The 55,814-nt window shown below is 45.2% G+C and carries 56 protein-coding genes and 2 pseudogenes (1 of these 58 running past the window's edge); 27 read left to right on the top strand and 31 right to left on the bottom strand.

What is annotated here, in order from left to right; genetic code table 11:
* The 5 genes from AB6D93_RS18395 to rlmJ form a co-directional block, all read left to right on the top strand.
* Window positions 1-2,719 carry the 3' portion of a pitrilysin family protein gene (locus tag AB6D93_RS18395; protein ID WP_102332311.1) on the top strand. 50 nt of this gene lie to the left of the window's left edge, so 2,719 of the gene's 2,769 nt are visible here — the last part of the coding sequence; its start codon lies beyond the left edge, outside the window; the stop codon is at window positions 2,717-2,719.
* Window positions 2,720-3,018: 299 nt separating this feature from the next.
* On the top strand, window positions 3,019-3,483 hold the full coding sequence (locus AB6D93_RS18390; protein WP_017072340.1) for a hypothetical protein: 465 nt from the start codon (window positions 3,019-3,021) through the stop codon (window positions 3,481-3,483).
* Window positions 3,484-3,755: 272 nt separating this feature from the next.
* Window positions 3,756-5,555, top strand: coding sequence for a protein translocase subunit SecD (gene secD, locus AB6D93_RS18385; RefSeq protein WP_102332310.1), 1,800 nt, complete (start codon window positions 3,756-3,758; stop codon window positions 5,553-5,555).
* A gap of 2 nt (window positions 5,556-5,557) precedes the next feature.
* On the top strand, window positions 5,558-6,511 hold the full coding sequence (gene secF / locus AB6D93_RS18380; RefSeq protein WP_017061264.1) for a protein translocase subunit SecF: 954 nt from the start codon (window positions 5,558-5,560) through the stop codon (window positions 6,509-6,511).
* A gap of 201 nt (window positions 6,512-6,712) precedes the next feature.
* Window positions 6,713-7,579, top strand: a complete 867-nt coding sequence (rlmJ, locus tag AB6D93_RS18375) for a 23S rRNA (adenine(2030)-N(6))-methyltransferase RlmJ (RefSeq protein WP_102332309.1) — start codon at window positions 6,713-6,715, stop codon at window positions 7,577-7,579.
* A 298-nt stretch (window positions 7,580-7,877) separates the two neighbouring features.
* On the opposite strand, the gene AB6D93_RS18370 is transcribed toward rlmJ, so the two are convergent.
* From AB6D93_RS18370 to AB6D93_RS18360, 3 genes are all read right to left on the bottom strand, one after another.
* Window positions 7,878-8,966 (bottom strand): alkene reductase, encoded by a 1,089-nt coding sequence (locus AB6D93_RS18370; protein WP_102332308.1) that lies wholly within the window; start codon window positions 8,964-8,966, stop codon window positions 7,878-7,880.
* A gap of 59 nt (window positions 8,967-9,025) precedes the next feature.
* The gene (locus AB6D93_RS18365; protein WP_065583950.1) at window positions 9,026-10,234 is read right to left on the bottom strand and encodes an MFS transporter; all 1,209 of its coding nucleotides are present in this window, start codon (window positions 10,232-10,234) and stop codon (window positions 9,026-9,028) included.
* Window positions 10,235-10,332: 98 nt separating this feature from the next.
* Window positions 10,333-11,016, bottom strand: coding sequence for an SDR family oxidoreductase (locus tag AB6D93_RS18360; RefSeq protein ID WP_102332307.1), 684 nt, complete (start codon window positions 11,014-11,016; stop codon window positions 10,333-10,335).
* A 173-nt stretch (window positions 11,017-11,189) separates the two neighbouring features.
* Between AB6D93_RS18360 and AB6D93_RS18355 the strand changes: the two genes are divergently transcribed.
* The 4 genes from AB6D93_RS18355 to AB6D93_RS18340 all read left to right on the top strand — a co-directional run bounded on the left by AB6D93_RS18355 (window position 11,190) and on the right by AB6D93_RS18340 (window position 13,635).
* Window positions 11,190-12,119: a LysR family transcriptional regulator gene (locus AB6D93_RS18355; RefSeq protein ID WP_102332306.1), complete on the top strand. Its 930-nt coding sequence runs from the start codon at window positions 11,190-11,192 to the stop codon at window positions 12,117-12,119.
* A gap of 113 nt (window positions 12,120-12,232) precedes the next feature.
* A complete protein-coding gene (locus AB6D93_RS18350; protein ID WP_017061270.1) occupies window positions 12,233-12,625 on the top strand; it encodes a GFA family protein in 393 nt (130 codons plus the stop codon).
* A gap of 28 nt (window positions 12,626-12,653) precedes the next feature.
* Window positions 12,654-13,121 carry an OsmC family protein gene (locus tag AB6D93_RS18345; RefSeq protein WP_017065091.1) on the top strand — a complete coding sequence of 156 codons (468 nt, stop codon included), beginning with the start codon at window positions 12,654-12,656 and terminating at the stop codon, window positions 13,119-13,121.
* A 169-nt stretch (window positions 13,122-13,290) separates the two neighbouring features.
* Window positions 13,291-13,635, top strand: coding sequence for a ribosome recycling factor family protein (locus AB6D93_RS18340; protein ID WP_017061272.1), 345 nt, complete (start codon window positions 13,291-13,293; stop codon window positions 13,633-13,635).
* 144 nt (window positions 13,636-13,779) lie between these two features.
* Here the strand turns inward: AB6D93_RS18340 and AB6D93_RS18335 are convergent, their stop codons facing one another.
* The 16 genes from AB6D93_RS18335 to AB6D93_RS18260 form a co-directional block, all read right to left on the bottom strand.
* On the bottom strand, window positions 13,780-14,019 hold the full coding sequence (locus AB6D93_RS18335; RefSeq protein ID WP_102332305.1) for an RNA-binding protein: 240 nt from the start codon (window positions 14,017-14,019) through the stop codon (window positions 13,780-13,782).
* Between the two features lie 131 nt (window positions 14,020-14,150).
* The gene (locus AB6D93_RS18330) at window positions 14,151-14,819 is read right to left on the bottom strand and encodes an SDR family NAD(P)-dependent oxidoreductase (RefSeq protein WP_017065090.1); all 669 of its coding nucleotides are present in this window, start codon (window positions 14,817-14,819) and stop codon (window positions 14,151-14,153) included.
* A 252-nt stretch (window positions 14,820-15,071) separates the two neighbouring features.
* Entirely contained in the window at window positions 15,072-15,335 is a 264-nt protein-coding gene (locus AB6D93_RS18325; RefSeq protein ID WP_017061275.1) for a hypothetical protein, read from the bottom strand.
* Window positions 15,336-15,581: 246 nt separating this feature from the next.
* Window positions 15,582-16,124 (bottom strand): DUF3833 domain-containing protein, encoded by a 543-nt coding sequence (locus tag AB6D93_RS18320; RefSeq protein WP_017061276.1) that lies wholly within the window; start codon window positions 16,122-16,124, stop codon window positions 15,582-15,584.
* Window positions 16,121-16,696: a chalcone isomerase family protein gene (locus tag AB6D93_RS18315; protein WP_017061277.1), complete on the bottom strand. Its 576-nt coding sequence runs from the start codon at window positions 16,694-16,696 to the stop codon at window positions 16,121-16,123. The genes AB6D93_RS18320 and AB6D93_RS18315 overlap by 4 nt, the downstream gene beginning before the upstream one ends.
* 3 nt (window positions 16,697-16,699) lie before the next feature.
* Complete coding sequence (locus AB6D93_RS18310; RefSeq protein ID WP_017061278.1) at window positions 16,700-17,221, bottom strand: DUF2878 domain-containing protein; 522 nt, start codon at window positions 17,219-17,221, stop codon at window positions 16,700-16,702.
* A complete protein-coding gene (locus AB6D93_RS18305) occupies window positions 17,199-18,479 on the bottom strand; it encodes a cyclopropane-fatty-acyl-phospholipid synthase family protein (RefSeq protein ID WP_017061279.1) in 1,281 nt (426 codons plus the stop codon). Before AB6D93_RS18305 ends, AB6D93_RS18310 begins: the two co-directional genes overlap by 23 nt.
* 105 nt (window positions 18,480-18,584) lie before the next feature.
* Entirely contained in the window at window positions 18,585-19,391 is an 807-nt protein-coding gene (locus AB6D93_RS18300) for a DUF1365 domain-containing protein (protein ID WP_017061280.1), read from the bottom strand.
* Entirely contained in the window at window positions 19,388-20,659 is a 1,272-nt protein-coding gene (locus AB6D93_RS18295; RefSeq protein WP_102332304.1) for an NAD(P)/FAD-dependent oxidoreductase, read from the bottom strand. The genes AB6D93_RS18300 and AB6D93_RS18295 overlap by 4 nt, the downstream gene beginning before the upstream one ends.
* Before the next feature lie 2 nt (window positions 20,660-20,661).
* Window positions 20,662-21,393 (bottom strand): SDR family NAD(P)-dependent oxidoreductase, encoded by a 732-nt coding sequence (locus tag AB6D93_RS18290; protein ID WP_102332303.1) that lies wholly within the window; start codon window positions 21,391-21,393, stop codon window positions 20,662-20,664.
* Complete coding sequence (locus tag AB6D93_RS18285) at window positions 21,393-21,824, bottom strand: nuclear transport factor 2 family protein (protein ID WP_102332302.1); 432 nt, start codon at window positions 21,822-21,824, stop codon at window positions 21,393-21,395. Before AB6D93_RS18285 ends, AB6D93_RS18290 begins: the two co-directional genes overlap by 1 nt.
* Window positions 21,825-21,838: 14 nt before the next feature.
* On the bottom strand, window positions 21,839-23,254 hold the full coding sequence (gene phrB / locus AB6D93_RS18280; protein WP_065583940.1) for a deoxyribodipyrimidine photo-lyase: 1,416 nt from the start codon (window positions 23,252-23,254) through the stop codon (window positions 21,839-21,841).
* Window positions 23,251-24,198 carry a DUF523 and DUF1722 domain-containing protein gene (locus AB6D93_RS18275; protein ID WP_017060965.1) on the bottom strand — a complete coding sequence of 316 codons (948 nt, stop codon included), beginning with the start codon at window positions 24,196-24,198 and terminating at the stop codon, window positions 23,251-23,253. Before AB6D93_RS18275 ends, phrB begins: the two co-directional genes overlap by 4 nt.
* A 174-nt stretch (window positions 24,199-24,372) precedes the next feature.
* Window positions 24,373-25,053: a ChrR family anti-sigma-E factor gene (locus AB6D93_RS18270; RefSeq protein ID WP_102332301.1), complete on the bottom strand. Its 681-nt coding sequence runs from the start codon at window positions 25,051-25,053 to the stop codon at window positions 24,373-24,375.
* Window positions 25,046-25,693 (bottom strand): sigma-70 family RNA polymerase sigma factor, encoded by a 648-nt coding sequence (locus AB6D93_RS18265; protein WP_102332300.1) that lies wholly within the window; start codon window positions 25,691-25,693, stop codon window positions 25,046-25,048. The genes AB6D93_RS18270 and AB6D93_RS18265 overlap by 8 nt, the downstream gene beginning before the upstream one ends.
* 110 nt (window positions 25,694-25,803) lie before the next feature.
* Complete coding sequence (locus AB6D93_RS18260) at window positions 25,804-26,424, bottom strand: LON peptidase substrate-binding domain-containing protein (protein WP_102332299.1); 621 nt, start codon at window positions 26,422-26,424, stop codon at window positions 25,804-25,806.
* A 252-nt stretch (window positions 26,425-26,676) separates the two neighbouring features.
* On the opposite strand from AB6D93_RS18260, the gene AB6D93_RS18255 reads away from it, so the two are divergent.
* Window positions 26,677-27,063, top strand: a complete 387-nt coding sequence (locus AB6D93_RS18255) for a tautomerase family protein (protein ID WP_102320407.1) — start codon at window positions 26,677-26,679, stop codon at window positions 27,061-27,063.
* A gap of 141 nt (window positions 27,064-27,204) precedes the next feature.
* On the opposite strand, the gene AB6D93_RS18250 is transcribed toward AB6D93_RS18255, so the two are convergent.
* Complete coding sequence (locus AB6D93_RS18250; RefSeq protein WP_017060970.1) at window positions 27,205-28,002, bottom strand: DUF4344 domain-containing metallopeptidase; 798 nt, start codon at window positions 28,000-28,002, stop codon at window positions 27,205-27,207.
* Window positions 28,003-28,328: 326 nt separating this feature from the next.
* On the opposite strand from AB6D93_RS18250, the gene AB6D93_RS18245 reads away from it, so the two are divergent.
* The gene (locus AB6D93_RS18245) at window positions 28,329-28,685 is read left to right on the top strand and encodes a YibL family ribosome-associated protein (RefSeq protein ID WP_017060971.1); all 357 of its coding nucleotides are present in this window, start codon (window positions 28,329-28,331) and stop codon (window positions 28,683-28,685) included.
* Window positions 28,686-29,001: 316 nt separating this feature from the next.
* On the top strand, window positions 29,002-30,228 hold the full coding sequence (gltS, locus tag AB6D93_RS18240) for a sodium/glutamate symporter (protein ID WP_017060972.1): 1,227 nt from the start codon (window positions 29,002-29,004) through the stop codon (window positions 30,226-30,228).
* Between the two features lie 437 nt (window positions 30,229-30,665).
* Here the strand turns inward: gltS and AB6D93_RS18235 are convergent, their stop codons facing one another.
* Both AB6D93_RS18235 and AB6D93_RS18230 read right to left on the bottom strand, forming a co-directional pair.
* Window positions 30,666-31,322 (bottom strand): NAD(P)H-dependent oxidoreductase, encoded by a 657-nt coding sequence (locus AB6D93_RS18235; RefSeq protein WP_102332298.1) that lies wholly within the window; start codon window positions 31,320-31,322, stop codon window positions 30,666-30,668.
* 291 nt (window positions 31,323-31,613) lie between these two features.
* A complete protein-coding gene (locus AB6D93_RS18230; protein ID WP_017070219.1) occupies window positions 31,614-32,480 on the bottom strand; it encodes a hypothetical protein in 867 nt (288 codons plus the stop codon).
* Window positions 32,481-33,051: 571 nt separating this feature from the next.
* Between AB6D93_RS18230 and AB6D93_RS18225 the strand changes: the two genes are divergently transcribed.
* From AB6D93_RS18225 to AB6D93_RS18215, 3 genes are all read left to right on the top strand, one after another.
* Window positions 33,052-34,944 (top strand): PTS mannitol transporter subunit IICBA, encoded by a 1,893-nt coding sequence (locus AB6D93_RS18225; protein ID WP_017066361.1) that lies wholly within the window; start codon window positions 33,052-33,054, stop codon window positions 34,942-34,944.
* Between the two features lie 183 nt (window positions 34,945-35,127).
* Window positions 35,128-36,276, top strand: coding sequence for a mannitol-1-phosphate 5-dehydrogenase (locus tag AB6D93_RS18220; protein WP_102332297.1), 1,149 nt, complete (start codon window positions 35,128-35,130; stop codon window positions 36,274-36,276).
* Window positions 36,277-36,326: 50 nt separating this feature from the next.
* A complete protein-coding gene (locus AB6D93_RS18215; protein ID WP_022571110.1) occupies window positions 36,327-36,863 on the top strand; it encodes an MltR family transcriptional regulator in 537 nt (178 codons plus the stop codon).
* A 287-nt stretch (window positions 36,864-37,150) separates the two neighbouring features.
* Here the strand turns inward: AB6D93_RS18215 and nagB are convergent, their stop codons facing one another.
* Window positions 37,151-37,951, bottom strand: coding sequence for a glucosamine-6-phosphate deaminase (gene nagB / locus AB6D93_RS18210; RefSeq protein WP_017057618.1), 801 nt, complete (start codon window positions 37,949-37,951; stop codon window positions 37,151-37,153).
* Between the two features lie 606 nt (window positions 37,952-38,557).
* Window positions 38,558-38,911 carry a DUF413 domain-containing protein gene (locus tag AB6D93_RS18205; protein WP_017061517.1) on the bottom strand — a complete coding sequence of 118 codons (354 nt, stop codon included), beginning with the start codon at window positions 38,909-38,911 and terminating at the stop codon, window positions 38,558-38,560.
* A gap of 154 nt (window positions 38,912-39,065) precedes the next feature.
* On the opposite strand from AB6D93_RS18205, the gene AB6D93_RS18200 reads away from it, so the two are divergent.
* Window positions 39,066-39,956: a LysR family transcriptional regulator gene (locus tag AB6D93_RS18200; protein ID WP_017061518.1), complete on the top strand. Its 891-nt coding sequence runs from the start codon at window positions 39,066-39,068 to the stop codon at window positions 39,954-39,956.
* 183 nt (window positions 39,957-40,139) lie between these two features.
* Here AB6D93_RS18200 and AB6D93_RS18195 read toward each other — a convergent pair whose 3' ends face one another.
* Window positions 40,140-40,343 (bottom strand): hypothetical protein, encoded by a 204-nt coding sequence (locus tag AB6D93_RS18195; RefSeq protein ID WP_017061519.1) that lies wholly within the window; start codon window positions 40,341-40,343, stop codon window positions 40,140-40,142.
* Between the two features lie 236 nt (window positions 40,344-40,579).
* On the opposite strand from AB6D93_RS18195, the gene AB6D93_RS18190 reads away from it, so the two are divergent.
* The 3 genes from AB6D93_RS18190 (at window position 40,580) to AB6D93_RS18180 (ending at window position 43,022) form a co-directional block, all read left to right on the top strand.
* On the top strand, window positions 40,580-41,956 hold the full coding sequence (locus tag AB6D93_RS18190; protein WP_102332296.1) for an AlkA N-terminal domain-containing protein: 1,377 nt from the start codon (window positions 40,580-40,582) through the stop codon (window positions 41,954-41,956).
* Window positions 41,957-41,981: 25 nt separating this feature from the next.
* Window positions 41,982-42,464, top strand: coding sequence for a methylated-DNA--[protein]-cysteine S-methyltransferase (locus tag AB6D93_RS18185; RefSeq protein ID WP_017061521.1), 483 nt, complete (start codon window positions 41,982-41,984; stop codon window positions 42,462-42,464).
* Window positions 42,465-42,635: 171 nt separating this feature from the next.
* On the top strand, window positions 42,636-43,022 hold the full coding sequence (locus AB6D93_RS18180; RefSeq protein WP_102332295.1) for a hypothetical protein: 387 nt from the start codon (window positions 42,636-42,638) through the stop codon (window positions 43,020-43,022).
* On the opposite strand, the gene nhaD is transcribed toward AB6D93_RS18180, so the two are convergent.
* On the bottom strand, window positions 43,019-44,458 hold the full coding sequence (nhaD, locus tag AB6D93_RS18175; protein ID WP_102332294.1) for a sodium:proton antiporter NhaD: 1,440 nt from the start codon (window positions 44,456-44,458) through the stop codon (window positions 43,019-43,021). The two genes, AB6D93_RS18180 and nhaD, sit on opposite strands and share 4 nt — an antisense overlap.
* Before the next feature lie 109 nt (window positions 44,459-44,567).
* On the opposite strand from nhaD, the pseudogene AB6D93_RS18170 reads away from it, so the two are divergent.
* The 3 genes and pseudogenes from AB6D93_RS18170 to AB6D93_RS18160 all read left to right on the top strand — a co-directional run.
* Window positions 44,568-44,794 (top strand): annotated as a pseudogene (locus AB6D93_RS18170) (YjiH family protein); the annotation flags it as partial.
* Window positions 44,795-45,574: 780 nt separating this feature from the next.
* Window positions 45,575-45,961 (top strand): MAPEG family protein, encoded by a 387-nt coding sequence (locus AB6D93_RS18165; protein ID WP_004732742.1) that lies wholly within the window; start codon window positions 45,575-45,577, stop codon window positions 45,959-45,961.
* Between the two features lie 8 nt (window positions 45,962-45,969).
* Window positions 45,970-46,500, top strand: coding sequence for a hypothetical protein (locus AB6D93_RS18160; protein ID WP_017094217.1), 531 nt, complete (start codon window positions 45,970-45,972; stop codon window positions 46,498-46,500).
* A 33-nt stretch (window positions 46,501-46,533) separates the two neighbouring features.
* Here AB6D93_RS18160 and AB6D93_RS18155 read toward each other — a convergent pair whose 3' ends face one another.
* Entirely contained in the window at window positions 46,534-47,169 is a 636-nt protein-coding gene (locus AB6D93_RS18155) for an START domain-containing protein (RefSeq protein ID WP_017065073.1), read from the bottom strand.
* 49 nt (window positions 47,170-47,218) lie between these two features.
* Here AB6D93_RS18155 and AB6D93_RS18150 point away from each other — a divergent pair, with 49 nt between their 5' ends.
* Window positions 47,219-47,341, top strand: a complete 123-nt coding sequence (locus tag AB6D93_RS18150) for a hypothetical protein (RefSeq protein ID WP_017061529.1) — start codon at window positions 47,219-47,221, stop codon at window positions 47,339-47,341.
* Here AB6D93_RS18150 and AB6D93_RS18145 read toward each other — a convergent pair.
* On the bottom strand, window positions 47,338-47,814 hold the full coding sequence (locus tag AB6D93_RS18145) for a YHS domain-containing (seleno)protein (protein ID WP_017067245.1): 477 nt from the start codon (window positions 47,812-47,814) through the stop codon (window positions 47,338-47,340). The two genes, AB6D93_RS18150 and AB6D93_RS18145, sit on opposite strands and share 4 nt — an antisense overlap.
* A 110-nt stretch (window positions 47,815-47,924) precedes the next feature.
* Between AB6D93_RS18145 and AB6D93_RS18140 the strand changes: the two are divergent.
* Together AB6D93_RS18140 and AB6D93_RS18135 are read left to right on the top strand one after the other, a co-directional pair.
* Window positions 47,925-48,379: pseudogene (locus AB6D93_RS18140) on the top strand (helix-turn-helix domain-containing protein).
* A gap of 230 nt (window positions 48,380-48,609) precedes the next feature.
* Window positions 48,610-49,488: a 6-carboxytetrahydropterin synthase gene (locus tag AB6D93_RS18135; RefSeq protein WP_102332293.1), complete on the top strand. Its 879-nt coding sequence runs from the start codon at window positions 48,610-48,612 to the stop codon at window positions 49,486-49,488.
* Between the two features lie 116 nt (window positions 49,489-49,604).
* Here the strand turns inward: AB6D93_RS18135 and AB6D93_RS18130 are convergent, their stop codons facing one another.
* Window positions 49,605-50,645 carry an acyltransferase gene (locus AB6D93_RS18130; protein ID WP_102332292.1) on the bottom strand — a complete coding sequence of 347 codons (1,041 nt, stop codon included), beginning with the start codon at window positions 50,643-50,645 and terminating at the stop codon, window positions 49,605-49,607.
* A gap of 123 nt (window positions 50,646-50,768) precedes the next feature.
* Window positions 50,769-51,725: an AEC family transporter gene (locus AB6D93_RS18125; RefSeq protein ID WP_017065068.1), complete on the bottom strand. Its 957-nt coding sequence runs from the start codon at window positions 51,723-51,725 to the stop codon at window positions 50,769-50,771.
* 160 nt (window positions 51,726-51,885) lie between these two features.
* On the opposite strand from AB6D93_RS18125, the gene AB6D93_RS18120 reads away from it, so the two are divergent.
* Window positions 51,886-52,479, top strand: coding sequence for a TetR/AcrR family transcriptional regulator (locus AB6D93_RS18120; protein WP_102332291.1), 594 nt, complete (start codon window positions 51,886-51,888; stop codon window positions 52,477-52,479).
* Between the two features lie 193 nt (window positions 52,480-52,672).
* Entirely contained in the window at window positions 52,673-53,521 is an 849-nt protein-coding gene (locus tag AB6D93_RS18115; RefSeq protein WP_029221922.1) for an alpha/beta hydrolase, read from the top strand.
* 144 nt (window positions 53,522-53,665) lie between these two features.
* Here the strand turns inward: AB6D93_RS18115 and AB6D93_RS18110 are convergent.
* Window positions 53,666-55,814 (bottom strand): glycosyl hydrolase family 18 protein (locus AB6D93_RS18110; RefSeq protein ID WP_372159183.1); only part of this gene is annotated, 2,149 nt, incomplete at its 5' end.

Genomic DNA, 55,814 nt, shown 5'->3' with positions numbered 1-55,814 from the left:
TAGCTCAACATCAAAAACTACCGAAACGCCAATCCAGCCGGATCCGGCATGGACTTCAGGCCAACTAGAAAATGGCCTTACTTATCATGTTTATCCAGATCATGAAGAATCCGTATCTGTTCGTTTAGTCGTGCACGCCGGTTCGATTCAAGAGACTTCTCAACAAGAAGGCTACGCGCACTTTTTGGAACACATGGCATTCAATGGCAGTAAGAATTTCTCTCAAAATGATGTGATTCGTCTATTCGAAGACGCAGGCGCTAGCTTTGGTGCTGATATTAATGCCTACACTTCTTATGAAGAGACGGTCTACCAGTTAGATTTGCCAGATAACATCCAATTGCAGTCTGCTTTGACGTGGATGCGTGACATTGGTGATGGCCTGGATCTATCAAGTTCAGAAGTCGAAAAAGAAAAAGGCGTGGTTCTTGGTGAGTTCCGTATGGCTCGCCTCGATGATAAGTCATTCGGAGATATATATTATGATTACTTCGTTGAAGGCGGCCCGTACGAATCGCAAGATGCATTAGGGACTAAATCGTCGATCGTGAATGCTACTCCTCAAGGCATCACCAACTTTTATCAGACTTGGTATCAACCTCAAATAGTTGAGCTGGTCGTTTCTGGTGATGTGGACATCAAAACTGTGATTCCACTTATTGAAGAAAAGTTTTCTAGCTGGGAGCGTGGCGATACGCCGAGACCAGAGAAACAGAAAACGACCTCATTCAATGAAGATGATTATGTTGAGTACGCAGGAAGAGAAGCGCCAAGCATCACTCTGACGTTTAACCGCGGTTCAAATATAGTTGAAAATCATGCTCAGCAGAATCAACGCAGGTTAGATGAAACCGCTCAGCAATTGATTCAACGACGATTAGAAGCGGTGTTCAATGATGCCGCGTTCCCGACTCAATGGATTGCATCTGATAGTTATCGAATGGGCGCTTTTTACTATTCGTCAATAAGTGTTGGGTTTCCGGCTGGAGACCGTGAAGTTATCCAACAAGATCTGCTTTCTACATTGGCATCATTGCGTGATTTTGGTGTTTCGGAAACGGATATTGCTGGCGAACTGTACTACTACCAAGACTTGCTGGATAACATCGAGCATAACTGGGATAAAATGGACAGTGTTGAACACGCGAATTACAAAGTGAGTGCGTTAGTCACAGATCGAATCGTCCAATCACAGAAAGATTATCAAGCAAGCTTGGAAGCTTTCATCGCTAACTTGAGCCTTGAAGTGATTAACGACAACATCAAGAATCTACTTTCTGATGATTACTTTATTGTTATTGGGATGGATGACTCCGAAGACAGAACCGCGATCATCAACTCTCTCGATAGTTTAAAAGCCACGTATAGCGAGGCGGGAGTTGCGCCGCTTGCGATTGGAACAGCCAGCGCTTTTGCTGTACCTAGCTCGCAAGGCGAGGTTGTACTTGCTGAACAAATGTCTATTGACCCATACATCCAAAAGTGGACGTTAAGCAATGGCATCGACATGTGGTACCTGCGTGATTATGAGGCAGGTGATGATGTTGGGGTGATGTACATGAGCCTCGGCGGAAAAGCCGCTTTGGATCCGAGCTTGTACCCAGCTGTTGAGGTTGCGTTACCTACCTTCGCTCGAAGTGGTGTCGGTGAGTTTACGGGCTCTGAGCTTTTAGCGTACTTTGATCGTGAAAATATTAGCGCCGATTCTTTCATTGGTAATACTCGTCATGGTATTGAATTTAATATCAATAAAGACGGACTTAAAGATACGTTTGCTGCGCTTTATACCTTCATAACTGCGCCTAAAATTGTTCCCGAGCAGTTAGAGGCAGTGAAACAGGAGTTTGTACAAGGTCAAGAATCTTTCTTGAGCAGCCCTGTCGGTCAGTTTGAGCGCGCAAGAAACCAGAATATCTATCGTCAAGACAGTGGCCACCTCTTTGTTGATAAAGAACGTGTTGAAGCGGTTTCTGTGGAAGACGTCGCTAATCTTCATCAGCAATTGTTTGGTCAAATGAGGCATAACCAATTGGTGATCGTGGGTGACATCGACCCAAGTGAATTAAAGCCTTTGGTTGAGCAATACTTGGCTTCGATTCCATTAGAAAAAGCTGAGGTTCCTGAATTTAAGGTGGCTTACAAGCAGCCATCTGAATCACGCATTGATTTAGCGATCAACAATGTGAATAGTGCAGAGTACATCCTACGAGTTATCTCTGAGCCTAGCGTTGAAGTTAAAATGTCGGCAAAAGATGTTTTCATGGAAGACTTGCTGCAGCGCTTGCTGGCGACTCGTTTAGATACCTATATTCGTGAAGAGTTGAGCTTAGATTACTCGCCATATGCGTATTCAGCATCCGCAGATAGTGAGCTGAGTGGTGAGTGGGTTATCGGGGCGATGGTAGCGCCGGAGAACGTTGACCAAGTTGAAGTGGCGATCGATAAAGTGATTGCAGACCTTTTACAAGGCGTCTCTGAAAAGGAAATGCACGCAGTCGTGAAACAGTTTGAAGCGGACTTCACGCCTCTCGAGACGAGCTCTATTGACCAAGCATGGTATCTGTCTCGTTATTTACTTCATGGTTACGATATCGAAGCTTTGTCTCAAGTTGAGCGAGTGGCGAGGTCGATTACTGCGGAAGACATGAATCAACTTGTCCAACGCATCTTTGGTGAAGATAGCCGTAAGGTTAAGAACATCATGCGTCCTAAAGCCTAAAGCCTAAAGCCTAAAGCCTAAAGCTTGAAACCAACAGAAAGAGACAACTCAAAGCCAAGCGAGCACCGCTTGGCTTTCTTGTTTTCCCACCATTCATAACGTCTATGCCTCACCTGTTGTTAAGCCGTTTTAGATCTATGTAAATCTAAATTTTGAGATCGCTTAATCGGTTGCATCGTATCATTTTCTAAAAAAATGTTTTAAATCAAGACAGCGTTTCATTTGTATTGTAGATTGACGATCTACGAGAATGTTGTTTGGATATTAGATTGCTTAAACTGGGTACCCGATTAGTCTTAATGTTGTTTTTACTGAGCTTTGGCTTAGTGAATTCTAACGGCTATTCGTTTCCTTCTAAGCCATTTCAAATATACTCGGCTCAAGAGCAATCTTCACAGAATGATCTTTGTAAACAAGCTGATACGGATAATCCGTCGAGCTACTTAGAGTGCGATAAGGCTCAGTTTGGCACCGTGCCTTCTGGTGACAGTTCTAACTATCACGACACCGAATCAAGCCTTCAAGCAGCAAACTTCAGACGTATGCTCAGTAACGAGCAAGAAAGCGTGGCCGATCTTGAGCCTGCTTATCATCTACTGATTGACTTCTCTCCCCCCTCAATACTGGCTTCCCTGCTCTTCAACACGCCGTTGTTGGATTCCAAGCTGCACTGGACCAGTATTGTGAGTTCTCCGTCCTCCCGGCTTTCTGGGTGGAAAGAGGGCAACATCCAATACTCGCATTTCCGAGAACTTCTTAGCTAATCGTTTGACCCTAAATTGGTCGTATCGATGGTCGCCTCGTGCCCATTGAGCTCGCCAGTTAACCAAGACAAACATAGCGACATCAGCTTTAGCATCACTATCTTTCAATCAGCTTGTTCTGGTTTCAGCTATCGATCGTGTTCGCAAAACATTAGTTATACCAATCGTAGTAAATAACTGGTCACCCTCGCTGGTTAAAATGCTCGATCACTGCGTTTTTCCTACGCTATTTTCGAGCACTTATTTACTGTGATTGGTAAAAAGAAGAGATCTTGACTGTGAAAAAACGCATTCCAAGAAAACAAATCAACCACTACTCAAAGTGGAAATACGTGGTGCTTATCGCCACTATCATCGTTATGGTTCTGAGTGCTTTACCTTCTTGGTATGGCGAGAACGCCTCGGTTCAAATTAGCAACCGTTCTGAACAGACCATCGATGCTAGCCAAATTACCCAATACCTTGCGAGCGAAGGCATTCAAGCCAAATCGGCATTTCAAAAAGACCAACGTTTAGTCGTAATCTTGGAAGACGCAGAACAACAAGCGAAGGCTAAAGAGGTGCTGAATGAGCGCCTATTGGACAACGCGACGGTTGCGCTAGCGATGGAGCCAGCAGCTCCGAAATGGCTGACTGACATGGGCTTCGCACCGATTCAGCTAGGCCTTGATTTACGTGGTGGTGTGCAGTTCCTGTTAGAAGTAGACATGGAACCGGTTTACCACGCACAAGCGCAATCTGTAGTCGATGAAATCACCAGCCAAGTGCGTTATGCACGCGGTAAAGTGGTGAACAACCAAGTTGAGTTTAACTTCCGTACTGATGCCGATTTCGAGAAAGCACAGAAACTGATTCGCGAAGAGTTCCCACAATGGCAACGTGACCGTTCAGATAAATCGCTAACGTTAACTCAGTCTGAAGAAGAGCAAAGAACGCTACGTAATCTAACGGTTCAACAAAACCTGCAGATCATGCGCAGCCGTATTGAAGAGCTAGGCATCACTGAGGCATCGATTCAACGCCAAGGTGAAAGCCGTATCCGTATCGAATTACCGGGTGTACAAGACCCTGCAGCTGCGAAAGACGTGATTGGTGCTACGGCTTCATTAGCGTTCTACTCTGTGTACGACAACGCAACGCGCAATACTCAAACTCTGAAAGATTCAGATGGTAATCGCGTAGTGGTTGCTCGCAAAGCAGTGCTGAGCGGTGAATACATTATCGATGCACGCAGTGGCATTGGTGAAATGGGCAGTGCAGAAGTAAACATCACGCTTGATTCTTCTGGTGGTAAGAAAATGTCTGAGTTTTCTCGCCATAACATCGGCAAGCCAATGGCGACCGTTTACAGCGAATACAGCCGTGACAGAGCCGGTAACAGCGAAAAAACCAGCGAAGTAATCAGTGTGGCGAACATCCAATCTCAACTGGGTAGCCGCTTCAGAATCACTGGTGCAGGCAGCATGGCAGAAGCACAAGAGCTTGCTCTATTGCTACGTGCCGGTTCATTAACAGCGCCTGTTACCATCATTGAAGAGCGTACTATTGGCCCATCTCTGGGTGCTGAAAACGTAACGAATGGCTTTGCTGCTTTGGCTCTTGGCCTTGGTCTGACTCTCACGTTTATGGCGCTATGGTACCGCCGCCTTGGTTGGGTCGCGAACTGTGCATTGGTGGTTAACATGACCACGTTGTTTGGTTTGATTGCCTTGCTACCGGGTGCGGTGTTAACTCTGCCGGGTATTGCGGGCTTGGTACTGACCGTCGGTATGGCGGTAGACACTAACGTGCTTATCTTCGAGCGTATTCGAGACAAGATGAAAGAAGGGCGCAGCTTTGCTAGCTCTATCGATCGTGGTTTCGATAGCGCATTCTCGTCAATTTTCGATGCTAACGTCACCACCATGATCGTTGCTGTGGCTCTATACACCATTGGTAATGGACCGATTCAGGGCTTCGCTCTGACTCTAGGCTTAGGTCTTCTAACCAGTATGTTCACGGGCATTTTTGCTTCACGAGCGATCATCAATTTGGTTTGGGGGCGTGACCAACGCCACGATGTAAGGATTTAAGCATGAGTACTTCAAAAATGACTATTTCAGACCGCTATTTTTCAAATAGCTATATTTCGGATAAGAATATGACTCGCCTTCGTAAGGTGATGTCTGCGATATCTATTGTGCTGTTCATGAGCTCTGTGATGCTGGTGGCGGTGAAAGGTTTTAACTGGGGCTTGGACTTCACAGGTGGTGTGGTTGCCGAGGTTCAGCTCTCTGATCAAGTCACCAAAGATGCGTTAAAAACAAAACTTGATACAGCTTTCCAACAAGACGTGCAAGTGGTTGGTATGGCAGAACAGGATCGCTGGACAATCCGTTATAGCCAACTGACAGATGCTCCACAGCCAAACTTAGTGGATGCTTTGTCTTCTGTCAGCGACCAAGTAAAAGTGCTTAACAGCAGCGTGGTTGGCCCTCAAGTCGGTCAAGACATGGTTGACCAAGGTGGCTTAGCGGTATTGGTGTGTTTCCTAATGATCATGCTGTACCTGAGTGTACGTTTTGAATGGCGTTTAGCACTCGGCGCCCTAGCCGCAATCATCTATGACGTGACGCTTATCTTGGGTCTGTTCGCTTTTACTCAGTTCGAGTTCAACCTGACTGTGTTAGCGGCTGTGTTGGCGATTTTAGGTTATTCATTGAATGACTCGATCATCATTGCCGACCGTGTTCGTGAAATGCTGCGTGGTAATCCAAATGGTGACACTGATAACCTGCTTAACGAATCGGTTAAAGCGACCTTCTCACGCACCATGGTGACCTCAGGTACAACCCTAATCACCGTATCTGCGCTTTGGCTACTTGGTGGCGCTGCGCTGCAAGGTTTCGCGATTGCACTGGTTGTAGGTATTGTCAGCGGTACGTGGTCTTCAGTTTCAGTAGGTATCACACTGCCTAAGTTACTTGGTCTACAGCCTTGTCACTACCAAGTGAAAGCGCCGGTAGAAGTTGAGGGTGAGTACCCTTAGGTTATCTATTGGTTAACAGTACAACTTAGTCAGTAACGTCAACAAAGCCCTTCGTTTATAGTAAAACGAGGGGCTTTATTTTTTATAAGAGTCAAACAGTTACAGAAAAGAGAGCCTATTTCAAAAAACGATGGATTGAGCAGGCAAGCCCTCATGATATGAAGTATGTTTAGATGACGTTCGTAGAAATGAGGCAAGGGAATGGAATATCGACATCAATGTCATGTAGGCGACCATGGTGATGCGCTAAAGCATCCAGTATTGAGTGCACTTGTTCGGTCATTAATGCAGCAACATTCACGCCTCAATGTTATCGACACGCACTCTGGTACAGGGTGTTATGACCTCAACACTGCACCAAGTAATCATGCTGGTGAGTTTGCTGAAGGGGTTGGGTACTTGTGGCGAAACAAGGCTTATCTTCCTCCGGCATTCGCTTCTTTTATGTCGGTGCTGGAATACTACAATCCGAACCAACTTATCTCTCTCTATCCGGGTTCTGCAGCCATCACCTACCAACAAGGCCGCAGCCAAGATAGCTTCTATTTTTCAGACATTCAGCAAGATGAAGCCGACTTATTACAAACCAACATTGAGAAGCTGCAACGCGATCTTGATGTTTCAAGTAAGCTCACCATTACCGCTGGCGATGGCTTGAAAGCACTGCCTGACGACATAGCAAAACACGACAACCATCACCTGATTGTTATCGACCCGCCCTATGAAACCGATTCTGAATATCTCGCGGTGATTGATGCCTTGGTTAAGGCGTATCAGCAATCTGAGAAGGTATCTGCACTAATTTGGTACCCGCTCTACACGGATGACAAGAGCTCACTGATTTTGAACCACTGTATAACTGCAGTGAAAGATGGTTTGCTGCCAAGCCCGATTAAGTCGGAACTTCGCCTTCGTGATCCTAAGGGGGATGATCGCCTGATCGGCAGTGGTTTACTGTTGTTCAATCCTCCCCAAGGCATTGCGGGAACGGTCGCAGATACGCTCGATTATTTACACAGCCAACTCGCCACTAATGGTGAAGGCTACTGGCAAATGAGAAGCTTATAGATCTGATTTTTATGGGTTTTATGATGGTTTTCTAGACATCACTAACTAAACCACTGTTATCTATGTGGTTTAAATTGACCAAACGCTAACTTTTATCGATTGATTAATTGCAGTGAATCATTTAAAAATAGAAGATCAATGCGCACAAGTGCATAATGGCTCATAAGTTAAATAATTAGTCCCAGATTAATATCAGATTGTGGTTTACCCCCTAAACTGCATTAGGCTCGCACTAGTCATGCGAGCCTTTCTTTTGCCTGAAGGAAAATCTAAGGCAGTTCTATCAATTTAAGATTCACTACAACACTGGATAATCGATGTAGCCTTTTTCGTTGCCGCCGAACAGAGTGGCGCCATCAAGTTCTGATAGTTCGCTGCCGTTTTGTAGGCGTGAAACTAGATCTGGGTTAGCAACGAATGGGCGACCAAATGCGACGAGATCGGCGTAGCCTTTGCTTAGTACTTCTTCGGCGCGTTGTGGTGTGTAGCTGCCGGCAACGATGATGGTGTTAGAGAACAAGGCTCTTAGTTCGACACGGAAGCTTTCAGGGATAACTGGAGCATCATCCCAGTCGGCTTCTGATAGGTGCAGGTAAGCGATGTCTCGATCTTGAAGTGCCTTCGATGCCTCTAAAATCGTTGGTACGATATATGGGCAGTTCATGTCTTTGAAGGTGATGAACGGCGCCAAGCGCACACCTACTTTATCGGCACCTATCTCTTCAATCACAGCATCAACCACTTCGATTAGGAAGCGAAGTCGGTTCTCGCGGCTACCGCCGTAGTTGTCGGTGCGTTTGTTTGAGTTGGTTCTTAGGAACTGATCAATCAGGTAGCCATTGCCACCGTGTATTTCCACTCCGTTGAACCCTGCCTCGACTGCTTTTTTCGCTGAGTTAGCAAAATCTTGAACAACACGATCGATGTCTGCTTGGGTCATCTCTCTTGGTTGGATGCAATCCACCATGTTGCCGTTACCATTCTCATCAGAGATCCAAACCTGCGTTTCTATGGGTGCCAGTGCTGAAGGTGCAATCGGCAACTCGCCTTTTTGAAAGGTAGGGTGTGATACTCGGCCTACGTGCCATAGTTGGCAGAAGATCGCGGCACCTTGCTCTTTTGCTGCTGTGGTGACTGATTTCCAACCTTCGATTTGCGCATCGGTATAAACGCCGGGTGTGAATGAGTAACCTTGAGAGTCATCTGAAATTTGTGTGGCTTCAGTGATGATAAGTCCTGCACTTGCTCGTTGTTGGTAATAAGTCGCCATCATGTCGTTGGGCACGTTTCCAGGTTGGCTAGTGCGAGCGCGTGTCATGGGTGCCATAACCACGCGATTTTGCAGTTCTAGGCCTTTCAGTTCTGATTTTTCAAATAATTTTTTCATGGTTTCTACCTTGTTTTAATGCTGTGATCTTTCGTTTTGTATTGGGGCGAGAAGTCGCGTTATTTGCTTTCTGCTGGGCTGAAAATAGAGTTGCTTTGTGGCTTGCCCGCTCGGTTGGCTTTGGCGATAAGCAGCAAACCAATCACTGGGACAACAACGGCTGCGAATGGAATCATGCCTGCGCCTAGTTGGCTGTCGAGTACCATGCCGCCAAGGAATCCACCAAAGGCATTGGCTAAGTTAAACGCTGAGATATTCGCAGTTGCTGCTAGCTCTTGGCCTTCGCCACCGTGGTTCATTACTCGAAGTTGCATGGCAGGGACGTTCGCAAATGATGCAATACCAAAGACAAATGCAGCTGCAACGAAGAGGATTTTGTTGTCTACCACAAGGCCAACTACAACCAATGACACGATCATTGCAACGGCCCAAAACATTGAAGCTTTGCCTAGGTTTTTATCTGAAGAGCGTCCGCCCAAGGTGTTACCGATGATTAAGCCGACACCCACAATCACTAAGATCCAAGTAACAGACTCTTGACCGTAGCCGGTGATGTGCATAGCGATTGGCGCAAGGTATCCGTATAGCGTCATGAAGCCAGACCAAGCAAAAGCAGTGATTGCCAAGCTGATCAGCAGCATTGGGTTTTTGAACGCTAGAAGCTGAGTTTTGATGTCTTTCGCTTCACTGTGACCTGTCGATTTAATCGATATCAAAATGGCAAGCATCGCGATAGTGCCAAGTGCTGCCACGGTAAAGAAAGTAGTGTGCCAGCCGAATTGCAAGCTGACCCATGTACCAGCTGGAACGCCAAGAACGTTAGCGAGTGTTAAGCCTGCGAACATTTGGCCAACGGCACGACCTGCCATTTTTTCAGACACTAAGTTGGTTGCAACAACCGCACCGATACCATAAAAAGGGCCTTGCACTAAGCCTGCGATAACACGGCTGGCAAGTAGAAGTGGGTAGCTAGGAGCAAGGGCTGATAAGACATTACCGATGATGAACAGTGCCATTAAGCCAATCAGTACCATCTTCTTGTTAAAACGTGCGAGGTAGATGGTTAAGATCGGGCCACCAATAACGATAGCCAATGCGTAAGCACTGATTAGGTATCCGGCTTGACCTTCGGTGATCGAAAGGGATGTGGCAATTTGTGGAAGGATGCCTGCAATAACAAACTCAGCGGTGCCGATGGCAAAAGCTGCGAGTGTCAGTATCCAAACTTGGAATGGGATCTTTTCTTTATGGATCGCTTCTGATTTCATAGTGAAGTACCTGTGTTAATTCTTGTTTGTTAGGACGTGAGATACACGCCCTAACGATTGTTCTTTATGTCTTTGCTTCTTTGCTTCTTTGCGGAGTGTTAGCCGAGTAGAGCGCCGCCATCGATATCGATGATTGACCCTGTGACGTATGGGTTATTAATTACGAACAGGTAACCCATGGCTATCTCTGAAGGCTCGCCAACCTTGCCTGCGGGTAGGTTGTTTTTGGCGTTGTCGTACATGCTTGTACGAGCGGAATCGTCCATGTTTTTGTAGGCTTCCGTCATGGTTAAACCCGGGCTAACGGCATTGACTCGAATAGGTGATAGCTCTTTCGCCAGTATTTTGGTTACGCTTTCTAGTGCGGCGTTGATGGCGGTTTTTACGTAAGTACCAGCAACAACTTTGCGTGACAACATGCCAGTTGTGAACGTGATAGACCCGTTTGGTGTCATGTAACGAGCGGCATGTTTGGCTACGTTTAAGCTGCCCCAAAACTTAGTGTCAAAAGCTGTCTTGGCGTCTGCGGTTGCTACGTCTGTTACTTTTCCTGCGGGAGCGGATGAGCCAGCCGTTACGATTAAGTGGTCAAACACGCCAATCGATTCAAAGTATTCACAAATTGATTTTTCATTGCTGATATCAAGTCCTGTATGTCGGCTAGCGATGTGCACTGTGTTGTTTTCGTTTCTCAATTTCATCGCGAGTGCCTTGCCGATACCTGATGTGCCACCAATGATGACGAAAGTGTGTTTCTCTTGTTTAGTCGATTCGTTAGTCATGCTCTGAATTCCTGCGTTGTTCTGTTGATGTTTGCCATTATATTTATTCGACTAAATTTGATAATTGGTTAAAATATAAATTCATTATTCGGTTAACCTGAATAGTGTGACTGAGTATTCAAATCGAGCATTAAGATCGAGAAGTAAGACAAAGAGGTGGAAGCGAGAATCGTATGGATAAGTTTTCAGATATGGCGATGTTCGTCAGTATTGTTAAGCATCACGGGTTAGCTGCGGCTGGGCGAGAGTTAGGGCTTTCTCCTGCGACCATGACAGCAAGGCTTCAAGCGCTTGAAGAACGATATGGTGTGAAGTTGTTGAATCGAAGCACACGTCATGTGTCTTTGACAGACTCAGGGGAGCTGTATCACAAGGCGTGTTTGGATATTTTAGACAACGTCAGTGAGGCCGAAAACCTGATTCAAAATGGTGTAAAAGAAGTCAAAGGCTCGTTAAAAATCGCCGCGCCAAAAGACATCGGAAAACAGTACATTCTTCCTATTCTCTCGGAATTTTGTCAGCAGTATCCGGACGTTATTCCTTACCTGTATTTGAACGATAACCTCTCGAATATTGCTGAATCTGGCATGGATATCGTGGTCCGTTATGGTGAACTGGTTGACAGCAGTTTGATATCCAGACGCTTATCGCCAAGCCGACGTGTGTTGTGCGCTTCTCCTGAATATCTTGCTAAACATGGAACACCGTTAACACCACAAGATTTGGTCGAACACGACTGTTTAGCCATGCTGCGTAGCAATGAAGAGCTCAAGACATGGCACTTCCAAGACAATGATATGAAGAAGTCGGTGACGGTTGTGCCGAAGCGATTTTCAGATGATGGTGAAGTGATTCGCTACTGGGCATTAAAAGGTGAGGGCATTGCGCTTAAATCGGTGTTGGATGTGCAAGACGACATCAATAACCAACGCCTTGTTACTCTGCTGAATGGTTACATGAAAAACTTCAATACCGCGATGTCGGTGTCGAGTGCCGACTTGAATGTGGTGTACATCAGCAAGAAATATCAGCCGAAGCGTATCCGATTGTTTCTTGATTTCTTGTTTGAGCGGTTTGGCGATTTGGTTGAAAAGTCTAGTTAGATTAGCCGAGAAGCAGCGCATGACAGATCTCTCGAACTCAACACCCGGGTACGGACAGAGAACATTGAACTGGTTATGATACGACCAACATAAGGATGCGATTGGAGAGAAAAATGAAAGTCGTCGGAGATACGGTTATCCAACCTTTTCACAAGGCAACCTGCCATTGCGGTGCGGTTGAACTAGAGTTCAGCTTACCTAACGGGATAGAAAAACCACGCCGCTGTGATTGCTCTATCTGTCGTCGCAGGGGAGCGATTGTGGGCTCTGTTGCACTGGACGGCATCAAGATCCTCAAAGGTGCGGAGCATCTCAAGCTTTATCAATTCAATACCAACACCGCAAAGCATTATTTCTGCTCAAACTGCGGCATCTATACCCATCATCAACGCCGTTCTAGCCCAAATGAATACGGTTTTAACATCGGCTGTTTGGAAGGGGTAAACCCTTTTGATATTGGTGATGTGGTGACCAACGATGGTGTCAATCATCCAGCTGATCGTTAATTTATTGAGCATAAAAAAGGAAGGAATTATGTCTGAATACGGAGCGATCATTCGCTGGAAAAAAGCAGAAGATGAAGTCTTTAGCGACAATCAATACAGTCGAGGTCATACGTGGGAGTTCGATGGTGGTGTCACTGTGCCTGCTTCGTCCTCTCCACATGTTGTGCCACTGCCGTTTTCGGTGGAAGCGAATGTTGATCCAGAAGAAGCGTTTATCGCGGCACTTTCTAGCTGCCATATGCTGACGTTTTTGGGCATTGCCGCAAAGCAGAAGTACGTGATCGACTCCTATGTCGATGATGCGATTGGTGTGCTGGAAGAAGATGAATCTGGCCGCTCATCGGTCACTAAGGTGACTCTGCGCCCTAAAATTGTGTTTTTAGGTACCAAAAAGCCCACCGCCAAGCAGCTCGACAAACTGCACCACTTGGCGCACAAAAACTGCTTTATCGCGAACTCGGTAAAAACGGACATTGTGGTAGAAACTAAAGCGTAAACCACACACGTTAACATCCAAAAACCGCGAGGTTGCTTAGTGCATCACTGGCGGTTTTTTTGTGTCTGTGTAATCCTACGTACGGTTTTAATTGAGTGACAGTTAGAAAGTTTTGAGAGATAGGTAGAGAGCTCTTGAATGGTAGGAATAGATTGATTAGCAGAGAGTTATGTTTAGCGTCCCATTGAATAGTTTTGTACATCGTGTGAGTGATAAAAGCCAAGTGATGGTGAATGCTGCGGAATGTGGATGTCAGTTGAAACGAGTTCGTCGTTCGCGTAATTGGCTGTTGGTCGCTCAAGAGTATCAACTCGTTGAATTTAAAACGATGTTAACCCATGAAAAAGACGGTTGGATAGCAATTGCAATCGACAAAGTGCTGCCTAAACCCGTGGTGTGTTTGGCATCTCTGTTGGCCGCTACACCTTCAATGACTGTGGCTCAGCTGGTGATGGAATCTGGATGTTCAATGGCCGAAGCAAGACGTGCTATTGATGAACATGAAGGTCTGTAGGCGTATTCAAATCGTGTGAAAAGAGAATTGCGAGCAGCAAAAAGCCCGTAACGATATTGCGCTGGAAAACGTCATATCGTTACGGGCTTTATCATCTGTGCTGCTGTTAAGCTAAGCCATGCGGCTTATGAAGCATTGAATCGATTAAGAGTTCGCTACTTTTACACGAATCGTGTTTTTGCCAAGCTTTGACAAGTTCAGCTTGTTTAGTGCCGCTTTAGCTTCTTCTTGCTCTGGTATTTCAACAAAAGCGAAGCCTTTTGAGTCGCCAGTTTCTTGGTCTAAAACTAGGCTGCACTCTTTTACTGAGCCAAACTCAGAAAATAGCACACGGATGTCTTGCTCAGAGGTAGAGCGCGATAGGTTACGAACTAGAAGTTTCATAATAAACCTTGAATATGAATTTACGCCGAGCATTGTCGCACACTTTCATGCTCACCCTCACAAATAATTACTCTAATCATTTCTTTGGTAATGTGTCGCTCTATTTACCGATTAAGCGAGCTGTTTACCTGCTAGCCGCGGTTTATCGTGATATCTGACACGAATCCATGCTCTGTGCTGGTCAACGCCTGTTGTAGCATCTGAGCGGCTTCTTGCGCGGTCATAAAGCTCGAGGTATCCATGCCTTTACCGCTTGTATTCCAAAACTCGGTCGCCATTCCTCCAGGGTAAACCGCCACGATTTTCATCGGGTGACCTTTTAGCTCTAACCTTACCGATTCGATAAAGCCTTTCACGGCCCATTTTGCCGCGCAGTAGGTGGACTCTTCCGCTTTAGCACCTTGTGCCGCCGTCGACATCACCACAGCGATGGTGACCGATTGATCTTTGTAGCGCTGTACAAGCTCGCGAATCAAAAAGATCGAAGACTCAATATTGTTCTTCAGCATGTCGCTGATGATGGTTGGATCTTGCTGTTCTATCTTACCGAAGTACCCACTGCCAGCGCTGTGGATCACCAGTTTCGGCATTTCAGGTAACGCATCCAATAACTCGCTCACTGAGTGCGGGTCACAGAGATCACACGCTTGGCTAATGGTATTCGCAGGTAGGCCTTGCGCCACTTCTGCTAAACGTTGTGCATTGCGACCTGTAATGGCTACGCGCTGAGCGTCGGCGTTAGCATATTGTTTCGCGAGAGCTGCGCCTAAACCGCTGCTTGATCCGGTAATTAAAATCATACTGTCTTCAATTTGTAGAGTTGATTCGAGATAGTAAGGGGCTAGGCTAAGATTTTCTGAGATCTATGGCTAAAGTTGATCGATAGCCTGGTTGATAGGTTGGGTGATCGGTTGAGCCGTAGGGGAATAAGAGTGTGGGGAAAGTCGTTAAGAATCGACTGGTTTGGTCAGAAATAACACAGCCAAAAAGTAGCAGAACTAACAAGTAAAAGCGCCGGCATAGAGCCAGCGCTTTTGAGTAATCATAAGTGATTATTCGTCGTCGAACTGTTTGATCGTGAACGCGTCTTCGATTCGGTTAAGCTCTTCTTGTTCTTTCACTCGCTTCTCTTCTTGCAGAGTCGCTCTCGTTTCGTTGAAACGTTTTTTCTCTGACTTAGTCAGGAATTTTACAGCTTTTTTGTTGGTCAGTGCGTAAGCAACTACGTCTTCACCTTTTTCTCTGCGGTCGTTTACGCGTTGTGAGAAACGTTCATTGTCGCGAGCTTTACGCTCCGCTGAGGTCAACTTGCTCATGCTTTAAAGCCTTTTCAATTATTCATGGTAGGGAATCTACGCTTAGCGAAACAAATGGGGACTGCTTAGTGTCAGTCTAGTCCATTTGTATGCTGGTGGCGCATCTTAGCACAATGGCTTGAGCATGCAGGTATGCTATTCGAGGGATCAAACAAAACAGCCCACAATTTTCGTTGTGGGCTGTTTTGTTACGTACTGTAGATGTAGTCATCGTTTTAAAACTAAGAATCAGAAACGGCAGTTACATCAAATCTTCTCGATGTATAAGATGACCTCTCCGACTTTAAAGCCAAACTTAGACATCTCAGTCTTGTTGAACAAGCGTTTATCGTCCATTAAGAACATCCAATCATCGAGCACCACTTCATAGGTGCTGCCGTCTACTTCAATCTCTAAGTCATATTTCCAATACAGCGCAGAACCTTGGGTTTCACCATAAGCGGTTCCAACGACATCGTTGGCAGTCCCAGAATAGGTGTTTTCGCCCGTTTTGATTAGATTCCAAACGCGAGTTGAGCGCTCGCCATCAGCAAAAGAGAACCACTCTTTTATTTCTCCGTTGTCACCGTCCCAAGTCGCGATCAGTTTGGCATCAAAGCGGCGCAGTAAGTTACCAGAGCGGTCTAGCACCATGCCGTAGGCCATTAGCTCGCCATTAAAAAAGGTTTCAAGCTTGAGCTCTGGCGTAGTGTCGACATGGTCTTCTAAACTTGCAGAGCCACAGCCCACTAGCCAAGTGAGTGAAAAAAATGCCAGAGCAAATTTTATTATTGTTGTTTTTGGATTCATTTGTTCAAACCTAAAAGTTGTTTACGAAGACCGGGTTCAGAGGTGTTTTCAGACAACCAAATCGCTAGAAAGGCTTCACCAAATTGCTTGTCTTGGATGGTGCCGATCGGTTGTTCATCGAAATAAAAACGACTTACGTTATCTTCAGCGACACGAATCGTGAGTGTGCTTCCTTCTTCCACGTTCGGCCACATCGCGTACAAGGGTTTCAACCATCGTTGAATGTTGCTGTCAGAGTAGCCAAGCTTGTTCCACTGATCTTCGGTAGCGTCTACGAGGTCTTTGCTATCGATAGAGCGGTAATACTCAAGCTTCAAAGCTCGTTCGGAGTTGGTTGGAGTTGCGTAGAATTCTGCCGAGTAGAGAGTCCAAAACAGGTAACTCATTTCACCCTCACCACGTTTGTTCAGATCATCGACAGCAGAGGCTCTAGCGTGTCCGGCAAATAACAGCGCAGCAAAGATTAACGGGAGAGTAATAAAGCTTAGAAGTGTGTTTTTTGCTTGCTGATGAGCGCGAACAATACCTCGCTCAGGTTTGAACGTTTGTGTCGGGTTGCGTGGATAAGCCATAAGTCACCTCGTTATTGCCATTTTAGGTTGTATTAAGTTGGAGTAGGCGGCCACCAGTAAGGGCAACAAAATCCCCCAACTTATTGCAAGGGCAGCAACTACCGATGCATCTGGCCAAGTAGTAAGAAGAGCACCTGCTTTGATGCCTCCCCAATAACTACTAGTACCTGCTACGAACCCTATGACAAACAAGATCACTTTCGAGCATTTTAAAAGCCAATTTAGGCTGTGGTTAAAACTGATTAAGAACATGATCCACAGGCAGACAAGCCACACCGGGAACCACGATTGATTCGCAATTTCAGAGTCGACGGCAAACACGCCGAAGTGGAGTAAGAGGCTATCAAGCAATAGCCCCAATGGTAATAAAATGAGTATCTTCAAATCGCTACTGCGAGTCGGTGATAGAAGGAAGTGAACCACTACAATCAGTGGTGTGACGAACGGGGCTTGCGCGGTAAAGAAAGCACTGCAAACCCAGGTCGCTTGAAACAGTACGAGATTAATAATCCAAAACCGCTTCATCTTTTTCTCCAAAGTAACGAGGTTTTCTTGCGACTACATGGTGAGTGCTGATCACGCGCTCTTTGAATGCGCCTTCACAGTAGCAGAAGTAGAAGGTCCATAAGCGTTTAAACTCTTCTGAATAGCCGAGAGACTCTAGCTCTTCCCAACTATTTTCAAAGGCGATGTTCCAATCATTCAGCGTTCGAGCGTAGTGCAGGCCAATGTCATCAATTTCTTGAACCACAAGGTCGGTGCTGGTCGCAAGGTGTTGGGTCATCACTGAAACAGAAGGTAGGCAACCGCCGGGGAAGATGTACTTCTGAATAAAGTCGACACCTTTACGGTATTTGTCGTAACGGCTGTCAGCAATAGTAATTGCTTGAATCAGCATCTTGCCTGAGGGCTTAAGTAGCGAGGAACATTTTTCAAAGAAGGTTTGTAGATACTCATGTCCGACCGCCTCTATCATCTCGATCGAAACCAACTTGTCATACTCACCAGTGAGATTGCGATAATCCTCTTTGAGCAGGGTGATTTTGTCGGTTAAACCAAGCGCTTTTACTCTCTGTTCAGCAAGTGCATGTTGGGCATCTGAGATCGTGGTAGTGGTGACGTGGCAACCGTAGTGTTGCGCCATGAAGATGGCTAAGCCGCCCCACCCTGTGCCTATCTCGACCACGCTATCTTTCTCAGACAGTTCTAGTCGCTCACAGATGGTTTTCATTTTGTTTTGTTGAGCCTTCGACAAGGTTTCTGCGTCTTCGCTGTAGATTGCGGAAGAGTACTGCATCGAGCTATCTAAGAAGCGCTCATACAGTTCGTTGCCAATGTCGTAGTGGGCGAGAATATTTCGCTTAGAGCCTTGCTCGGTGTTGGCATTCTTACGGCGCAGCAATAGGTTTTTGATGCGAGAAATCCATTGTGTCTTGTCATCAAGCTCATCCAATTGGGCTTGGTTACGAGCCATGATTTGAATCACACGCGTTAGATTTGGGCTGGTCCATTTACCATCGATGTACGCTTCAGATGCGCCGATACTGCCGTTGATGACCACATCTCTAAAAAAGGTCGCATCATGAATCACGATTCGACCTTTCAAGTCTGCTTCTCGATCACCGAACACCGAATGCTGGTCTCGCTCAATGATCTCGAGCGTCGCGAATTGCAGGCTTTCTAACACCTTGAAGATTAAAGCTCGATATTTACAGTTGCTTGAAACAGCAACGGCTTTAGCTTGTTGTTCAATATTGTTGTTTTGTTTGGCAAGCTGTTCCATGTAAACCTCGCTGATAACTCATTCTAATATTTTGTGCCAACTAAGCTGAGTTCTGCTCCTTGATTGGAGCGAACCCAAGCTTCAATTGAGTTCTTTCATGTGCGCTTAAGACGTTGAGTCTGGATGCGCCACAAACGGTACTTTTTTCAGGAATAATTTGAGAGCCTGATAATAAATTCCCATCACGACTTTTATCGTCATCGCCGGAATCTTGAATACCGTTCGTCTAATGTTTGTCTTGGTTACTGACTGCTTCGTCAGGGCTAGTGTCGCATCGAAAAGCTTGTCGTCTCGGCGGCTTTCAATGTGAACTAACGTGCGTTTCGCTGGTGGCTTAATCTTCCAAAAATAAGTCATGTTCAAATCCATGAACGGCGAAACGTGAAACTCTTTTTTTACCTTCAATTCTTGGTGCATGTCGATGAGATAGTAGTGTCTTTCTCGCCAAGGCGTGTTACTCACCTCAGCCAACATGTACTTACAATCTCCAGTCTCGTCATAACAGAAGAAACAGTTGATTGGGCTGAAGTAGATGCCTAAACAGCGGCACTGAGCCAGCATCGTCACACGGTTTGAATCAGACCAAACCCCACCAAGTTGTTGCACTTTGGAAGCTATACGTTGCTTAAGTGATTTTGGTTCATCCGTGGTGACATTTTCTTTTTTTTCAGCGAGATAATCCGATTCGACAAAGCGAATCGGGTTGTACCAACGAGTTCCGAACAGCGCACTGCGCGCTGTGGTTTGGGGCAGCTCATCAAGATCTAACCCCATCATATACAGCTGATAGCTGAACTCATGAGTGATGTCGCCAAAGCGGCGATGTCTGACGTTACCCCAATAGATACCGCTGAGCTCTTCACTCTTTTCGGATGCGATCCCCATCTCGGGTGTCAGGGTTTGACTGTTCATAGCGCGGAACTCGTACTCAAATCTAAACCGAAGCGTTTGGTCACATCGAGTGCACTGTGGACACCGTCTTCATGGAAGCCGTTATACCAATAAGCGCCAGCAAAGTGCGTCTGGTTTTTGCCACAGATTTGCTCACGCTTGTGCTGAGCTTCGACCGTGTTCGAATTAAGTACCGGGTGATGATAAACAAAGCTGCGAATAATTTTTTCTGGGTCGATGGCTTCGCTTTGATTCAAGGTGACACAGAAGGTGTCTTGGCTTTCGATGCCTTGCAGAATGTTCATGTTGTACGTGACACAGGCAGGTCGTTTACTGTCGCCATCCAACATGTAGTTCCAGCTTGCCCAAGCCAGTTTTCTGTCTGGTAACAAGCGAGTATCGGTGTGCAGAACCACTTCATTGCGGCTGTATGGGATCTCGCCCAGTACCTGTTGCTCTTGTTCTGTTGCATCACCAAGCAAGCGTAAGGCTTGGTCTGAGTGGCAAGCAAAGATTACTTCGTCGAAACCTTGTGCGCTGCCATCTTCAAATTCAATCGTGACGCCTGTTTCTTGGCGAGTCACTTGTTTAATCGATGTATTCAGTGCAACAGTCTTACTTAGGCGTGAAAGGATGATTTCAACATAAGAACGCGATCCCTTTGGTATCACATACCACTGAGGACGGTTCGCGATATCGAGCAATCCATGGTTGTAGAAAAACTGAATGAAGAACTTGAGCTCAAACTCTTCCATTTCTTCCAAGCTTGTCGACCAAATCGCCGCGCCCATCGGTAAGATGTAGTGCTGGCTGAAAAAGTCGGAAAATTGATTATCTCGTAGGAAACTGCCAAGGGTAACGTCTGGTGTGAATTCATTGCTTTCAAACTGAGCCTTACACAGCTTGTTGAACTTGAGAATGTCAGACACTAAAGACCAGAACTGAGGTTTGAAGATGTTGCTCCTCTGCGCGAATAACGAATTAATGCTGTGGCCGTTGTATTCAAACTTGGTCGTCGTGTTGTGGACGCTGAAGCTCATCTCAGTCGGTTGCCTTTCGACATCGAGTTGTTCTAGAAGCTGATTGAAATTCGGGTAGGTTCGATCGTTGAATACGATGAAACCTGTATCTATCGAAAACGCCGAGCCTTGATGTTCAATATCAACGGTCGCGGTGTGCCCCCCAACGTAATCATTCTTTTCGAATACTGTTATGTCGTGGTGCTTATCTAATATATGCGCGCAAGTGAGTCCAGAGATACCTGAACCAATAATGGCGATTTTCTTCATTGTTATACCATCCTTGAAGCGAGTTTTTGCCAAACTGGAGTTGGGAGCATTCTTAGTAGCTTCATCAACATGATGAATCGTCTTGGGAAATCGATTTCACTCTTTCCTTGAGCGATACCATTTACGATTCGCTGAGTTGCGGCCTCACTACTAATAATCATAGGCATAGAGAACGTATTTCGCTCGGTTAATGGCGTTTCAACAAAGCCAGGGTGCACAATTGAGACATGAATGTTGTGCGTTGCCAGATCAACCGAAAGTGTTCTGCCTAAGTAGGTGAGGGCTGCCTTTGAAGCGCCATAAGCCTCGGCTCTTGGCAAAGGTAAAAAGCTGGCGCTGGAGCTGACTAAAACCAAACGGCCGCCGGGCTTGATGTTTTTTAACCAAGCTTTAAGGGCGTAGCCAATTGAAATTAGGTTTATGTTGATGACGCGCTCGAATAGCTCGGCATCAAAGTTCACTGGGTCGTCGATGTACTCACAATCACCTGCATTTAAAATCAGCAGGTCGAGCGGCTTGTCTTGGTCGAGTTCTGGAAAGTTGTGGTAATCAGTCAGATCGAAACAGAGCGGTGTAATTGATGAATGCGCGATGTCTGTATCGTGAGAATCAACTAAGGCTTGCAGCTTGTCTGAGTTGCGGCCACAAGCAATCACCTGATGCCCTTGCTGAGCGTAATCTTTAGCTAGGGATTGGCCGATACCTGAGGTCGCGCCTGTAATCATAATATGCATTATCGGCTCGCCCTCTTTTTGATGGATTTGATCGCGCAGCCCAGTACTGGAATGTGTTCGTACAACATAGAGCCGACGTCGAGGTAGTCTCTGTGGTAGACCACTTGACCGTCGAGCATCTTAAGGTGGCTGTGCCCTTGTACTTCGATTGGCTTTTGCCCATTTAATTGCTTGTGAGCAAACTGCATCGTCCAGTAAACGGAAGCTTCGTCGTTCGCTTCGAAAGTGTGTTCGATATGAAAGTAACAGCTGGTTACTTGGGTGTAGAGGTTCTCGAAGTAGTGCGTAAGCGCCGAAATACCGCTGACATGATGCAGCGGATCTTGGAATTCAATATCAGTGTGATAAACCGTCTTAAGCACGTCGAAATTGTCGGTTCCGAGTTCTCGATACATGTTGAGAAAGTTATCAAGCCATAGAGAGTTATCCATAATATTCACTCTAATTATTTGAAGAAGGCTAAGGCTCTCAATCGTGCTTCTTTATGCTCAACGATGGGTTGCCAGTATTCGCTGTCTATTCCGTTTTTAGCGATAAAGTCATGTGGGAAATGTACATGCTTATCTGGGATATTTTGCAGCTCTGGTATGTACTTACGAATAAAAATTCCTTTTGGATCAAACTTTTCACTCTGAGTGATTGGATTGAAAATTCGGAAGTAAGGTTGAGCATCACAGCCAGTACTTGAAGCCCACTGCCAGCCACCATTGTTGGCACTAAAGTCTCCGTCGATAAGGTGCGACATAAAGAAACGCTCGCCCCAACGCCAGTCAATAAGCAGGTGCTTGGTTAGGAAGCTTGCCACCACCATTCTTAGTCTGTTGTGCATCCAGCCCGTTTCAACCAGTTGACGCATTGCGGCATCAACCAATGGATATCCTGTTTTTCCTTCGCACCAAGCTTTGAAGCTAGGATGATCGTGATACCAATCTAAACCATTGTATTTTTGCTGAAAGTTAGCACCTTTGACCAGTTTAGGGTGGTGGAACATCAAATGCTTATAAAAATCTCGCCAAATCAATTCATTGAGCCAACAAAAGGCCGGTAATTGCGTATCAAATAACAGATCGGGTTGCTGCTGAATCAATTGAATCGCTAACCAACGTGGGCTCACGGCGCCAATCGCTAAATAAGGTGATAGCCCCGATGTTCCTTTAACTGAGGGAATATCTCTCAGACGTGCGTAGTCGTTGACTTTATTGCCTAAAAAATTGGGGATCACATTGCCCAATACATCTTGGCTTAATGGCCAGCGACTCGAATCAACACGCGGAAAATCGAAATCATAGTCAGCAGAGATGGTTAAGGCTTGTAAGTCGTCAGGAAGCTGTGTTTGTGAACGTTCAGCTGACTCGACAGGAGCTGGACTGCAGATGATGCCTTTCACCTGAACTTCTTTTAACCAAGCGTTCTTAAAGGGCGTAAAGACTTTGAACATCTCGCCTTGTTTGTTGAGAACGCTACCGAGTGGCAGCATAACGTCACAATCGCTGATCTTCAGGTTTAGGCCGCTTGAAATCAGCTTTTTATCGCGAGCTTGTTCATCGACCTCTGGTTCAGAGTTAGCGTAGACGCACTTGGCATCAAGCTGCTGGCACAAATCGATGAGCTGTTTGGATTGGTCGTCAAAGTCGCTAGCTTTCAGGTGAAGCAACGTTATCCCGAATTCAGCGAGCTGGGAATCGAGTTGTTTTAGATGACGATAGATGAAATCAGCTTTGATCGGCGCAAGGTGGTGTTGCCGCCACGTTTGAGGCGTTGAAATGAAAACGGCGGTCGTTACGCCGTTTTCAACTGCCGCGACGAGCGCTGGGTTATCGTGAATCCGCAGGTCTCGTCGTATCCATAGTATGTCGCTCAATATCCGTATCTCAGTTTAAGTTCTTGAGGGTGCGGGTTTAGGTAAACCTGTGATTCTAGGTATTCGTTCGGGTATTCCATCAGGTAGTGATTGATCAGTGTCAGTGGCACTAGCAGTGGAACAACGCCCTCTCTGAATGATGCGATCTGGTTGGTCAGCTCTTGCTTGTGAGCGCTACTCAGTTGTTTTTTAAAGTAACCCTGCAAATGATGCAGCGTATTGGCGTGACTGCCTCGATTCGCGTGATGAGACAACGCCGTCATCAAGCCTTCGATGTATTGAGCCGCTAGTTCGTCGATATCTAAATCATTACCCGCTAGCAGTTTGCCTAAGCTTTTGTAACCCTCAACGTGGTGACACATGACTAGATATTTGTGGGCGCTGTGGAACTGAATCAGTTTGTGCTTGGTCACACCTTCATCCACAAGATCGAGCCATTTTTGGTAAGTGAACACTCGAGTCATGAAGTTTTCACGCAAAATGGGATCGTTAAGGCGGCCGTTTTCTTCAACGGGAAGTAACGGGTTGCCGTCCATAATTTGTTGGGTGAACATGCCTATGCCTGTCGATTCAGAGCCGCGACCATGGTGGTGGTACACCTTCACGCGCTCCATGCCGCAGGTTGGGCTTTTTTGACACACAATAAAGCCAGCAATGTGTTGGTTTTTCTTTGAGTAGTTTTGACCGAACTCGATCAGTTCGTTGGTCACATCACCTGAGCCATCAGGGCGAGAAACATGGATGATGTCATCTAGCATTCTTGTTTGACGAATGGTTGGACGAGGGGTTGGAAGACCAACAGCCATCTCTGGGCAAACAGGTTCCAATTCCACGTAGTCTGCTAGGTCGTCTGTACAAAAACGAGAGCGTTTATGACCTGTGTCGAAACGTACTTTATGTCCAGCAACACATGCACTGATACCGATTTTGATTTTCTTTTCCATTGGCCAACTCCTTTGCTCTTGCTCTGAGCTTTTTCTTATAGTTCAACATTGCTAATCGTATTTACAGAGCTGGGTGTGTTTTTACTTTGACACCGTAGTTGTTTTTATTCAGATGTATTGACGATATACAGGATAGCTTTATGCCATCCTGTATATTTATAGCCTGCAACTGGGTTAATAGATATATTTTCCAAGTGGATTGAATAGTTGGCTCACACCTTTTGTGAAGTAAAGCGCATCACTTGAAACGGTTAAACAGACACAACCTTCTTTTGTTGCCGGTTGATGAGTGTGATTGCCATCCAACCAGATGAAGTCACCTTTGTTGTAAACGCCCATTTCGTCTTCGAAACTGCCCTCTAGAAGAAGCGTGATCTCGAAGCCTTTGTGGGTGTGGCAAGGCACTTGTCCATCTTTGTCGATGTGCAACAAGCTGGTGTGGTGTGCTTCGTCAGCAAAATCGAGTCTTGCTCGTGAAATTTTGCCTAGGTTCATCCAGTCCTTTCTCGCTACTGAGTTTAGAGCGCGAGGGATTGTGAATGTCGTGCCAGCAACAGTTACTTTCTGAACCTCTGGAGTCACTTCAACAGACTGAGAAGTATCAGCTGTGATTTGCTCTATCGCGTCAAAATCAAAGTCCATGTCGTCCATTGAGAAGCTGTCTAGATCTTCATTTGAGAATACTGGCTCTGCGTCAAAAGCATTATTCGCTGCTACAGCTGTAAGCTGCTTGACTTGTTGTTGGCAGTGTTCACACAGCTCTACATGGCTAGAAACAATCAAAGAAACTGAATCAGCCAACGTGCCATCGACGAAGTCTTTCAAGATTGCCGCGTTTGGGTGATGTTTAATCATGGTCTTGTTCCCCCATGTGAACTTTTAATTTGGCTAAAGCGAGTCTCAGACGTGATTTCACTGTTCCAAGTGGGACGCCAAGTTGCTGAGCGAGTTGCTCTTGAGAGAGCTCTTGAAAGTAAACGCCTTTGACGATGGTTTTCTGAGCGAGAGGCAACTTTTCTATTTGAGTCATTACGTGTCGGCTCATCAAATGGTCACCGAATGGCAAATCTTCGCTTTGAGACTCGGCTACCATCGCATCGATTGGCCAGATATCGTCGGCTATCGTTTGTTCGGCTTTCGCTTTCACTTTGCGCAACATGTCGAATGCTGCATTACGCATTACCGTGTAGACCCAAGTGGACGCAGCGCCTTTATCTACATTGTAGAGATGTGCTTTCTTCCAAACATTAGTCATCGTGTCTTGAACTAGCTCGTTTGCAGCAGCTTCGCCACCCAACTTACTGATACCAAAACGCTTGATCTTAGGAGCGAAGAACTTGAACAAACAGGTGAACGCCTGCTTGTCTCGGTCTGTACCAACCAACACCAGCCAGCTCGAGAGCTCTGTCGGTACTTTGTTGTCTGTAGGTACTTTGTTATCGGGAATAATGACATGCTCCTTGCCGTTCCCTGAACTTCTGCTTTCCACTTGCATAGTAACTAACCATCATGCGAATTTGATGGGCACTACGTGGAAGGAGAAAGTCGGGATCACTTTAATTTAAATTAATTTCTACTATACAAAATTATAGTGAAGAAAAGTGCTTATTGCCCCGTAATGATTTGATTCAAAAAAGGAACTAGAGACGGAAAACTGGCTGGCTCAGTAAATTCTGTTTTCTTTTCCAGTGGGATAGGCATCATTTCGAGCAATCGCGCACAGATCCATTGTGGGCTCTCAAAATCAGGAGTGGGATAGAGTGTTCTTATCGAATCGTGGTCGCGAAACAACTGAACCAAAAAAGCGGTAAACACGTTAGGCACTTTATATTCATCGGTAGGCCAGTGAGGCAACAAGCTGAACTTACTTTTAATCAGGTCATCATCGTCTCGAAACGACCCATGCAATTGCACCAACTTTTCGCCTTCGACATCAATTTCTAATATCTGGTCGTCCGACATATTGAAGTCGACGATGGTCACCTTTGTTCCCCAAGAGCTGAGATGATCAGAGTTAGATTTGTCTTGAGTGGCGATAATGAAACCATCGCCCTGCGCTGCGTGAGCGACCATTGCGAGATACTTTGGCTCAAAAATGCGCAGTCTTTGTCTGCCTCCCGGTAAAAGGAAGATGGGGAGGGGAAACACAGCGAGCTCCAGAGAAGACTCTACGGGTGTTTTTGGTTCGGCGTCTGTCCGCGTGGTCTTCCTAGGTGAATTCGGCACATAGTACTCCTTAGTTCAAATGTGATTTGAGAAGATATACGCGGGGAGGGTGGTGTTCGATCAATTCGCTTCGGCTTATGTTCGTAAAGGGATAGGTATTTTGTTGCACCTGTTCATAAATTCACTGTTTTTACCTTTTTTCATACGCGTCATTATGTAATATATGTACAAATAGTAAGCGAATGGGTAGTCGCCAGACGATGCTTATATCTGACGTTCTTCTATACCTAACATCGCATCAAAGGAATGGTCATGATTGTTATTTATGGTATCAAAGAGTGCTTAAATCCAATTAAGTTGCAGCTCTCTAATGTGTTGCAGCAGTGCTTGAACAGTGAAATGGGTTTACCCGATGACAAGCGAGCACATCGGTTTGTGCCATTGGAACGAGATGACTTCTTTTACCCGGAAGGAAGAACAGAAGCCTATACCGTCATTGAGATAAATATGATGGAAGGTCGAGCGGTAAACACCAAAAAGCGCTTAATTAAGAAGATATTTTCTGAGATAGAGAAGCAGTTAGCTATCTCTCCGATTGATATTGAAATCACCATTAAAGAGCAGCCTTCACATTGTTGGGGTTTTCGAGGGATGACGGGCGATGAAGCACAAGATCTGAAGTACAAAGTGAACGTCTAGGGTTTAAGCTCTTAACTCTTAACTCTTAACTCTTAACTCTTAACTCTTAACACGTAAGACTTAAGCCAATCTATCGAGTGACGGCTTTGGAATTTGATGCCAAAGCCGTTTTCCTAGTTCTCGACACTAACCTTTAAGTATCTAAGCATCGTCACTCTTTTTTAAATACTGATGCCAATTTTCATTGATCACGTCAAAGTGCTCAACGCAGAACTCTTTTCTGTCTTTCAAATAGTCGTTTTCCACTTCATCGAGCAAGTTCTTATAGGCATCGGGATCGCTGCCATACACCAAGCATAACGTGGAGAAGTAACGCTGCAGGTCGAAACTGTGCTCGTCGATGTATTCCCCCAAGTCGTAATACTCTGGGCGGTCTTCTGACTCGAAAGCGAACATGTCTGCAGCGCTGATAGCAGCGTCGGCCCCATGCTCTACGTAGTTAAGCAGTAGCACGGTTGCTAGGTTATCAACCGCATCTTCTTCTTTACCCAATATGGCAATGTTCTGATCTTCGATATACGCATGCCCAGTCTCGTGTAGCAGGGTGTGCAGCAAGGTATCAATAGCGCCGGTTTGCGCAGATTTCCCATACTCTTTTTCGTATTGGTTCTTCTCAAAGTAATTGAGTGACTCAGCGTAAAAACTGTAAGGGATCAGTACTTGATGGGTTTGTGGATCGTAGAGTGGTCCTTCTTCCCCGCCATATTGAATGGTTAATGGCTTCTCAAACATGAAGAGTTGGTTTGATAGGTCGACCACGGTGTCATTAACGCCACTGCTTTGAATCTCTCGTTTGAGCTGCTCTTCTTCGGTATTTTGCGGTGTAGAGTACTCGACGATTAGGTTACTTTGGGTGGCTTGTTCACTAGATGCATAAGTTGTGGCAAACATTGCACTCAGGGCTAGGCTGCAGGTCAATGTTCGTTTCAATAATGTCATCGGCTATCCTTGTGATTACGTTGCGATTCAGAGTCGTGCTGGGGGTAACAACTCCAAGCTGTGTACCCTGATTTAGTTATTGCGTTAGAGTATAAGTTTAGACGGAATTTTGATGCATCGAGGACTGCAATTTTTGAAGTAGGCGCTATCCTATCAATGAATAATCCGCTTAGAGATTCGCCACAAAGAATAAGTAAGCTGAATGAGCGGTGTCGATGTGATTCGTTTCTATTGGTAATTAACAGATAAATTTCGGTTCAACACAACCCTTGTGCTATACTCCGCGCCCCAATCCGAATTGGCTTGTTTAATCTTAGGAAATTATTATGAGTGTTAAAAACGAACTTCAACAAATTAACAACCGTCTAGACAAGTGTCGCCACAAGTTAGATGCTGCTAAAACTCGTAATGATCGTCCTGTTGTTCGTCAGTTCGAGGAAGAGATTAAGAAGCTAACTAAGAAAATTGCCCAGCTTAAACACAAAGAAAGCTATGATGTGAACCAAGAGCGTAAGTCTCTGGTTGATATGCCATTTAGCCGTGAGATCACTAAGGCTGAGCAAGCGGATATGGGTAAACTTAAAAAGTCTGTTAAAGGACTCGTAATTGTTCACCCAATGACGAAGATCGGTAAAGAACTTCGCATTGAGGTTATGACTGGTTACGCACCGAAAAAATTCTAATTACCAGCGATGGTGATGAAAGAGGAGCTAGAAATAGCTCCTTTTTGCTTTTTTAGGTATTAAGAAAGCAGAGTCAGCGGCATAGATACTCACGCCGTTTTCAACTTTTAGGAGGTGATTGTTGTCACAAATCCTTTTATCTCCTATAAAAGTTAACGTGCTACTAACATGGTACTAAGCGATCGCAGTAATGTGTTCGCTTTTCGAATCCACACTTTCTCTCCAGTTTGTATAAATATAGGTAGAGCAGCACAAATAATTACAGATAAAACTAGACTCATTAGGGAAGATGAGAACGTAAAAAAATAGAGGTTATATGAATCAATTAATTTCAATTGGACCACTAGAATCCTTCCTAATCGCGATTAGTGTTTTGTTTCTAGGTCATTTCGTCAATGCAAAGCTTCCGATTCTCAAAAAGTACAACATTCCAGAGCCCATTGTCGGCGGATTGATTGTCGCTTTTGCTATTACAGCCCTGCACTTTAACGGCCTTGATCTTGAGTTTTCCTTGCCCCTGCAGAACACGTTTATGTTGATGTTCTTTGCAACGGTCGGTCTTGCGGCGAACTACACGCAGCTGATAAAAGGTGGTGCTAAGGTATTCCTATTCTTAGGGGTAGCGTCGGTTTACATCATTATCCAAAACGGTGTAGGCGTAACCTTAGCTACGGCACTAGGCCTTGAACCCTTGATGGGTTTGATTGCTGGCTCTATCACCCTTTCGGGCGGTCACGGCACAGGCGCGGCTTGGTCTCAAACTTTTGCAGACACGTTTGGCATTGCAAATACGCTAGAAATCGCGATGGCTTCAGCGACCTTTGGTTTGATCATCGGTGGTATTATCGGTAGCCCAGTGGCGCAAAAGCTGATTGATAAAAACCAGCTTGAATCTGAGTACGGCACTGGCACGCAAACACATGAACGCTTCCCTGAACTTGTTACTTACAACGAGTATGAAGAAGACAAAGTGACGGCGAAGAAGGTGATTGAAGTGTTGTTCATCCTTCTTATCTGTATCACGGGTGCGAAGTACCTAGAGCAGTGGGTGGCGACTTTTGAAATTTCTTGGTTGATGATTCCTGACTTCGTTTACGCGTTGTTTATCGGTGTGTTCATCACTAACGTGTTTGAAGTGACTAAGCTGCATAAGACTGACAGCGAAACGGTCGATATTCTTGGTACGGTGTCATTGTCACTGTTCCTAGCAATGGCGCTAATGAGCCTTAAGCTTTGGAACATATTTGACCTTGCGATTCCGTTCTTGGTTATCCTGGCGGTTCAGGCGGTTGTGTTAGGTATCTTCTCTTACTTTGTGACGTTCAAAGTAATGGGTTCTAACTACGACGCAGCGGTTATGGCAGGTGGTCACTGTGGTTTCGGCCTAGGTGCAACACCAACAGCGGTAATGAACATGGGCTCTTTGGTGAACCGTTTTGGTCCTTCACCACAGGCGTTCATGGTGGTGCCAATTGTTGGTGCCTTCTTTATCGATATCGTTAACCTGATTATCCTTCAGGGTTACATCTCGTTTATCGGTTAATGTTCGCCTTTACTTAAACGCAATGTGCTTATCGCACTAAGATGAATACAAGAAAGCCAGTCTGTTGACTGGCTTTTTTTGTTCTTGTTTATCGAGGTTTTCTTGCCTGATACCCCTGCGGTTAGGGCTCTGTCACATCAATAACTAGTGCGTGTTGATCTTTCGAGCTGATTTTTGCAGTGAGTTGCAGGGTATTTATACAAGGCAGAGGCATCGATGTGTAGCTAGCCTACATGAGAAGCCGATAACGCAGTAGAAATGACCAGCAAACGCTGCCCGAAGGGTTCGAGCTGGGCGCCCCCGCAAAAAGCGTTTTACTCTTTGTTGAGGGAGGTTTGCTTAGAATGACTAGGCTACTTCTCCCTCACCGCGATTAAAACGCTTTTGACTAGGCGTCCCCATCCGAACAAAATTTAACCACGAAAGGTCAACACGCCCTAAAGTGTTGTAACGACTTCATCAAGAGCTAGGCGCGCTTTTGGTTTGCCGTAGTTGTAGTCTTCGCCGTCTTTGTGGTAGCCGATAGCTAGCGCTACATCAACAACGTGACCTTCTAGTTCGTCAGCAAACTCTTCGCTGATCATAGTTGCATCTACACCTTCCATAGGTGTTGAAGCGATACCTAGACGAGCTAGTGTGTGCAGTGTGTTACCTAGTGCGATGTAAACTTGAGACTTAGTCCAGTTACCGTTGAAACCTGTTTCGTCTGTGTTCATTTCTGCGAATGCGTAAGCACCTAAGAATTGCTCGTACATTTCAGCTGGTAAGTGACCAGAGCTTACTTCTGTATCAGCACGCTTCGCGAATTTCTCTTTAGTGTACTTAGGATCGTGAGCAAACAGGATCGTGTGTGACGCTTCTTTCGCATGTGGTTGGTTAAACTGGAACATGTTTTCGAAAGTATTGTGGAAGCGTTGTTTTGCTGCGTCACTCTCAATGATGATGAATTTCCAAGGCTGAGAGTTGATAGAAGAAGCTGACAAGCGAAGTGCTTCTTTGATTACTTCCATGTCTTCCGCAGAGATGCGCTTTTCTGCATCGTATTTTTTAGCTGTGTAACGAGTGTTTAGATCAGTAATGATTGGATGAGTCATGTTGAATCCTAATATCTATCAATAATAAATGTTGTAGGGTTTTATGTTCAGTTACGTCAACAATAAACGGATAACCAATTTAAACGAATCTCAATAGATTGAACGTCTAAATAGTTATCGAACATGCCCCAATAAATCGAGTATCTGCGGTAGCTCAAGTCGATGGGTGTAAGATAATAGAAGAATGACTCGGGAAAAATAGCGAACATATCAAATCACTATGGTTAATAATGTCCATAATGATTCAATAAGTGTGATCTTAATGGAGGTGGAATCTCTAGATTCAGTAGCTTAGTACGCTTTGATACCATATTGGCGCAATAATGGCGGAAGTACGCTGTCTAGGTTGGGGATATCTTCTGGCGTGATTTCGATTAAACCAAAACCATGCTCTTCATAGATTTTTCTCGTAGCTTCACGTTTATTTTCGGCGATTGGCGCAGAATCAGTTCCCCAGAACTGGATGTATACTTTGCCACTTGGTAGATAAAAATCGCTGATCACTTCTTTTGATATCGGAAGCGGACGCTCGTACGCATGGACCACTCCTGCCATATAAAGCCAGTTATCAATGATCAGCTCTCCCTTTGATCGAACATAATGCCCGTCTAAGCTTCGGTGCTTCGCCTCAAATTTCTGACGAAAACTGGAGAATGACACATCGGTCGAGTGGCTTTCAGCATCATGCCCTAGGAATTCAACAACAGACTGCTTTAAACGTTTATTGCGAACCAATGAGTCGTGCCATACCACGAATAAGTTTTGAGTCGCTTTGTCTTCTCTTTGTTCACCTCCGGCTTTTAAGCCTGTAGAGGTGACATGCCAACCGTCTTCTTCTTTTGTTATCCAACCAAGCTCGTTGAGCAGTAAGTTGATTTTCTTTGCGCTGAGTTGAAAGGCACTGCCAAGCTGGGTGGCGGTGAGTGTTTTTCCTGAGAATGAGTCCAAATCGATAAGCAGTTTCTCTGGCCAGACAATAAAGACACCAAACTTCTTGTGTTCGACATATTCCCCACCAAAGCTTTCTCCCCGTTCTGTGAGAATCCAACGCTCTTGTGAACGCACTATATAGCCCGCTGTCTTTAGATCGCTAAATAAAGCTTTAGCTTCTATGCCTTTTTGTTTAGCGAGTGCGGATGTGGAAATTTTGTCTGACATAGTCTTTTCTCAAATAGCGGAGTGATCAGCTGATGGGTGTTGGATATATATATGATGCGATAGCGTTGGTAAATACCATATCACATCTATCAATGCTAACTGCAGTTCAGTGGTCTATGTTTTTAGTAGAGCGTTAGGTCTCGTTTTGTATGTTTAGCAAAATGTAGCTCAACCTGTAATTAAATTACATGTATCGCGATTTTGCTCATCTGGGTGCATATTTTATATACGTGACACGATGTTCTTTTATACGGTTTATATAGATCCTAGATGCTATATTTTATTAAATGTGATTTTAATCACTATTTATTTTTAAGTATTACAAAATAAAATGTGATCTAGATCGTGTGTTGATGATATCTATTCTCATTAATTTGGCTTTGTAATTTAAATTCATGGTGTTTTTGTGATCTAAGGTGTGCTTGTTAACCCGAAAGTGTTTTTCGTGTGTGATGGCTATCACGAAAGTTGGGCTAAGGTGCATTTTGGAAATGTTGTGATACATTTTAATCGACTTTTGAGTACACACTTTCGGTCATTTGACCAACCAATACATTACGGGGTTCTACCTATGTTATCACCAGAAGCAAAGATTAAGGTTCAAAACTTTGGTCGTTTCTTATCCAATATGGTAATGCCAAACATCGGCGCATTTATTGCGTGGGGTTTCATTACTGCACTATTCATCCCAACGGGTTGGTGGCCTAACGAAACGTTAGCATCAATGGTTGGTCCTATGATTACATACCTACTGCCACTATTGATTGGTTACACCGGTGGTAAAATGGTTGGTGGTGACCGCGGTGCGGTAGTGGGCGCTATCACAACAATGGGTGTTATCGTTGGTACTGATATCCCAATGTTCATGGGTGCAATGATTGTAGGTCCACTAGGTGGTATCGCAATTAAGAAATTCGATGAAGCTGTTCACGGTAAAGTGAAGAGTGGTTTCGAAATGCTAGTGAACAACTTCTCTGCGGGTATCATCGGCATGATCTGTGCGATCATCGCGTTCATCGTGATTGGTCCTGCGGTTAAGATTCTGTCTGGCGGACTTGCGGCTGGCGTAAACGCAATGGTAGAAGCGGGTGCACTACCTCTAGCATCTATTTTTGTTGAACCTGCGAAAATTCTATTCCTAAATAACGCAATCAACCACGGTATCTTCTCTCCACTAGGTATCCAGCAATCTGAAGAGATGGGCCGCTCTATCTTCTTCCTAATCGAAGCAAACCCAGGTCCTGGTTTTGGTCTTCTACTTGCTTACATGGTGTTTGGTAAAGGTAGCGCGAAGCAATCTGCTGCTGGTGCATCTATCATCCACTTCCTAGGTGGTATCCACGAAATTTACTTCCCTTACGTTCTAATGAACCCACGTCTAATTCTTGCGGTAATCGCAGGTGGTATGGCGGGTGTATTCACTAACGTAATGTTCGATTCTGGCCTTATCTCTCCAGCATCTCCAGGTTCTATCTTCGCAGTCTTACTGATGACGCCAAAAGGCTCTTACATCGGCGTGATTCTATCTGTTATCGCAGCAACGGCAGTATCGTTTGTTGTAGCGTCAATCCTTCTTAAAACATCAGCGCAAGATGATGAGGAAGATTCACTAGAGAAAGCTTCTGCACAAATGAAAGACATGAAAGCGTCTTCTAAAGGTGCAGCAGCAGAAGCAAACGTAAACCTAGCGGATGTAAAAGCAGTTTATGTAGCGTGTGATGCGGGTATGGGTTCAAGTGCAATGGGTGCAGGTCTACTACGTAAGAAAGTAGCAACAGCTGGCCTAGACATTGAAGTAACCAATTACGCAATCAACAACCTACCGGCTGATTCGCAAATCGTTATTACGCATAAAGACCTAACAGACCGTGCTCGTAGCACTGTGCCAGGTGCGATGCATATGTCTCTAAGCAACTTCCTAGACGGCGGCGTATACGACCAACTAGTTGCCGAGCTTGTCGATGCTCAAAGTGGTGAAGCGAAAGTAGAAGCTCCGGCTCCTGCAGCAGCTCCAGCGCAAGAAGGCAACAAGCTTGCACTCACTGACGACAGCATCTTCCTTGGCCTTAAAGCGACTCAAAAAGAAGACGCAATCAAGTTTGCTGGCGAACAATTAGTAAAACTTGGCAACGTATCACCAGAATACGTAGATGGCATGTTTGCTCGTGAAGAGCTTGTGTCTACTTACCTAGGTGAGTCTATCGCAGTACCACACGGCACAATCGAAGCGAAACAGTACGTACAAAAAACCGGCATCGTTTTCTGTCAGTACCCTGAAGGTATTCAGTGGGGCGAAGATGAAGATGATATCGCGAAGATGGTTATCGGTATTGCCGCACAAGGCGATGAGCACAACATGGTGCTGATGGCGATTACCAATTCACTCGATGATGAAGAAGCTGTGGAATGCCTACAGAACACAACAAACCCTGCTGATGTTCTACGTATTCTCAACGGAAACTAAAAAGCTCTAGTCAAGCTCCTGAGTGAAGGAGGCCGGTATCCCCCTACTGGCCTCATTTTCGGTCTTAATCTTTCTAACAAGATTCAGTCTGAATAGCTTACTGCTTAATGCCTAGGGCACATCGTCAAGGCATGTTGTTGAGCAGTTAGCTATCTAGATTCAAATATTTATAAGGTCAAAATTATGAAAGCGTTACATTTTGGTGCAGGTAATATCGGTCGTGGTTTCATTGGTAAGCTTCTTTCTGATGCTGGTATGAAGGTTACGTTTGCTGACGTAAATGAAACGGTTGTAAATGCGTTAATTGAACGCCAAGAATACCCAGTTAAGATTGTTGGCGAAGAGTGTGTTGTCGAAGTTGTTAAGAACGTGACAGCAGTAAACTCAGCGACAAGCGCAGTAGTAGATTGCATTGCTGAGTCTGATCTTGTGACGACTGCAGTGGGCCCTACGGTTCTTAAAATCATCTCTAAGTCTATCGCTCAAGGCATTGAAAAGCGTGCAGCAGCAAACAACACTGCACCAATGAACATCATCGCGGCAGAGAACATGGTTCGCGGTACTAGCCAATTAAAAGCAGCCGTGTTAGAGCACCTTTCTGATGAAATGAAAGCGTTCACTGAAGAGCACATTGGCTTTGTTGATTCTGCGGTTGACCGTATTGTTCCACCGGCAGAAGCTGGCGAGACAGACCCTCTAGCAGTAACGGTTGAAACGTTCAGCGAATGGATTGTAGATCAAACACAATTTAAGGGTGATATCCCAAACATCCCAGGAATGGAATGCACTGATAACTTAATGGCTTTCGTTGAGCGTAAACTGTTTACTCTTAACACTGGTCACCTAGTAACGGCATACCTTGGCGTTCTTGCGGGTCATGAGACAATCAAAGACTCTATTGAAGACGACGTAATCCGTGCTGAAGTAACAGCAACAATGGAAGAGAGTGGTGCTGTACTTATTAAGCGTTACGGTTTTGATCCTGAAGCTCACGCTGCATACATCCAAAAAATCCTTGGTCGTTTTGCAAACCCATTCCTACGTGATGAAGTAGATCGTGTTGGTCGTCAACCAATTCGTAAGCTGAGCCCACAAGATCGCTTGGTTAAGCCACTGAACGGCACATTAGAATACGGCCTTCCAAACGCTCACCTAGTAAAAGCGATTGCGGCAGCGTTCCATTATAAGAACGAAGATGACCCTCAAGCGGTTGAACTTCAGGCAATGTTTGCAGAAAAAGGCTTTGCAGAGACATTAGCATATTATTCTGAGCTGAATAGTGACTCAGAAGTTGTTAAACTAGCGGAACAAGCTTATCTAGCATTGAAATGATAAACCACCAAAGTGCCACTCCTGTGGCACTTTCTTATTGCCGAGCCGTTATGCCAATACAAACTAATCATGAAACAGAATTACTCGAAGCACTTTCCGAGGCTGAGAGTGCTGGCGCTTGCCTGATGGCCGCTTATGATGCATTGGATGATACGGTAGATTCGGTTTTAAAAAATATTTTCAAGAAAGACGATACTGCGATTAAGTTCGTTGTAGAACCTCTTCTCAATAGTGGCGGGCCGCTAGGGGAAATAATGATACGCGGAAAGTTGCTTCTGGGGCTTGGCGTGATCAGTAAAGAGCTTTATGACGACTTAGAGATTTTCGTGACCTTAAAAGAATGGGCGAAAATACAGGGTGATGACACCAGTTTTACTGAAGTGGATATCATCTTTGAGCTAAACAAAGTACATGCTATTCAGCGTATTATGCCTATTGAATACGACCCTGAGATGGTGAAAACCATGTCTGGTCCAATGTTAGAAATGTTCTTGGGTCGACATAACCAGAAAGTGAAATCCACGATCGTTTTGGCTATTACAGACATCATTAACACCTTGTGCCGAGATAACGCGCTGAGTTCTTAGTTTTTGCTATTGAGTTCATAGCTTGAAGCTTTCGCTTGAGCTTACACCTAAAGTGTTTATTTAGCTTATCTAGCTTTAATTCGTTTTATCCATCTTAGAATATACCGTCATTGCGGTTTCTCTTGTTTGAGAAATCGCTTTTTTGTTTTTGTGCTTCTAAAAAATATCCGAAATATCTTCCCATTAAATACAAAAGCAGCAGGCACAAAAAAAAGCCACATTCAGTGGCTTTTTCTATTCAAGACGCTCTCTTTATAAAAACGCCCTGCTATTCAAGACTATAGGAATTATAGGTCTTGGATGTTCTCAGCTTCTAGCTCTTGGAAGTAGCGTAGAGTCTTAACTTTTAGCTCTTGTTGAGCTGGCTCATCAGCAACGATGATAGCTTTACGGTGCATCTGTAGAGCTGTAACAGTCCACATGTGGTTTACAGAACCTTCGATAGCCATTTGAAGCGCTTGAGCTTTGTTGTGGCCTAGAGAAAGGATCATCACTTCTTCTGCATCTAGAAGAGTCGCAACACCGATAGTTAGTGCGTATTTAGGAACTTGGTTGATGTCGCCATCGAAGAAACGAGAGTTCGCGATACGAGTGTCTTCAGTCAACGTTTTGATACGAGTGCGTGAAGATAGAGAAGAACCTGGTTCGTTGAATGCGATGTGACCGTCGATGCCTACGCCGCCCATGAACAGGTTGATTTTGCCGTATGAACGGATTTTCTCTTCGTATGCTGCACAGTGAGCATCGATATCTTCAGCTTTGCCGTCTAGCAGGTTGATGTTTTCTGCTTGGATATCAACGTGGTTGAAGAAGTTCTCGTGCATGAATGTGCGGTAAGACTCTGGGTGGTTAGGGTCGATGCCAACGTACTCATCCATGTTGAATGTTACAACGTGCTTGAAGCTAACTTCGCCAGCTTTGTAAAGTTCAATTAGCTCAGCGTAAGTAGTTAGAGGTGTGCTACCAGTAGGAAGACCTAGTACAAATGGACGCTCAGCCGTTGGAGCGAACTTGTTGATTGAATCTGCGATATGACGAGCAGCCCATTTACCTACTTTAGCTTTGTTGCTTAATGGAATAAGTCTCATTGATTTTGCCCCTAGAAATAAAATTTTATAGTGTTCTGAAACATTAATTCGCATTATAAAATAAGTTATCCAGTTCCGCTATTGTTTTAGGTCAAGTTTTTGCTTTTTTCGTCGTAACTGTGACTGGAACTCTCAAAATTGCACAATTATTGTATGGATATTTGGTGGCGTTAAACAAGATTAATACGTTTGTCATATACAGCAATGTTGATCTAATTCAGCACCTGAAAGGGTTGGTGTGTTTCTATGCCTTGATACGATTATTGCAATAATGGCATCGCTCGAACCATTGACGAATTTTGGTGCATTAACGTGTTTCGAGTATAAACAAGCGTTGAGCGTATAGTTGAAACTAGAAAAATAATGATGGCAATGGAGCGCTATCGTGATAAAAGACAGGGGCAGGATGAAGAACGATGAATCTCAGTGGGATGAATACCCATAAGATTGAACGAGAGCTGTGTTTTAGTCACGCTATCGCTATGAATTGTATATAAATATTGGTAAAAATGGATAGGTTGGCTAAACTTACCAATTACAAAGAAGATGTGTGTTTGAAGGCAAAAAAAAGCCCAAAGTGATGAGGTATCACTTTGAGCGATTTTACTAATCTTCTAACACTAACTCACTTTCGTATTCTTCCCTAGATACGTCGCCGCGTTTGCAGCCGTTTAGGGTGTGAAAGCGACGGCGTCCACGAGCCAGTTGAATGTACTTCAACCAAACACGCTCTAACTTGGACTTTGCCTTATGAGGGTGAGACAACACTTTAATGAAGTGTTTTTCTTCTGCATTGATTGGTGCTAGTTCACCAGTTTCAAGTGCAAGCATAGTGTCACCAAACAAGGTTAGGATTTCCTCTTCTGAAAGAGTAAAATCACCCGACTTAGCGAACCCTCTCGGGAATTTAATGGTGTCATAAAAACGTTTTTTTCCGTGTCGGAATTCGGTCTCAGACATATCAGCCTCAGTAATGTGGTTAGATAGAAATTAGTGTTTATTGCTCACGCGAAAATATTGTTAAAAGGCTAAAATAGGAAACAAAATGTTTTTGCCTTTACGATAAACAATCCTAGATCGGCTAGTTAGCAGATTTATTACAGAGATGTATTTGATGGATGTGAAAGTATTTAGAACCTTTCTTGAGGTTGCAAGGGTGCGCCATTTTGGGCGTGCAGCTGAAAACTTGTATTTAACACAAGCGGCGGTGAGTGCGCGGATCAAACAGCTTGAAGGCTATTTTGATACTCAGCTCTTCATTCGTGACCGCAATAACATCAAACTCACATCTTCCGGTGAACGTTTGATTGGTTATGCCGAAGTGATGGTGTCCACCCTACAACAAGCCAAATTTGAGCTGTCGTTAGAGAGTGGTAAAGCCTTGCAGTTAACGCTGGGCGGCACGCCGAATATTTGGGATGCGTATCTGCAAAACTGTTTAAGTGTGGTAACCGACTCTTTTGGTGGTTACGGCTTTATGGCAGAGGTGATGGGGCGCGAGCAACTGAACCGTAATTTGTTAGAACGAACCTTAGATATGGCTTTCGCGTTCGATCAGATCAAAGCAGAAGAGCTGAACTGTAAAAAAGTCGCTGACTTGGTTTTGGTGTTGGTATCAACGCAGCAAGATGATCTGGAATCTGTATTTCAACATAAGTATGTTTATGTGGATTGGGGAACGCGCTTTGGTTCTGAACACGCAGAACGTCACCCTAAAGTGCCAGCACCGTACCTACGTACCTCTACAGCCCGTATCGCCCTCGATTTCATTTTAGAGAAAGGCGGCAGTGCGTATCTTCCGGTGTCTCTAGTCGAACCTTTTATCGATTCGGGTCAGCTGCACAAGGTGAAAGGGGTTGAAGACTGGTATCTCCCAATTTATCTGAGCTACCGTAAAAGCAGTACCTCGGTTGATGCGATCATGCAGGTTGAGAAGTTGGTTAATGAGATTGACCCATCGACGGCTTACACATTGCAGCAAGCCGCTGAACAAGCACCTGAGTAACGGCATTCGCGGTAAGCAGTGGCTTTGCTGATTAGATTCAATAAAAAATGGCTCCCAACTAATTGTATAGTTGGGAGCCATTTTTGTTTTAAACCAGAAATGTACTTCTTTTCGGAACTAGAGATCGTTTCTAATTCCATAAATATCGTTTAAGCCTGGTATGTGTAGCCTTTATTAAAAGCCCTATAGGTTCATTAGATTCTCAATAGACTCTTCAAGAGAGTGTGACATGTACGAATGGATTTGATTGCCATCCGTTGCGTCAATCTCGATCATAGAAATCCCGTTGTCCGCTTTGTCTTCAAGAAAGCTTAGAGACTGCTCGACTGATTGACTGGTGAGAACCTGTTGATTTGATAAAACAATACGACATGTGTGTAGAACCATAGCCTTTTCCTTTTTATATTCGATAGGTCTCTGCATCTTGGCGTGCTAAGTACCGATCGTTGACGTTGTGAGAAGAATGTCCTCTCTAGGTTAAATTTAGTCGAATTGAATAAAATTAAAACCCTTTTTTGTGATTTATCTGACCTTCGCTTCCGAAAGTGGCTAGCGACAATGGTGGTTCACGGTAAACTTTTAGGTATCGGATCAAACGCTATGGTAAGTGGGAAGAGTACGGCATGTCGAAAAAGATCAATCACAACAGCAGTTTAACCAGTGAGCAGTGCCATTTGGCTCGATATGCACGAGATGCTCGCTTTGATGGGATGTTTTTTACAGCGGTGAAAACGACAGGAATTTTTTGTCGCCCGATTTGCCCAGCCACACCACCCAAAGAAGAAAACGTCGAATATTTTTCCCATCAAGCTCAAGCATTGAAAGCGGGATATCGTCCTTGTTTACGTTGTCGACCAGACAGCGCACCTTTTTCGCCGGCTTGGAAGGGCGTCGAAACCACTTTCTTACGTGCGATGCAGTTGATTGATAATGGCGCTCTGAATTCAGGATCTATCGTCGACCTTGCAACGCGGTTAGGTATTTCAGATCGTTATTTACGAACCTTATTCGACAATTACATCGGCGTGTCACCCAAGCAATATAGTCTGTACAGTCAATTGATGTTTGCCAAGCAGTTGCTGCACACCAGTAGCATGAGCATTACTGATGTCGGCTTTGCTAGTGGCTTCAATAGTACGCGCCGTTTTAATGATGCCTTTCAAAAAGAGCTGCAGCTTTCGCCAAGCCAAATTAGGCGAGCGAAGCCAAGTGACACTCAGAGTAATCATATTCAGCTTGGTTTTCATGGACCCTTAGATTGGAACCACTTGTTGAGGTTTTATCGACGAAGAATGATTGAGGGCTTAGAAGGCGTTGGCGAAGATTATTATAAGCGCACGGTAAATGTGAACGGGTCAAAGGGTTGGTTCAAGGCGACTTTAGCCAAAGATAACCGCTTGGATATTGAATTCGAGTTGGATGATATAAGCCAATTAAGAAGCTTGATTGCGAATATCCGCCGTATGTTTGATCTTGATGTCGATATTGCCAAGGTTGAGACGTTCTTTACGACTATCGATCCTAACTTGGTAGCTAAGAGTGGTATCCGTATTCCTGGCGTGTGGAGTGCTTGGGAGGCAGGCGTGAGAGCGATTCTAGGACAGCAAGTTTCGGTAACCGCGGCGATTGGTCAGCTTAACTTATTGGTCAAAGAGCTTTCTGATGAATATGAGAAAGCCAGCTTCCCAACACCAAAACAGATAGCGGACGCTGATGTTAGCTTCTTGAGAATGCCGGGAAGCCGCAAAGAGACCCTAAAGCGTTTTGCCGAATACATGGTCGACAATGAAGCTGAGCATCCTTCCAAATGGATTGAGCTAAAAGGGATTGGGCCTTGGACTATTCAATATGCACTGCTTCGCGGGTTAAGCGAACCTAATCATCTGTTGGTTGGTGACTTGGTGGTGAAGAAGTTTATTGAGCATCGCCCCGCCATCAACACGGAGAGTGTTTCGCCTTGGGGTAGTTACGCCACGTTCCACTGTTGGAATCAGTCTTAATCGGAATACTAAGCTAGGAGATATCATGGACAACCGTTTTACTTACTATGAGAGCCCATTGGGAACCGTGACGTTACAGGCGAACGATGAAGGCTTGCTCGGCCTTTGGTTCGAGACACATACCACCAAGCCGGAACCGTTGGGTGTTCAAGATGATAGCTTTCCGATCTTTGCATTGGCTATCGAGCAGCTTAATCGCTATTTCTCGGGCGAAGCTATTCAGTTTTCTGTGCCGATTGCAGCCAAGGGCACGCCATTTCAGCAGTCGGTTTGGCAGGCGCTGACGACCATTCCTTATGGAGAGACTTGGAGCTATGCACAACTGGCCGATGCGATAGGCAATCCGAAAGCCGTTCGTGCTGTGGGTTTGGCGAATGGCAAAAATCCGGTTTCAGTGATTGTGCCGTGTCACCGTGTGATTGGTAAAAACGGCAAACTGACGGGTTATGCAGGTGGCGTAGAACGTAAACAGCACTTATTGGTGATAGAGGGAAGAGAGCAAGACTAGCAAGCGATTTAGCCATGAGCCTGTCGAGATGCTGGCTGAATATCTCGTACTACTTAATGGTGAAGGCGAGTGGTTCTTAAAATATGACTTTGCATTAAAATCAACGCTTTCTGGGAAATATCAATTTGGTTGCATATTCTTTGACTATGTTCTCTAGGCAAGGATGCCCAAATGAATAGCCATCATTCACTTATACTCTGCTGCAGTAGCGCACTATTGCTGACGGGCTGTTTAACCGACACCAGTCGACCCTTCGAAGTACCACAACTTGCTCTGTTCAAAGGTATGTATGAGAACGCAGATAATGACAGTTATCTACTTTTTGAATCCGGGCAAGTGACTTATCAAACAACGGATAATTCCGTTACTCGAACCTATCGTGTTGATGATGACTTGATCACCATTGAGTTCAATTCTGGAAGCAGTCGAACTGACTCTAGACTAGTGATGCGCATTCAACAACAGGGCGAGATGCTAACTTGCAACCAATGCCCAGCGATACAATTGAGTAACGTCTGGACACTTATTGAGAAGCCTTTGAAAGACAGTTCGAATTAGAAAAGATCTCCATTCAGCCATAGGTGAGCGGCGATACTGACGGCATAGCCAATCAAGATCACTGGCATCCATTTTAGGTGTCCAAAGAAGGTGTATTTTCCATGCGCCGCCCCCATCAATGCCACACCTGCTGCACTGCCTATAGATAGCAAGCTACCACCGACACCTGCGGTTAAGGTGATCAGTAGCCAGTTGCCCATCGACATTTGGGGTTCCATGGATAACACGGCAAACATCACCGGAATGTTATCGACAATAGCCGATAAGATCCCCACCATGACGTTGGCCCAAATTGGATCCCATTGGCTATACATCACGCCCGAGGCTAATTCCAAGTATCCAAGTAAACTCAAGCCACCGACACACATTACGACGCCGTAGAAGAACAGCAACGTGTCCCATTCGGCATGCGAAACTCTTCGAAATACATCGAATGGCACAACAGAACCGAGTCGTTTCAGGGCGCCTTCATCGTTATTGGCGATCGCCACCGCTTTTTTCTTCGCGAGTGAGTTGGGTAAAGTCTTACGTAAGTAATAACCAAAGAACTGCAGGTAGGCGAGTCCCATCATCATCCCCATCACAGGAGGGAAGTGGAGTACGGCATGGAAAGCAACCGCGGTCGCTATTGTCATGATGAACAAGAATACGATTCGTCTTGCACCACGTTTTAATTCAACGTGTTGATGAACCGTGTCGGGCTGAGTCGTAGGTACAAAATAAGACATGATCAACGCAGGGACGAGGTAATTCATCACCGAAGGGATAAACAAAGGAATGAACTCACTAAAACTCACATAACCAGCCTGCCACACCATTAGCGTTGTGATGTCACCGAATGGACTGAACGCGCCGCCAGCATTGGCGGCTATCACGATATTCACACAAGCGAGATTAACGAATTTAGGGTTAGAGCCTGCAACCTTGAGAACAACGGCACACATCAATAGAGCTGTCGTAAGGTTGTCGGCAATAGGCGAGATAAAGAAGGCCAGAATACCGGTTATCCAGAACAGAGAGCGGAAATTGAAGCCTTTGCCTACCATCCACGCTTGCAGCGCATCAAACAGTCTTCTCTCTTCCATGGCGCTAATGTATGTCATGGCGACGAGCAGAAAGAGTAATAGCTCGGCGTATTCCAGAAGGTTGTGTTCGAGCGCTTGTTTGGCGACTTCAACAAGGTTGTGTTCTTGGTAGGTAAAACCAATGATTATCCAGATCAGGCCCGCTGCAAGTAGAACCGGCTTGGATTTTCGGAGTTTTAGGTATTCTTCCATCATCACCACGATGTAGGCGACAACGAAAATAGTCAGCGATAGGTAGCCAGCAAATGAACTGGTTAGCTTAAGTGGCTCTCCCAACTGAGAAGTGGCAGCGCCTGCTACCGTAGAAAAAAATAATAAAGAGAGAACAGCAGAAAGCTGGATACCTAACATGGATTACGCTCCGAAGTTAATAAGTTATTAACACGGGTAAAAGCGTAGACCTAAATAACCATGTGCAGTGTGATAGATATCTTAATAATTCAATAGATTATAGTGAAAAAGAAAGACGGTGGCGAAAGTATTAGCTTTGATGGATACTCCTGGCAACTCAGGCTTAGCATTGATTGCGTCGCTTCAAAGTACTGATGCTGGCGCGGGGCGATCGTTAACTTCTTCTCTTCAGGTACAGTACTGTTCACCCTTCCAGTTATGGATGGTTCTTTGGCGGTAACTTCGTCAATTGGCCTAGCGGTTGCTGTGATGTTTATCTTCAAGTTTGTTGGTGCAATACATGGGACGTATCATGGGACCAATTGGTATTGAAGGTCGCTATATTCCAGTGATGATCGCGATTTCAGTATTGAATGCGTTTGGTGCGATGTTCTTGATGAATATTATTCTATAACTTTTGTAGAATGACAGTTCTCGAAACTTTTTAGGGTTTATGGTAAATGAATTGCCAATGAGACTTTTCAAACGCTAAAAAAAAAGGAAACCCCGTTTGGCTTTCACCAAACGGGGTCTATTCTTTTCGTAGCCATCCTGCTACTGCGCGTTACTTATCTTTCAATAGGTAACTGGTGCTCCCTGCATCGTTCCTTGACTTGGCTAAATCCTTTAACCTATCCAATTCATCGCCTTCCTAGCGGTGTCCTTGCTAACTCATCATCCTGACAAGCGACTCTATCCTAGAGCAAAACTTCCTTGCTGATAACTCATCCTAAGTCATCAAATCTTCATCCTGAAGATACCTAATCCGTTAGGCTTTTTCCTGTTCCTGCCAACTCCCTGTCGACATGTGTATTAAACACTGCAGAGGCTTTACTCACAATCCACCTCAAGAAATAAATGTACTCACTAACCGAAAGAAATATGCGTGGATTCATACAAAACAAGGGGTTGGGTTTGTATTTTAGGAATTTTCTGCGAAGCTTGATTGTGATCTCTTACGTTCGGTGTGAGAGATCTCTTACAAGTGCTCGGGCGTGATTATTATTTTATCTTGGCGGTTAATGTCGAAAAGATAGAAAAGAACACTGAGTTAAGACAAAACAATAGGGAAATATGATGGTTACAGCACTTTACGCAGCTCTGCTGACGGTAGTAATGATTTGGTTGGCGATTGAAGTTATTAAGCAAAGACGAATCAATCTTGTTGCTCATGCCGATGGCGGTGTTGAGTCGTTACAGATAGCACGTTCGGCACAAAGTAACGCGATGGATTACATCCCAATCACGGTGATTTTGATGGGGTTGCTAGAGATGAATGGGGCTGGTGTGTGGCTTATTCATGTCATTGGTGTGGCGTTTATTCTGGGGCGAGTGATTCACGCTAAAGGGATCTTAGCGAAGAATTTCAAAGGCAGAAAAGTGGGTATGGTGTTAACGCTTATCTGCATGATCTCTTTGATTGTCCTAAACTTAGCTTACCTACCTTTTGATAAAATGTTCTAGGGAGCATTATGGCATTGCGCCTTCCTCCTGCTTGGGCGATTGTCCTTGCAGGGCTAATACTCAACATCATGGCGATTGTCATGTCGAGCTTGGTGTTGGACAAAATTGAAGCGGAGAAATCGGAATACAACGATCGTAAATACGGTAATGTGTACTCTATACAACTGTCCTGGAATACGATCGAAACCTTAGAGCGTAAGCGTGAAGCGATTCTGATTCACCTTGATAAGCTATCCCCAGAAATCGCTCAACCTGCCACAGTTCTTGATGAAGCGCTTCGCGGACAACTTCGGAGTTGGGTGAGTGACGAGGTGCCGGCCATCTCGTTGGCTAATTTACCTAAGCTTATGATGCTGATAAACAATGCCCAAGAATCGCAACGATCACGAATTGATGACTACTATTTGGATAATCTAACTTTGGTTGAGTTGATCCAAAGGCTTGATGAGAAAATGGCTTTCTATAAGAACATCGCCCTGTTTCTTCAGGTGTTTGGTTTAGCGCTTATCTTAGCTCGCGACCTAGCAAGAAGACCTTAGTCTTTAACCTTATTTACCTATTTACTTGTACCGCTAACGAGACTCACTTGGCAGGTTGGGGTGCTGCTGGCCTTGGTATTTTGGTAGCTGTTCTTTCAGCCCCTTAAACGTGCTCAGCGCACTGCCTATCGATAACTTATTCATCAACCAATTGGGCAAGATGCCACCTGCGTTCGCATATGCGGTGTAGGTGATGTAAGTATTGCCATTAGTGAGCGGTTGCAGCGTCCAAAGTGCGTCCACATCGTAAATTCGAATATACCCCGATTCTTTCGCCAAATAGTTAGACGCATCCTTTATCGACAAGACAAACTGCCCATCCTCGATGCTGTACTTTGAGTAGGTCACCATATCGCGATCTCTAGCAGGCCAAGGCGCTTTGAATTGGGTATAGACGATGTTTTCTGCCTCAGATATCTGCATCAAGACACGGCTTTGCGACACATTGTCTATCCAGTTTGGCACGTTCTCGCTGTCTTCCAATAACAGTAAAAAACCGGAGTAAGTGGTGGGCGTTTGCATCTGTGCTCGTATTTCGACCAAGCCTTCGCTGTGTGGCCTTTTATCAATCATGATGCCATCTTCACTTTTGACGAACTGCCATGGGTTGGCATAAGTCAGTGTCGATAGGGCGCAGAGGCCGAGTACCAAAATCTTAGGTAATGTCATTATTCTTCCATAAAAAGAAAAGCTTATCTGCTAGGAGTATAGAATAGAAATGGACTTAGTAGGTGTTGCCAATCGCTTTGGGTTGGCCTCTTTGGGGAAAATCCCAATGAAAACGGAAGCGTTCGGTCGCTTCCGTTTTATTCTTGGGCAATGGATAAGCGCTGTAGGCTAGAGCTTATAGGCTTCTACGGTTTTGATGGTTGTCCAGTTGCTGTTGGCGTCTTGGATGAACTCTTGTGTATTCTCCAGCCAGCGTTTCTGAACCGATTTGTCTAAGTTCAGATACAACTTTCCATCTTCCACCTTCCAAGCGAGAGGGTCGGTTTCAAACTTCTTACCCATGGCTACTCCAAACGCGCAGTAACCGCCATATTGAGGGGCATAGGCTTCTGGATTGGCTCGAAATTCATCTCTGTTTTCACTGCTCGCAAAGTTATAGATCGCATTCTTATAGGTCGCTGTGAACTCAGATGTGCCTTTTACTGGACCTTCATTGGCAAAGTAAGCGACAGGATCATAGCCTTTAATTGCGAGGTTATTGCTGTCGACACTCATATCAAGGTCTGCTGCCATTAACGAAAAGCTGGTGCCTAGTAACGCGGCCATTAGAGTGATTTTTTGACTGGTCGATTTCATGTGTGACATATCAAGTTCCTTGTCAGTGTTGGTTATCTTGTTTGAAATAATTTAGCCCACTCGTCCGGTCTATAGAGGGACAAAAGAACTAAAAACTAAGCGAATCGTTCGGAGGATGCATGGATCTGCTTTCACAACTAATGGAACACTTCTCGATACGCACTGGCGTTTTCTATTCTGGAAACCTGTGTGGAGTATCGTCATTTAACGCGCAACAAGGTAAAGAGGGCCACCTTCATGTATTGAGCGCGGGGGAGTTGAGCTTGTCTAGCGCTCACACGGAACACAGGCATTTGTCGCAGCCTTGCATTGTTTATTTGCCGAAATGGCGTCACTGGCCGCGATGTCTCGCACTCAGTTTATTGAAGCATTCAAGCGCGAGGTGGGCGAAACTCCGGGTGATTATGTCCAAAAGTGGCGTGTGTCTGTGGCTCAGTCTTTGCTGTTACAAAACAAGCCCATCAATTGGGTGGCGGACGAAGTGGGGTACAACAGTTATTCTGGATTCTCGCGTGCTTTTCAGCATGTCGCGGGAATGTCGCCACGTTTATGGCTAAAGCAAAATGTGTCGTAAAGCGCTGGCCATCCCTACCTGCAATATGGCTATTGGCATCAGGCTGGCCTATGTTTTAGCGGAAATTGAGCGTAGTTTGTTCATTTCTCGAATGACGGTGTAAAAAGGTGGACTTTATTAGCTCGTTGTAACATCCTGCCCGTCCTATTTTATCAGACATCAATGAGACGAAGTGCCTGCTGAGCATTATTCAGCCTCCCGTATCTCATTAAAGTATTAAGGAGTTCAACTTGAACCTATTTGTAAGAGACCTTACCGTTATCGATTCTTCATACATCTGTGAACACAGAGGGGTCGTAGGAGATAGTTGGATTTTAGATGTCACCATGTCTGGTGAACTTAATGAAATGAGCATGGTGCTGGATTTTAGCAAGGTCAAAAAGCAGATCAAACACCTCGTTGATGAGCACGTTGATCACCGTTTGCTACTGCCAATGCAAAGCGCTGCAATTGTTCTTCAAGCGAGCAAAGCGGGCTACTCTAAGGTTGATGTGTTGCGTGGTGACAAGAGTCTTCATTTACATTGCCCTGATGAAGCATATTGCCTGATTGATGCAGAAGCGATCACCATCGAGAGTGTGACCGCACATGTTTATCATATTCTGCGTGATAACCTACCAAGTAACGTCACCGGGTTAGAGATCACCCTACGTCATGAGAACATTAATGGCGCGTTCTACCACTATACCCATGGTTTGAAAAAGCATGATGGCAACTGTCAACGTATTGCGCATGGTCACCGTTCTCCAGTCGAAATCGTGGTTGATGGTCAGCGTGACGAGCAACGCGAACAAGCATTTGCTCAGCGTTGGGAAGACATCTATTTAGGCTCTAAAGAAGACCAAGTTTCAGTTTCATCACTTAACCTGAGTGAACACGCGAAAAGTGTTAATGATGAAAGTCACTATGGCTTTCGCTACACCGCACCTCAAGGCGAATTTGAGCTAGCGATTGCTAAGAGTGAAACAGATATCTTGCCGACGGATACCACGGTGGAATTACTTGCGGGCTATATTGCGGATCAAGTTGAGCCTAGCCTAGCAGAGAGCCAATCACTACAAATCGTCGCTTATGAAGGTGTTGGCAAGGGCGCAATGGCGTTCCGATAACACTTCAACGAGTGATACAGTCTCGCTACTGACATGATGAAATAAAGGCAAGATAATCCGTTATCTTGCCTTTATTTTTTGTTGCTCTTTAAAACTGATTTAGCGGATAGTTTTAGCTAGCGAAGTAGCACGCGTCGCAGTGGCGTTTTCTCGATTCCAACAACCAACCCGAAGCTCAACAATACGGTGCCAAAAAATACCGTAATGTCTTTTGCCAATTCCGTAATGCCTAAAACGCCACAGATATTGAACAGCACGATAATGATCAGCAGATGGCAAACGTAGATACCTAGCATGCGATTTGAAATGGCACGAACCCAAGCGTAATCACCGATGTTTGGATTAGCCAAAAGCCACATGAACACGCTCATCCCCCATAGTGCCGTGCCAAACAAGAAATCATTCATGTTGAATCCGACGTCGAACGTGGTGAGCCATGCCGCCTCAGCAAAGTGAATCAACATGCCTAACGCTAATAACCCCAACGCTTTAGTTGATGACACCTTCCATTGATTCTGACGAATAAGGAAACCTAAGGTCACCATTAACGTGCCAAAGAACGGACCATTACGCGTGAAGAAGGGTGCATCCAACCCGGTTAGCGTTGCGTAGCTTCCTGCCAAAACACCATAGCCATAGAGTGCAATAGCGATCGGTAATAGCAGTTTGTTGAGTTTCAATTCAATCAATAAAGCGATGATCAACACTGCGCAAACAAGGGCTGGAATGAACCACAAATGCACCAGACCGCCCTCTAAGAATGAGTTAAGAGGAGTGCTCATTAAGAAACCCCAATAGCCTTCACGTTCACCTAGATAGCCAAACTCTTCTACCTTCGCGAGATTGAATGGCATCGCTAAGCAAATGATGCTCCATGCCAACCAAACCTTAAGCAGCGGTTTAGAGTAGTTCAGGACGGTTTCCCATGGCGATGCAGCCAACTTGGGCTGAATAAGGTAACCAGAAATCAGGAAGAACAGAGGTACCGCAAAACGAGCGGCTTGGTTGAGCACATAACCGATCCAAGGCACTTCATCTATTTGCCAATAAGTGAGTGCCATTTGGCCGTGTAAACCAATGATCGCCAAGATAGCAATCACTCGGCCTAACTCGATACTGGCGATGTGTTGTGAAGGCGTATGTTGAACGGAAGACATATCAGATCTCTTAGTAAAATTTTTACGAAATCTAGCAGCCTTTATGCCCAACCAGTTAGTCCTAAATCAAGGCTTATGACCTTTATTTCAGGGCTTGTGTCGGTTTTTTGAAGCCTGTCGCAGCTATATTAAACCCATTGCGGTGAGTGCAAAAATACCTAGTGTGCAAGTGATAAGAGAAACAACGGTCGTGAGAGCGATGATGTTAGCCGCCAGGGTTGAATTTCCTCCCATTGCACGAGCCATAACATAGCTTGCCGCTGCCGTTGGTGCAGCACTCATCAAGAAGATAAGCCCGAGATCGAGCCCTTCAAACCCCAAGTACCCAGCTGCCAATGTAATCAGTAACGGTGAGGCAATTAACTTGTAGCTAGAGGCGAACCACGTCGACAACTTTTCTTGTTTGAGCGAGCTAATATCCAGCGACCCGCCAGTACAGAGCAGGGCCAAAGGTAATGTCATATTGGCAAAGTATTGCCCAGCGTCAGCCACCATTTTTGGAATCGGAATTGAAAGCGCATAGAAGACGACCGCTAAGAAAATAGCGATGATCAACGGGTTTTTGGTGATGGACTTGACGATGACTTTAATGGCTTTCGCGCCGGTGTCTTTGCCTTTGGGTGTCAGTGCAATCACAGCTTGAATGTTATACAGCACGGTTAGGGATGCGACATAGATAGCCGCCAATGCCACACCTTGGTTGCCATAGATATTAGCCACATAGGCGAGGCCGATGATCGCGGTATTAGCGCGGAATCCACCTTGGACAATCACACCTTGATCTTTCGAACCTTTAAATACTAATTTGGTTGAGAAAATCGTGAACAAGAAAAAGATAAAATTTGCGATGACGCCAAACGCCACTAACGCGCTACTGGCTGAAAAATTGTGATTTGATTGAACAATACTAAGAAATAGCATTGCTGGTAAGGTGACTTGAAATACGACCTTAGATGCGACATCAATGAAATTGTCATTGATTAAGCCGATTCGCTTGAGCATCACACCGAGAAACAGCATTAAACAGATAGGGCCTGTTACTGACGCCGAAAACGCAAACTGTTCCCAAAGTGTGTTCATTCTTTTTCCTTTGTTAGTCGATTTCAATTTCCTTTGAATACTGTCGCATTTTTCCACAATTCTTTGATAATACAAAATGAATACCAAGGGTTAAGTAAAAAACTTGAAAAAAAGTACGAACGTGCTAAAAATAAAGCATCAGATTTATTATTGGTGAATAATGAGCAAAGGAAAGATAACTAAAGAGTATATTTTGAGCCATGCATTTGCACTTGCGAGTGAGAATGGTCTTGAGAGTTTGACGATTGGCGAATTAGCCAAGCAGTGTAGTATGTCTAAGAGTGGATTGTTTGCGCATTTCAACTCTAAAGAGAACCTGCAACTCTCTGTACTCGAATATTCCAACGCCATATTCACTGAAAGAGTCATCATTCCTGCGAGAGAGTTGGGTGATGGTGATATTGAAGCGAAATTGAAGCAGCTGCTCGATAACTGGCTGGGCTGGAACCACTCGTTCCAAGGCAGCTGCATGTTTATTGATGCTTGGAAAGATGCAGGCAGCGAAACCTCTGTGATTCAGAAGGCACTGCAGAAAACCATTTCAGTGTGGATTGATTACTTGACGATTCAGGTAGCAAAAGCGGTGGAGAGCAAACAATTCAGAGCCGATTTAGACCCGAAACAGGCAACCTTCGAGTTGTACGGTCTCTATTTAAGTGCGAACTTGTTCTACTCATTACGAGGCCAACAAGCGAGCCACACTCATTTTTGGAGTGGTGTCGAGCGCTTGGTAGCCAGTTGGAAAGCGGTTTAATACATACAACAGGTTAACTCGCAAATCATGTGAGTCTTGCTGAAGTAAGGTTTACAACAAAATTTTAGAGAAGTGGTGGTAAGCGATGATAAATCGCAGTAGCGCCATTTTTTATATCAAAAAATAGCACGGTCGTTCGATTTTTAGGGCCGAGCTCGATCCGCCAATAATGATGGCGATACAAGGAACGGTCATGAGTGACAAAATCTATTTCAATACATCGAACAAATTTAGCTTCAAGCGCAGCTTAATTGGCGCAACAACCAATTTGCACTACATTTTAGCGCCGAGCCACGCAAAGAAAACGGCACGTAAACTGCTGCTCACTCCGATGCGTACCGAGCAAAAAAATGCGGATCCACAAGGGCTTATCAAGAGTGAAATCGAAGGTCGTGATGGCGTTATCAAAACGTATTCTTTGGGTACTGGTCCAGTTTGGGTGCTTACCCACGGTTGGTCAGGCACCGCGAGTCAGTTCTTTCCTTTAATGGAACACATCGCTGCTAAAGGCTTTACTGCAATGGCTTACGACCATCCTGCTCATGGTGGCAGCGATGGCGTGCATGGTCATATCCCAGCGTTTGTGAATGGTTTAGAAGCTGTTCTAGATTCGGTGGGTGAAGTGGCAGGTTTGGTCGGTCACAGCATGGGTACCGCTTCTGCGTTGGAGTGTAAGCACGTTAAATTGGAAAACAAGCCGCTGTTGCTTATCGCACCTGTGTTGGATTACCTCGAAAATCTATTTGGCAGCGTGGCTCGTTCAGGTTACTCAATGAAGTTGTTTGAGGCGGTCGTGGGTGAAGTGGAAGAGCAGTTTAACTATCCAATTCAGTCTGTTGATCCATATGGAAAGCTAGCGCTTCGTGAGTCTCAGACGATCATTGTTCATGATGAGCAAGACAAGTTTACTAAGTTTGATGTGTCTCAGCGTGCTGCTAATGAAATGGGTCGCGTTACCTTGATTGCGACTCAAGGACAGGGTCACGGGCGAGTAATGAAGTGTCCACAAGTATTCGAGAGCTTTGATAACTTAATTGGCTAAGCACAACGAGCGCAAGTCAGTAGAACGCCAGTAAAAAGATCGTAAGCTCAAAGCTAAGAAAACAAACATTAAAAAGGCCAACCAGACATTATCTGGTTGGCCTTGCTTTTAGGTGCTTAGTTGGTGTTTAGCTCAATCCTATTTTTAGTTAGCACAGCTTGCTGGGCCGATCTCTTTCCACACGCCCCATTGGCCTGTCGTTGTTGGATCTTCACCGGTTGTCCACCATTTCGCTTCCCAAACCTTACCGCCTTGAGTCACTTGGTCGCCACCAGTGTAAACCGCGCCTGAATCCCAAGCGTTAGTACACGTACCGCCGCCTGTGGTTTTCTTAAGAACTTTCACTGAAGTAGCTGCTACCGATGTCTCTGTGCCATCGCTGACCGTTACAGAGAAGTTCAGCGTTGTATCTTGCGTGTATTCCGCCGCGACAAAGCTCACTGAAGCACCTTGAACCGTTGCATCGATACCAGCAGGTACATCCCACGTGAAGGTCAATGTGTCTTGGTCTGAATCGCTTGAAGCCGAAGCATCAACCACGACTACATCACCTGCATTCACTTCAGCCGGAGCCGTAACCACTGCTACTGGTGCTGTGTTTACTGGGCCTGTATCTTTAGGGCTTACTGTTACAACAACGGTGTCAGTAGAAGTAGCACCTTCGTTGTCCGTTACCGTTAGGCTGAAGGTTAGTGTTTCTTGCTGAGCGACTTCAACAACATCGAAGCTCGCAACCGCAGCATTAGCGTTCGCCAGTGTTACTGCTGTACCGCCGACTTGAGACCAAGCGTAGCTCGCGATTGTACCGTCGCTGTCTTTTGAAGCGCTGCCATCTAGAGAAACAGAAGCTGGGCCTTCAACCGATTGGTCTGTACCTGCAGCTGCCGTTGGTTTGCGGTTGACAGGATCAGTTGTACCGCCCGCTAGGCCTTCATGCATTGCATTCAGGATGTCGCCGTTATCTGCATCAATTTCCCAAGAGAATAGACCCGCAAGGCCAAGGCTACGAACGTACGCGCCTTTTGCTTTTACAGAGCGATCATCATCAAATGTGATTAGCTGACCTGAAGTGCGGTTCCAAACGTAAGGCGCTTCTGCCATTTCGTCATAGCCATATTCGAAGCCGTTGATGCCTTGGTTATTCGCGCCAAGCATGTTTGCTTTAATGCCTTTGTAATCAATAACGCCATCTTCCCATACGCCTTGCGCAGAGCTGCCTTTCAGTTTGCCGTTACCAACGCCTGTCATAGGGTCGCTCGGATCGGTGAGTGATGATGGTAATACGCCTTCCCAACCACGACCGTACATCGCTGTACCAACCACAAGCTTGTTCGCTGGAACACCTTGCTCAAGCAACAGTTGGATGCCGTTGTCTGTGGTGTAAGCTGGGCCTGTGTATTGTTCGCCATTTTCATCAAGGCCTGTGCCATCACATTGACCAGGACGCATGAAGTTACCGCAGTTTAGTGCTGTTTGGTGACCTAACACGTTGTTCCAACCGCCGTAGAAGTCGTAAGTCATTGCGAAGATGTAATCCATGTATTGGATAGCATCGCCGTAGTTCACGTCTTCAATCTTATCGTGACCAACACCGATCGCAGAAGTGAGCTCGTAAGTACGACCGTTTTCCGCTTCTAGCTCATCTAGCATCACGCGAAGTTCTGCCATCAGTGCAATGTAAGCTGGGCCGTCATTTACAGGATCACCAAGGTCTGGAGCAGCACCGCCACCACCAGGGAATTCCCAATCGATATCCACACCGTCGTAGAATTTCCATGTGTTAAGGAATTTCTTAACAGACGCTACAAAGGTGTCACGGTTGGCTTTAGTTGTGAAATCAAAGAACGGGTCAGACAGCGTCCAGCCACCAATCGATGGGATGATCTTCAAATCAGGATTACGCTGTTTGAGCGCCATCATCATTGCGTAGTTACCCTTGATCGGTGAGCTGTATTCGTGTCCCGCTTGAGGGAAGCTTTTCTGGAAAGCCGCCCAAGGGTCATGAATCACCACTTCGTAATCGTTAACACCCTGACAAGCTGTCATGAGTGCGTTGTAGCTGTTACCGCCTACTGATTTAACTGATTCGTTCGGACCACAAATTGGGATGAAGCCATAAAGGATATGGGTTAAGTTGTCAGCGGGTAGGTTATCAACGGTGTAATCACGGCCGTAAATACCCCACTCTACAAAGTAAGTACCGACTACCGTATTTGGATCTGTGTTGTATGACTTGTTGTTCGGATCCACATTCATCGCAAGTGGCGCTAAGTGTGAGCCATCGGTATCAGCG

Source organism: Vibrio sp. 10N.247.310.23, assembly GCF_041467155.1.
Lineage (GTDB): Bacteria > Pseudomonadota > Gammaproteobacteria > Enterobacterales > Vibrionaceae > Vibrio > Vibrio crassostreae_C.
The sequence above is the reverse complement of the archived record's forward strand: the minus strand, read 5'-3'. Positions and strand labels throughout refer to the sequence as shown.

What these genes read in the sequence shown, in the direction of transcription:
- AB6D93_RS18390 (WP_017072340.1), top strand. Translation starts at nt 3,019, where the DNA reads ATGTTGTTTTTACTGAGCTTTGGCTTAGTGAATTCTAACGGCTATTCG.
- secF (WP_017061264.1), top strand. Translation starts at nt 5,558, where the DNA reads ATGAGTACTTCAAAAATGACTATTTCAGACCGCTATTTTTCAAATAGC.
- rlmJ (WP_102332309.1), top strand. Translation starts at nt 6,713, where the DNA reads ATGGAATATCGACATCAATGTCATGTAGGCGACCATGGTGATGCGCTA.
- AB6D93_RS18370 (WP_102332308.1), bottom strand. Translation starts at nt 8,966, where the DNA reads ATGAAAAAATTATTTGAAAAATCAGAACTGAAAGGCCTAGAACTGCAA.
- AB6D93_RS18365 (WP_065583950.1), bottom strand. Translation starts at nt 10,234, where the DNA reads ATGAAATCAGAAGCGATCCATAAAGAAAAGATCCCATTCCAAGTTTGG.
- AB6D93_RS18360 (WP_102332307.1), bottom strand. Translation starts at nt 11,016, where the DNA reads ATGACTAACGAATCGACTAAACAAGAGAAACACACTTTCGTCATCATT.
- AB6D93_RS18355 (WP_102332306.1), top strand. Translation starts at nt 11,190, where the DNA reads ATGGATAAGTTTTCAGATATGGCGATGTTCGTCAGTATTGTTAAGCAT.
- AB6D93_RS18350 (WP_017061270.1), top strand. Translation starts at nt 12,233, where the DNA reads ATGAAAGTCGTCGGAGATACGGTTATCCAACCTTTTCACAAGGCAACC.
- AB6D93_RS18345 (WP_017065091.1), top strand. Translation starts at nt 12,654, where the DNA reads ATGTCTGAATACGGAGCGATCATTCGCTGGAAAAAAGCAGAAGATGAA.
- AB6D93_RS18340 (WP_017061272.1), top strand. Translation starts at nt 13,291, where the DNA reads ATGTTTAGCGTCCCATTGAATAGTTTTGTACATCGTGTGAGTGATAAA.
- AB6D93_RS18335 (WP_102332305.1), bottom strand. Translation starts at nt 14,019, where the DNA reads ATGAAACTTCTAGTTCGTAACCTATCGCGCTCTACCTCTGAGCAAGAC.
- AB6D93_RS18330 (WP_017065090.1), bottom strand. Translation starts at nt 14,819, where the DNA reads ATGATTTTAATTACCGGATCAAGCAGCGGTTTAGGCGCAGCTCTCGCG.
- AB6D93_RS18325 (WP_017061275.1), bottom strand. Translation starts at nt 15,335, where the DNA reads ATGAGCAAGTTGACCTCAGCGGAGCGTAAAGCTCGCGACAATGAACGT.
- AB6D93_RS18320 (WP_017061276.1), bottom strand. Translation starts at nt 16,124, where the DNA reads ATGAATCCAAAAACAACAATAATAAAATTTGCTCTGGCATTTTTTTCA.
- AB6D93_RS18315 (WP_017061277.1), bottom strand. Translation starts at nt 16,696, where the DNA reads ATGGCTTATCCACGCAACCCGACACAAACGTTCAAACCTGAGCGAGGT.
- AB6D93_RS18310 (WP_017061278.1), bottom strand. Translation starts at nt 17,221, where the DNA reads ATGAAGCGGTTTTGGATTATTAATCTCGTACTGTTTCAAGCGACCTGG.
- AB6D93_RS18305 (WP_017061279.1), bottom strand. Translation starts at nt 18,479, where the DNA reads ATGGAACAGCTTGCCAAACAAAACAACAATATTGAACAACAAGCTAAA.
- AB6D93_RS18300 (WP_017061280.1), bottom strand. Translation starts at nt 19,391, where the DNA reads ATGAACAGTCAAACCCTGACACCCGAGATGGGGATCGCATCCGAAAAG.
- AB6D93_RS18295 (WP_102332304.1), bottom strand. Translation starts at nt 20,659, where the DNA reads ATGAAGAAAATCGCCATTATTGGTTCAGGTATCTCTGGACTCACTTGC.
- AB6D93_RS18290 (WP_102332303.1), bottom strand. Translation starts at nt 21,393, where the DNA reads ATGCATATTATGATTACAGGCGCGACCTCAGGTATCGGCCAATCCCTA.
- AB6D93_RS18285 (WP_102332302.1), bottom strand. Translation starts at nt 21,824, where the DNA reads ATGGATAACTCTCTATGGCTTGATAACTTTCTCAACATGTATCGAGAA.
- AB6D93_RS18275 (WP_017060965.1), bottom strand. Translation starts at nt 24,198, where the DNA reads ATGGAAAAGAAAATCAAAATCGGTATCAGTGCATGTGTTGCTGGACAT.
- AB6D93_RS18270 (WP_102332301.1), bottom strand. Translation starts at nt 25,053, where the DNA reads ATGATTAAACATCACCCAAACGCGGCAATCTTGAAAGACTTCGTCGAT.
- AB6D93_RS18265 (WP_102332300.1), bottom strand. Translation starts at nt 25,693, where the DNA reads ATGCAAGTGGAAAGCAGAAGTTCAGGGAACGGCAAGGAGCATGTCATT.
- AB6D93_RS18255 (WP_102320407.1), top strand. Translation starts at nt 26,677, where the DNA reads ATGATTGTTATTTATGGTATCAAAGAGTGCTTAAATCCAATTAAGTTG.
- AB6D93_RS18250 (WP_017060970.1), bottom strand. Translation starts at nt 28,002, where the DNA reads ATGACATTATTGAAACGAACATTGACCTGCAGCCTAGCCCTGAGTGCA.
- AB6D93_RS18245 (WP_017060971.1), top strand. Translation starts at nt 28,329, where the DNA reads ATGAGTGTTAAAAACGAACTTCAACAAATTAACAACCGTCTAGACAAG.
- gltS (WP_017060972.1), top strand. Translation starts at nt 29,002, where the DNA reads ATGAATCAATTAATTTCAATTGGACCACTAGAATCCTTCCTAATCGCG.
- AB6D93_RS18235 (WP_102332298.1), bottom strand. Translation starts at nt 31,322, where the DNA reads ATGACTCATCCAATCATTACTGATCTAAACACTCGTTACACAGCTAAA.
- AB6D93_RS18230 (WP_017070219.1), bottom strand. Translation starts at nt 32,480, where the DNA reads ATGTCAGACAAAATTTCCACATCCGCACTCGCTAAACAAAAAGGCATA.
- AB6D93_RS18225 (WP_017066361.1), top strand. Translation starts at nt 33,052, where the DNA reads ATGTTATCACCAGAAGCAAAGATTAAGGTTCAAAACTTTGGTCGTTTC.
- AB6D93_RS18220 (WP_102332297.1), top strand. Translation starts at nt 35,128, where the DNA reads ATGAAAGCGTTACATTTTGGTGCAGGTAATATCGGTCGTGGTTTCATT.
- AB6D93_RS18215 (WP_022571110.1), top strand. Translation starts at nt 36,327, where the DNA reads ATGCCAATACAAACTAATCATGAAACAGAATTACTCGAAGCACTTTCC.
- nagB (WP_017057618.1), bottom strand. Translation starts at nt 37,951, where the DNA reads ATGAGACTTATTCCATTAAGCAACAAAGCTAAAGTAGGTAAATGGGCT.
- AB6D93_RS18205 (WP_017061517.1), bottom strand. Translation starts at nt 38,911, where the DNA reads ATGTCTGAGACCGAATTCCGACACGGAAAAAAACGTTTTTATGACACC.
- AB6D93_RS18200 (WP_017061518.1), top strand. Translation starts at nt 39,066, where the DNA reads ATGGATGTGAAAGTATTTAGAACCTTTCTTGAGGTTGCAAGGGTGCGC.
- AB6D93_RS18195 (WP_017061519.1), bottom strand. Translation starts at nt 40,343, where the DNA reads ATGGTTCTACACACATGTCGTATTGTTTTATCAAATCAACAGGTTCTC.
- AB6D93_RS18190 (WP_102332296.1), top strand. Translation starts at nt 40,580, where the DNA reads ATGTCGAAAAAGATCAATCACAACAGCAGTTTAACCAGTGAGCAGTGC.
- AB6D93_RS18185 (WP_017061521.1), top strand. Translation starts at nt 41,982, where the DNA reads ATGGACAACCGTTTTACTTACTATGAGAGCCCATTGGGAACCGTGACG.
- AB6D93_RS18180 (WP_102332295.1), top strand. Translation starts at nt 42,636, where the DNA reads ATGAATAGCCATCATTCACTTATACTCTGCTGCAGTAGCGCACTATTG.
- nhaD (WP_102332294.1), bottom strand. Translation starts at nt 44,458, where the DNA reads ATGTTAGGTATCCAGCTTTCTGCTGTTCTCTCTTTATTATTTTTTTCT.
- AB6D93_RS18165 (WP_004732742.1), top strand. Translation starts at nt 45,575, where the DNA reads ATGGTTACAGCACTTTACGCAGCTCTGCTGACGGTAGTAATGATTTGG.
- AB6D93_RS18160 (WP_017094217.1), top strand. Translation starts at nt 45,970, where the DNA reads ATGGCATTGCGCCTTCCTCCTGCTTGGGCGATTGTCCTTGCAGGGCTA.
- AB6D93_RS18155 (WP_017065073.1), bottom strand. Translation starts at nt 47,169, where the DNA reads ATGACATTACCTAAGATTTTGGTACTCGGCCTCTGCGCCCTATCGACA.
- AB6D93_RS18150 (WP_017061529.1), top strand. Translation starts at nt 47,219, where the DNA reads ATGGACTTAGTAGGTGTTGCCAATCGCTTTGGGTTGGCCTCTTTGGGG.
- AB6D93_RS18145 (WP_017067245.1), bottom strand. Translation starts at nt 47,814, where the DNA reads ATGTCACACATGAAATCGACCAGTCAAAAAATCACTCTAATGGCCGCG.
- AB6D93_RS18130 (WP_102332292.1), bottom strand. Translation starts at nt 50,645, where the DNA reads ATGTCTTCCGTTCAACATACGCCTTCACAACACATCGCCAGTATCGAG.
- AB6D93_RS18125 (WP_017065068.1), bottom strand. Translation starts at nt 51,725, where the DNA reads ATGAACACACTTTGGGAACAGTTTGCGTTTTCGGCGTCAGTAACAGGC.
- AB6D93_RS18120 (WP_102332291.1), top strand. Translation starts at nt 51,886, where the DNA reads ATGAGCAAAGGAAAGATAACTAAAGAGTATATTTTGAGCCATGCATTT.
- AB6D93_RS18115 (WP_029221922.1), top strand. Translation starts at nt 52,673, where the DNA reads ATGAGTGACAAAATCTATTTCAATACATCGAACAAATTTAGCTTCAAG.